The 56,063-nt window shown below is 69.3% G+C and carries 52 protein-coding genes and 2 pseudogenes (1 of these 54 running past the window's edge); 27 read left to right on the top strand and 27 right to left on the bottom strand.

From position 1 onward, the window contains the following. A protein-coding gene (locus ACFQ9K_RS33150; RefSeq protein WP_378725841.1) for a GDSL-type esterase/lipase family protein crosses the window boundary here: on the bottom strand, window positions 1–663 show its 5' portion. 477 nt of this gene lie to the left of the window's left edge; 663 of the gene's 1,140 nt are visible here — the first part of the coding sequence; it begins with the start codon at window positions 661–663; its stop codon lies beyond the left edge, outside the window. Between the two features lie 109 nt (window positions 664–772). On the opposite strand from ACFQ9K_RS33150, the gene ACFQ9K_RS33145 reads away from it, so the two are divergent. Further along, entirely contained in the window at window positions 773–1,261 is a 489-nt protein-coding gene (locus ACFQ9K_RS33145) for a MarR family winged helix-turn-helix transcriptional regulator (protein ID WP_378725839.1), read from the top strand. 3 nt (window positions 1,262–1,264) lie between these two features. On the opposite strand, the gene ACFQ9K_RS33140 is transcribed toward ACFQ9K_RS33145, so the two are convergent. Beyond that, complete coding sequence (locus ACFQ9K_RS33140) at window positions 1,265–1,927, bottom strand: TetR/AcrR family transcriptional regulator C-terminal domain-containing protein (RefSeq protein ID WP_378725837.1); 663 nt, start codon at window positions 1,925–1,927, stop codon at window positions 1,265–1,267. A 93-nt stretch (window positions 1,928–2,020) separates the two neighbouring features. Between ACFQ9K_RS33140 and ACFQ9K_RS33135 the strand changes: the two genes are divergently transcribed. Then, window positions 2,021–3,037 carry an NAD(P)-dependent alcohol dehydrogenase gene (locus tag ACFQ9K_RS33135; RefSeq protein ID WP_378725835.1) on the top strand — a complete coding sequence of 339 codons (1,017 nt, stop codon included), beginning with the start codon at window positions 2,021–2,023 and terminating at the stop codon, window positions 3,035–3,037. Here the strand turns inward: ACFQ9K_RS33135 and ACFQ9K_RS33130 are convergent. Then, window positions 3,030–3,989, bottom strand: coding sequence for a helix-turn-helix transcriptional regulator (locus ACFQ9K_RS33130; protein WP_378725833.1), 960 nt, complete (start codon window positions 3,987–3,989; stop codon window positions 3,030–3,032). The two genes, ACFQ9K_RS33135 and ACFQ9K_RS33130, sit on opposite strands and share 8 nt — an antisense overlap. 63 nt (window positions 3,990–4,052) lie before the next feature. On the opposite strand from ACFQ9K_RS33130, the gene ACFQ9K_RS33125 reads away from it, so the two are divergent. The 3 genes from ACFQ9K_RS33125 to ACFQ9K_RS33115 all read left to right on the top strand — a co-directional run bounded on the left by ACFQ9K_RS33125 (window position 4,053) and on the right by ACFQ9K_RS33115 (window position 5,729). Further along, on the top strand, window positions 4,053–5,207 hold the full coding sequence (locus ACFQ9K_RS33125) for an epoxide hydrolase family protein (RefSeq protein ID WP_378725831.1): 1,155 nt from the start codon (window positions 4,053–4,055) through the stop codon (window positions 5,205–5,207). Window positions 5,208–5,294: 87 nt separating this feature from the next. Further along, window positions 5,295–5,447, top strand: coding sequence for a hypothetical protein (locus tag ACFQ9K_RS33120; protein WP_378725829.1), 153 nt, complete (start codon window positions 5,295–5,297; stop codon window positions 5,445–5,447). A gap of 57 nt (window positions 5,448–5,504) precedes the next feature. Continuing rightward, on the top strand, window positions 5,505–5,729 hold the full coding sequence (locus ACFQ9K_RS33115; RefSeq protein WP_150401986.1) for a hypothetical protein: 225 nt from the start codon (window positions 5,505–5,507) through the stop codon (window positions 5,727–5,729). Window positions 5,730–5,735: 6 nt separating this feature from the next. Here ACFQ9K_RS33115 and ACFQ9K_RS33110 read toward each other — a convergent pair whose 3' ends face one another. The 5 genes and pseudogenes from ACFQ9K_RS33110 to ACFQ9K_RS33090 form a co-directional block, all read right to left on the bottom strand. Continuing rightward, a complete protein-coding gene (locus tag ACFQ9K_RS33110) occupies window positions 5,736–7,709 on the bottom strand; it encodes a 5-oxoprolinase/urea amidolyase family protein (protein ID WP_378725843.1) in 1,974 nt (657 codons plus the stop codon). A gap of 86 nt (window positions 7,710–7,795) precedes the next feature. Continuing rightward, window positions 7,796–8,413, bottom strand: coding sequence for an urea amidolyase associated protein UAAP2 (locus ACFQ9K_RS33105; protein WP_378725826.1), 618 nt, complete (start codon window positions 8,411–8,413; stop codon window positions 7,796–7,798). After that, a complete protein-coding gene (locus ACFQ9K_RS33100) occupies window positions 8,410–9,165 on the bottom strand; it encodes a DUF1989 domain-containing protein (protein WP_378725824.1) in 756 nt (251 codons plus the stop codon). The genes ACFQ9K_RS33105 and ACFQ9K_RS33100 overlap by 4 nt, the downstream gene beginning before the upstream one ends. A gap of 45 nt (window positions 9,166–9,210) precedes the next feature. Continuing rightward, window positions 9,211–9,325 (bottom strand): annotated as a pseudogene (locus ACFQ9K_RS33095). After that, window positions 9,317–10,786 (bottom strand): annotated as a pseudogene (locus tag ACFQ9K_RS33090) (amino acid permease); the annotation flags it as partial. The pseudogenes ACFQ9K_RS33090 and ACFQ9K_RS33095, both read right to left, overlap by 9 nt. Window positions 10,787–10,993: 207 nt before the next feature. Between ACFQ9K_RS33090 and ACFQ9K_RS33085 the strand changes: the two are divergent. Next, on the top strand, window positions 10,994–11,662 hold the full coding sequence (locus ACFQ9K_RS33085) for a TetR/AcrR family transcriptional regulator (RefSeq protein WP_378717417.1): 669 nt from the start codon (window positions 10,994–10,996) through the stop codon (window positions 11,660–11,662). 3 nt (window positions 11,663–11,665) lie between these two features. Here ACFQ9K_RS33085 and ACFQ9K_RS33080 read toward each other — a convergent pair whose 3' ends face one another. From ACFQ9K_RS33080 to ACFQ9K_RS33050, 7 genes are all read right to left on the bottom strand, one after another. After that, the gene (locus ACFQ9K_RS33080; RefSeq protein ID WP_378717418.1) at window positions 11,666–13,045 is read right to left on the bottom strand and encodes a TerD family protein; all 1,380 of its coding nucleotides are present in this window, start codon (window positions 13,043–13,045) and stop codon (window positions 11,666–11,668) included. Window positions 13,046–13,092: 47 nt separating this feature from the next. Next, window positions 13,093–13,623, bottom strand: coding sequence for a hypothetical protein (locus tag ACFQ9K_RS33075; RefSeq protein ID WP_378717420.1), 531 nt, complete (start codon window positions 13,621–13,623; stop codon window positions 13,093–13,095). A gap of 81 nt (window positions 13,624–13,704) precedes the next feature. Further along, window positions 13,705–14,505 (bottom strand): family 1 encapsulin nanocompartment shell protein, encoded by an 801-nt coding sequence (locus ACFQ9K_RS33070; RefSeq protein ID WP_378717421.1) that lies wholly within the window; start codon window positions 14,503–14,505, stop codon window positions 13,705–13,707. Beyond that, complete coding sequence (locus tag ACFQ9K_RS33065) at window positions 14,502–15,521, bottom strand: Dyp-type peroxidase (RefSeq protein WP_378717423.1); 1,020 nt, start codon at window positions 15,519–15,521, stop codon at window positions 14,502–14,504. Before ACFQ9K_RS33065 ends, ACFQ9K_RS33070 begins: the two co-directional genes overlap by 4 nt. Before the next feature lie 60 nt (window positions 15,522–15,581). Further along, on the bottom strand, window positions 15,582–15,908 hold the full coding sequence (locus ACFQ9K_RS33060) for a cupin domain-containing protein (protein ID WP_150401995.1): 327 nt from the start codon (window positions 15,906–15,908) through the stop codon (window positions 15,582–15,584). A 201-nt stretch (window positions 15,909–16,109) separates the two neighbouring features. Then, complete coding sequence (locus ACFQ9K_RS33055) at window positions 16,110–16,610, bottom strand: dihydrofolate reductase (RefSeq protein ID WP_378717425.1); 501 nt, start codon at window positions 16,608–16,610, stop codon at window positions 16,110–16,112. Between the two features lie 43 nt (window positions 16,611–16,653). Then, the gene (locus ACFQ9K_RS33050) at window positions 16,654–17,451 is read right to left on the bottom strand and encodes a thymidylate synthase (RefSeq protein WP_378717427.1); all 798 of its coding nucleotides are present in this window, start codon (window positions 17,449–17,451) and stop codon (window positions 16,654–16,656) included. A 43-nt stretch (window positions 17,452–17,494) separates the two neighbouring features. Between ACFQ9K_RS33050 and cobF the strand changes: the two genes are divergently transcribed. Then, window positions 17,495–18,232: a precorrin-6A synthase (deacetylating) gene (gene cobF, locus ACFQ9K_RS33045; protein WP_378717429.1), complete on the top strand. Its 738-nt coding sequence runs from the start codon at window positions 17,495–17,497 to the stop codon at window positions 18,230–18,232. Window positions 18,233–18,272: 40 nt separating this feature from the next. Next, window positions 18,273–19,142, top strand: a complete 870-nt coding sequence (locus ACFQ9K_RS33040; protein WP_378717431.1) for an Fpg/Nei family DNA glycosylase — start codon at window positions 18,273–18,275, stop codon at window positions 19,140–19,142. 3 nt (window positions 19,143–19,145) lie between these two features. Here the strand turns inward: ACFQ9K_RS33040 and ACFQ9K_RS33035 are convergent, their stop codons facing one another. The 4 genes from ACFQ9K_RS33035 to ACFQ9K_RS33020 are packed head-to-tail and all read right to left on the bottom strand — an operon-like array spanning window position 19,146 to window position 23,733. After that, on the bottom strand, window positions 19,146–20,651 hold the full coding sequence (locus ACFQ9K_RS33035) for a carboxylesterase/lipase family protein (RefSeq protein ID WP_378717432.1): 1,506 nt from the start codon (window positions 20,649–20,651) through the stop codon (window positions 19,146–19,148). A gap of 13 nt (window positions 20,652–20,664) precedes the next feature. Next, window positions 20,665–22,101 (bottom strand): dihydrolipoyl dehydrogenase family protein, encoded by a 1,437-nt coding sequence (locus tag ACFQ9K_RS33030; protein WP_378717434.1) that lies wholly within the window; start codon window positions 22,099–22,101, stop codon window positions 20,665–20,667. A gap of 5 nt (window positions 22,102–22,106) precedes the next feature. Then, window positions 22,107–22,352 carry a DUF2630 family protein gene (locus tag ACFQ9K_RS33025; protein ID WP_378717436.1) on the bottom strand — a complete coding sequence of 82 codons (246 nt, stop codon included), beginning with the start codon at window positions 22,350–22,352 and terminating at the stop codon, window positions 22,107–22,109. Between the two features lie 10 nt (window positions 22,353–22,362). Then, window positions 22,363–23,733, bottom strand: coding sequence for a PLP-dependent aminotransferase family protein (locus tag ACFQ9K_RS33020; RefSeq protein WP_378717437.1), 1,371 nt, complete (start codon window positions 23,731–23,733; stop codon window positions 22,363–22,365). A gap of 81 nt (window positions 23,734–23,814) precedes the next feature. Here ACFQ9K_RS33020 and ACFQ9K_RS33015 point away from each other — a divergent pair, with 81 nt between their 5' ends. Beyond that, a complete protein-coding gene (locus ACFQ9K_RS33015; protein WP_378717439.1) occupies window positions 23,815–24,507 on the top strand; it encodes a pyridoxamine 5'-phosphate oxidase family protein in 693 nt (230 codons plus the stop codon). Window positions 24,508–24,726: 219 nt separating this feature from the next. Then, window positions 24,727–25,926, top strand: coding sequence for a PucR family transcriptional regulator (locus ACFQ9K_RS33010; RefSeq protein ID WP_378717441.1), 1,200 nt, complete (start codon window positions 24,727–24,729; stop codon window positions 25,924–25,926). Window positions 25,927–25,933: 7 nt separating this feature from the next. Here the strand turns inward: ACFQ9K_RS33010 and ACFQ9K_RS33005 are convergent, their stop codons facing one another. Together ACFQ9K_RS33005 and ACFQ9K_RS33000 are read right to left on the bottom strand one after the other, a co-directional pair. After that, complete coding sequence (locus ACFQ9K_RS33005) at window positions 25,934–27,184, bottom strand: hypothetical protein (RefSeq protein WP_378717495.1); 1,251 nt, start codon at window positions 27,182–27,184, stop codon at window positions 25,934–25,936. A 73-nt stretch (window positions 27,185–27,257) separates the two neighbouring features. Next, entirely contained in the window at window positions 27,258–28,019 is a 762-nt protein-coding gene (locus ACFQ9K_RS33000; RefSeq protein ID WP_378717442.1) for a crotonase/enoyl-CoA hydratase family protein, read from the bottom strand. A 94-nt stretch (window positions 28,020–28,113) separates the two neighbouring features. Between ACFQ9K_RS33000 and ACFQ9K_RS32995 the strand changes: the two genes are divergently transcribed. The 3 genes from ACFQ9K_RS32995 to ACFQ9K_RS32985 all read left to right on the top strand — a co-directional run bounded on the left by ACFQ9K_RS32995 (window position 28,114) and on the right by ACFQ9K_RS32985 (window position 32,397). Next, entirely contained in the window at window positions 28,114–28,755 is a 642-nt protein-coding gene (locus tag ACFQ9K_RS32995) for a TetR/AcrR family transcriptional regulator (RefSeq protein WP_378717443.1), read from the top strand. Beyond that, window positions 28,742–30,361: an acyl-CoA dehydrogenase family protein gene (locus tag ACFQ9K_RS32990; protein WP_378717446.1), complete on the top strand. Its 1,620-nt coding sequence runs from the start codon at window positions 28,742–28,744 to the stop codon at window positions 30,359–30,361. The genes ACFQ9K_RS32995 and ACFQ9K_RS32990 overlap by 14 nt, the downstream gene beginning before the upstream one ends. Window positions 30,362–30,858: 497 nt before the next feature. Continuing rightward, window positions 30,859–32,397, top strand: coding sequence for a M4 family metallopeptidase (locus tag ACFQ9K_RS32985; protein WP_378984017.1), 1,539 nt, complete (start codon window positions 30,859–30,861; stop codon window positions 32,395–32,397). A gap of 68 nt (window positions 32,398–32,465) precedes the next feature. Here the strand turns inward: ACFQ9K_RS32985 and ACFQ9K_RS32980 are convergent, their stop codons facing one another. After that, the gene (locus tag ACFQ9K_RS32980) at window positions 32,466–32,870 is read right to left on the bottom strand and encodes a nuclear transport factor 2 family protein (protein ID WP_378723156.1); all 405 of its coding nucleotides are present in this window, start codon (window positions 32,868–32,870) and stop codon (window positions 32,466–32,468) included. Window positions 32,871–32,994: 124 nt separating this feature from the next. Here ACFQ9K_RS32980 and ACFQ9K_RS32975 point away from each other — a divergent pair, with 124 nt between their 5' ends. After that, window positions 32,995–33,675 (top strand): nucleoside/nucleotide kinase family protein, encoded by a 681-nt coding sequence (locus ACFQ9K_RS32975; RefSeq protein WP_378723157.1) that lies wholly within the window; start codon window positions 32,995–32,997, stop codon window positions 33,673–33,675. A 4-nt stretch (window positions 33,676–33,679) separates the two neighbouring features. Here the strand turns inward: ACFQ9K_RS32975 and pgi are convergent, their stop codons facing one another. After that, complete coding sequence (gene pgi, locus ACFQ9K_RS32970) at window positions 33,680–35,317, bottom strand: glucose-6-phosphate isomerase (RefSeq protein ID WP_378723159.1); 1,638 nt, start codon at window positions 35,315–35,317, stop codon at window positions 33,680–33,682. A gap of 95 nt (window positions 35,318–35,412) precedes the next feature. On the opposite strand from pgi, the gene ACFQ9K_RS32965 reads away from it, so the two are divergent. Continuing rightward, window positions 35,413–36,867, top strand: coding sequence for an NAD-dependent succinate-semialdehyde dehydrogenase (locus tag ACFQ9K_RS32965; protein ID WP_378723161.1), 1,455 nt, complete (start codon window positions 35,413–35,415; stop codon window positions 36,865–36,867). A 128-nt stretch (window positions 36,868–36,995) separates the two neighbouring features. Here the strand turns inward: ACFQ9K_RS32965 and ACFQ9K_RS32960 are convergent, their stop codons facing one another. Beyond that, window positions 36,996–37,289, bottom strand: coding sequence for a chorismate mutase (locus ACFQ9K_RS32960; protein ID WP_378723176.1), 294 nt, complete (start codon window positions 37,287–37,289; stop codon window positions 36,996–36,998). A gap of 384 nt (window positions 37,290–37,673) precedes the next feature. Here ACFQ9K_RS32960 and pcrA point away from each other — a divergent pair, with 384 nt between their 5' ends. Both pcrA and ACFQ9K_RS32950 read left to right on the top strand, forming a co-directional pair. Continuing rightward, window positions 37,674–40,295, top strand: coding sequence for a DNA helicase PcrA (gene pcrA / locus ACFQ9K_RS32955; protein WP_378723162.1), 2,622 nt, complete (start codon window positions 37,674–37,676; stop codon window positions 40,293–40,295). 26 nt (window positions 40,296–40,321) lie between these two features. After that, complete coding sequence (locus ACFQ9K_RS32950) at window positions 40,322–40,747, top strand: hypothetical protein (RefSeq protein WP_378723164.1); 426 nt, start codon at window positions 40,322–40,324, stop codon at window positions 40,745–40,747. Window positions 40,748–40,755: 8 nt separating this feature from the next. On the opposite strand, the gene ACFQ9K_RS32945 is transcribed toward ACFQ9K_RS32950, so the two are convergent. The 3 genes from ACFQ9K_RS32945 to ACFQ9K_RS32935 all read right to left on the bottom strand — a co-directional run bounded on the left by ACFQ9K_RS32945 (window position 40,756) and on the right by ACFQ9K_RS32935 (window position 44,446). Beyond that, window positions 40,756–41,262, bottom strand: a complete 507-nt coding sequence (locus tag ACFQ9K_RS32945; RefSeq protein WP_378723166.1) for a DUF1731 domain-containing protein — start codon at window positions 41,260–41,262, stop codon at window positions 40,756–40,758. Beyond that, window positions 41,259–42,134, bottom strand: coding sequence for an SRPBCC family protein (locus ACFQ9K_RS32940; protein ID WP_378723167.1), 876 nt, complete (start codon window positions 42,132–42,134; stop codon window positions 41,259–41,261). Before ACFQ9K_RS32940 ends, ACFQ9K_RS32945 begins: the two co-directional genes overlap by 4 nt. 1,097 nt (window positions 42,135–43,231) lie before the next feature. Next, the gene (locus ACFQ9K_RS32935) at window positions 43,232–44,446 is read right to left on the bottom strand and encodes a M23 family metallopeptidase (protein WP_378723169.1); all 1,215 of its coding nucleotides are present in this window, start codon (window positions 44,444–44,446) and stop codon (window positions 43,232–43,234) included. On the opposite strand from ACFQ9K_RS32935, the gene ACFQ9K_RS32930 reads away from it, so the two are divergent. From ACFQ9K_RS32930 to purH, 10 genes are all read left to right on the top strand, one after another. After that, window positions 44,351–44,599, top strand: a complete 249-nt coding sequence (locus ACFQ9K_RS32930; RefSeq protein ID WP_378723178.1) for a hypothetical protein — start codon at window positions 44,351–44,353, stop codon at window positions 44,597–44,599. The two genes, ACFQ9K_RS32935 and ACFQ9K_RS32930, sit on opposite strands and share 96 nt — an antisense overlap. A 393-nt stretch (window positions 44,600–44,992) precedes the next feature. Next, window positions 44,993–46,159 (top strand): ADP-forming succinate--CoA ligase subunit beta, encoded by a 1,167-nt coding sequence (sucC, locus tag ACFQ9K_RS32925; protein ID WP_378723170.1) that lies wholly within the window; start codon window positions 44,993–44,995, stop codon window positions 46,157–46,159. An 11-nt stretch (window positions 46,160–46,170) separates the two neighbouring features. Further along, complete coding sequence (gene sucD / locus ACFQ9K_RS32920) at window positions 46,171–47,085, top strand: succinate--CoA ligase subunit alpha (RefSeq protein WP_069161670.1); 915 nt, start codon at window positions 46,171–46,173, stop codon at window positions 47,083–47,085. Between the two features lie 307 nt (window positions 47,086–47,392). Beyond that, on the top strand, window positions 47,393–50,350 hold the full coding sequence (locus tag ACFQ9K_RS32915; protein WP_378723171.1) for a BTAD domain-containing putative transcriptional regulator: 2,958 nt from the start codon (window positions 47,393–47,395) through the stop codon (window positions 50,348–50,350). Window positions 50,351–50,432: 82 nt separating this feature from the next. Continuing rightward, the gene (locus ACFQ9K_RS32910; RefSeq protein WP_378723173.1) at window positions 50,433–50,696 is read left to right on the top strand and encodes a hypothetical protein; all 264 of its coding nucleotides are present in this window, start codon (window positions 50,433–50,435) and stop codon (window positions 50,694–50,696) included. A 28-nt stretch (window positions 50,697–50,724) separates the two neighbouring features. Further along, the gene (locus ACFQ9K_RS32905) at window positions 50,725–50,955 is read left to right on the top strand and encodes a hypothetical protein (protein WP_378723174.1); all 231 of its coding nucleotides are present in this window, start codon (window positions 50,725–50,727) and stop codon (window positions 50,953–50,955) included. 242 nt (window positions 50,956–51,197) lie between these two features. After that, on the top strand, window positions 51,198–52,268 hold the full coding sequence (locus ACFQ9K_RS32900) for a DUF5336 domain-containing protein (RefSeq protein ID WP_378723175.1): 1,071 nt from the start codon (window positions 51,198–51,200) through the stop codon (window positions 52,266–52,268). Between the two features lie 208 nt (window positions 52,269–52,476). Next, window positions 52,477–53,931, top strand: coding sequence for a DUF6350 family protein (locus ACFQ9K_RS32895; protein WP_378727049.1), 1,455 nt, complete (start codon window positions 52,477–52,479; stop codon window positions 53,929–53,931). 64 nt (window positions 53,932–53,995) lie between these two features. Then, window positions 53,996–54,670: a phosphoribosylglycinamide formyltransferase gene (gene purN / locus ACFQ9K_RS32890; RefSeq protein WP_378727047.1), complete on the top strand. Its 675-nt coding sequence runs from the start codon at window positions 53,996–53,998 to the stop codon at window positions 54,668–54,670. Continuing rightward, the coding region (purH, locus tag ACFQ9K_RS32885) for a bifunctional phosphoribosylaminoimidazolecarboxamide formyltransferase/IMP cyclohydrolase (RefSeq protein WP_378984013.1) at window positions 54,667–56,063 on the top strand (1,397 nt) is incomplete at its 3' end. The genes purN and purH, both read left to right, overlap by 4 nt.

Genomic DNA, 56,063 nt, shown 5'->3' with positions numbered 1-56,063 from the left:
GCGATTTCCGCCGATGCCCTGGTTCACCACCCACCCGTGCTCGAGCCTGCCGTTGATGATGTCCACGGAACGGAGGTTCGCGCTCACCGTCGAGCCGACGCCTTCGAACCACGAGTCGCCTAGTGCGACAGCGATATCGGCGCCCGCGGGGGCGAGCACGTCCACGCCGGTGACGTAGAACCGGACCGGAACCTCCTCGGCGACTGCGAGATCCGCTGACGAGACGACGTTTCCGGCCGCGACATAGGCGATTTCGCTCGGCTGGTGCGAGAGGGTCGCGAGACCGGTCGGCTCGGGCAGGTAGAGGCTCAGCGCCAGATCGGTACCCGCGGTCACCGCCAGCTCGACCGGATCGCTGACCACCGCGCCGCCGGCCGGGATGGTGATCTGCTCCGCGCCGTCGAACCGCAGCGCGAGATCGGTCTCCGGGATGATCTCGCTGCCGGACTTACGCAACGCGATCCGGGCGGCACCGATGACCAGCGGGGTCCGGCCGAAGAGGTTGGTCAGGTGGATCCGGACCTGCTCGCCGCCGCCGGCCAGGTGCAGCACCTGGCGCACGGTCTGGTCGGCGAACGCCTGTGACTCGGTGAGCTTGACCTGCTCGTACGGGCTGATGACCGCGGAACGGAAACCGGCGACCCAGGCGGTGGTGTCAGACATCGAAGCTCCAGTAGTTGTCGTGCGGAATAATGCGTTGGCATATTTCTACAACGGAGTATTCCTCGTGTCAACTATCCCCGTAGCAAATACTTCGGGTAGGTTGGGAGCCATGGATGCGACCGAACTGTTCGACGACCCCCGGCTCACCACGATGGGTCTGCTGTTCGAGGCGTACGAAGGGGTGGTCACCAAGCTGGAGCCGGTGTGGAAGGCGCACGGCCTGTCCGGCCTGGACCTGAATGCGCTGATGCGCCTGAGTCGTTCGCCGAATCGGCGGTTGCGCATGACGGACCTGGCCGCGCAGACGACGCTGTCGACGAGCGGTGTCACCCGGCTGGTCGATCGGCTGGCGCGGGCGGGGCTGGTCGAACGCGAACTCGATCCGGGTGATCGGCGCAGTGCGTACGCGGTGCTGACCGATCCGGGGGCGGCGCGGCTCGGCGAGGTGCTGCCCGACTATCTGGACGCGGTCGAGCGCTGGTTCACCGGGTTGCTGGCGCCCGCGCAGCTCGACGGGCTGATCGCCGCGCTCCGGACCATTCGAGACGTCACCAATCCGCAGGCGACGGTGGGTATCGACCGGTCGGCCGGGGTCTGACCGTCAGTCGGCGTCGAGGAGGCGTTGCAGCCCGTCCAGGATCAGGTTCAGGCCGAAGTCGAAATCGGCTATGCCCGTGTGCTTTCCGTCGATAACCAGATGCGACAGCGCGTTCATGTAGGGGAACCGATCCGCCGGGATGAGCGGCAGGAACTGTGCTGCCGCGGAAGCGTATTCGTCCGGCTGGAGCGGAAAGTTGACCTGCTGCAGGGTGAATCCGTAGATGTGGCTGTCCATCGCGTTCCACGCGCGGTCGGCCAGCTGGTAGGAGAAGCCCGCGGCGCGCAGGCAGCCGACGGTGGCGTCGACATAGCGCAGCATGGCTGGCCCGACATTGAGCCGCGAACCGATCAGGCCGGTCGCCCACGGATGGCGCAGCAGTGCGGCGTGCGCGGCGTGCGCTCGTGCGCGCATGGCCGCCTGCCAATCCCCGCCGACCTCCGGCACGCCCATCTCGGCGACGACCAGGTCCGCGATGCCGTCGAGCAGGTCGTCCTTGTTCCGCACGTGGTTGTACAGCGACATCGCCTCGACGCCGAGCGTCTGCGCCAGTTTGCGCATGGACAACGCCGCGAGCCCCTGCTCGTCGGCGAACCGAATGGCCGTGCGCAGCACCTTGTCCCGGTTGAGCGGCGCGCGCTGGGCGTCGGCGGATGTCTGAGCCATGAGCCCCTCTCTTGACGTACTTACGGTGTAAGCGTACCGTCCGGGTGAACAGACTTACGCTGTAAGTATCTCTTTTTCAGGCGAGGAAATCCCATGTCCGAGGCCAAGCGCCCGCAGTCGACGGTCGATGTCAGCACGATGACGGCGGTGATCGCGCCGCGCTACGGCACCGGCTCGGTGCTCCGGACCGAGCGGGTGGCCCGGCCCGCTCCGCGGCCCGGCGAGGTGCTGGTCCGGGTACGCGCCGCCGCGGTCTGCCAGGGCGACGCCCATCTGCTCACCGGAACGCCCTACCTGCTGCGGCTCGGCTTCGGCCTGCGGCGACCCAAGGATCCGATCATCGGGCACGACCTGGCCGGCGAGGTGGTCGCGGTCGGGCGCGAGGTGACCGGATTCCGGCGTGGTGACGAGGTTTTCGGCTCGGTGAACTCGGGCGCCTTCGCGGAGTACGTCTGCGTCGCCGCGCAGCGGCTCGCGCTCGCACCGACCGGGCTGTCCATCGAAGAGGCTGCGGCGCTTCCGGATTCGGGCATGACCGCGCTGCAGGGGTTGCGTGATGTCGGCCGGTTGCGGGCCGGACAGCGGGTGCTCGTCAACGGGGCGTCCGGTGGGGTCGGCACCGCCGCGGTCCAGGTGGCGAAGGCGCTCGGCGCGGAGGTCACCGCCGTGTGCAGCACCCGCCATGTCGAGCTGCTGCGATCGCTCGGCGCCGATCACGTCATCGACTACACCACCGATGATTTCACCACCGGCGGGCAACGCTACGACGTGCTGCTCGACTTGATCGGCAACCGATCGCTGCGGGACGTCCGGCGCGTCCTCGCGCGGAACGGGGTCTTCGTCTCCTCGGCCGGTGCGCCCGGCGGCAACTGGGCGGGACCGGTGATCTGGATGGGAAAGGTAGTGCTGGCCAACCTGTTCGTCAGCCAGAGGATCGGCCTGCTGCTCATGCGCCCGCGACGCGCCGATCTCGAGTTCCTCGCCGGACTGGCGGCGGACGGCAGGTTCCGGCCGGTGATCGAGCGGCGGTATCCCCTGGCCGAGGCCGCAGCCGCCGTGCAGCACGTCCTCGACGGACATGCCCAGGGGAAGACGGTGCTGGTCAGCTGAGTGGGTCGACCGATTCGGTGAGCCGCACGGTCAGCTCGCGGATGTGCGCGATGAGTTCCGGTGGCTCGTGCACCCGGAACGGGAAGCCGAAAGTGGCCAGATAGACCGCCAATTCGTCGAGCGAGTCCGATCCGGTTCGCAGCACGCAGCTTTCGTCGTCCACCGCCTCGATGGCGCCGATGGTGGGCGCGATGCGGTCGGCGGCCACCTCGGCGGAAACGCCCAGGGTGATGCGGGCGGAATAGCGGTACGGCGAACTGGCCACGCCGCGCGAGACATACCCGGACAGATCGACGTCAGGCCCCTCGCGGGGAGTGAAGCGCGGCCCGGTCGGGATGCGGGGGCGCAGGCGGTCGCAGCGATAGGTGCGCCAGTCGGCCCGGTCGACGTCCCAGCCGATGAGGTACCAGCGACGGCCGATGTGCGCCAGGCGATGCGGCTCCGTGGTGCGCAAAGATGCTGTGCCGTCATGACTTCGGTAGTCGAAGCGCAGCCGGTGACTGTCCCGGATGGCGCCCGCGATCGCGGTGAGCGTGTCCGGGTCGACGGTCGCGCCGCCGGCCCGCACCGTGACCGTCACCGATTGCAGCAGGCTGACCCGATGGCGCAACCGGGACGGCAGCACCTGTTCGAGCTTGGTGAGCGCACGCAGCGAGCTGTCCTCGATGCCGGTGATCGTGCCGCCCGCCGCGGTGCGCAGGCCGATCGCGACCGCCACCGCCTCGTCGTCGTCCAGCAGCAGCGGCGGCAGCTTCGCGCCGGCCCCCAGCCGATAGCCCGCGACGCCGGGCGTGGCATCCACCGGATAGCCGAGGTTGCGCAGCTTGTCGATGTCGCGGCGCACCGTGCGCACGTCGACTTCGAGGCGTTCGGCCAGCTCGGTGCCGGTCCAGTCGCGGGGAGTCTGCAACAGCGAGAGCAGTCGCAGCAGTCGTCCGGAGGTTTCCAACATGGATTTCAGTCTGCCGTAAACCTAGGGCGATAGTTGTCCTAGGTCGGTCATATCGTTGTTTTCATGAGCAACGAGATCACCGAATTCCGCATCGACATCCCGCAGCAGCAGCTCGATGACCTGCGCAGTCGCCTCGATGGCGCGCGCTGGCCCGCACCGCTGCCCGGCGACGGCTGGGACACCGGCGTGCCGACCACCTGGCTGCGCGAACTGGTCGACTACTGGCGCACCGAATACGACTGGCGTGCGGCCGAGGCACAGCTCAATGCCTACCCGCAGTACACGACCGAGATCGACGGGCAGCACATTCACTTCCTGCACGTGCGCTCGCCCGAGGCGGACGCGCTGCCGTTGCTGCTGACCCACGGCTGGCCCGGCTCGGTGGTCGAATTCCTCGACGTGATCGGGCCGCTGACCGATCCGCGGGCGCACGGCGGCGATCCGAAAGACGCGTTCCATCTGGTGATTCCGTCGCTGCCGGGGTTCGGCTTCTCCGGGCCGGTCACGGAATCGGGCTGGCGCATCGAGCGCACGGCGCAGGCCTGGGTGGAACTCATGCGCAGGCTCGGCTACGAGCGCTATGGCGTGCAGGGCGGTGACATCGGCGCCGGGGTGAGCCCGGAGGTCGGCAGGCTGGCGCCGGGAAACGTTGCGGGCGTGCATGTCAACGGTGGCCCGGGGCCGATGCCGCAACTGCCGCTGGCCGAGGCGGAGCTGGCGAGCCTGAACGAGGTCGAGCGTGACCGGGTGCGCCGGATCGAGGCGTTCATGCGGGAAGAGTTCGGCTACATCGCGATCCAGTCCACCCGGCCGCAGGCGCTGGCCTACGGGCTGGTGGATTCGCCGGTGGGACAGCTGGCCTGGATCATGGACAAGTTCCGGGAGTGGACGCATCCGCGAAACGTCAACCCGGACAAGATCATCGATCGCGATCGGCTGCTGACCAACGTGATGCTGTACTGGCTCACCGGAACGGCGGGTTCGGCGGCGTACGTCGGGTACGCGCACTCCGATGCGTGGGGTGCGCCGAAGACCAACTCCGGAGTGCCCACCGCGGCCCTGATTCTCGCCCACGACGTGGGCATCCGGCGCTACTCGGAACCCGAGAACACCATCACCCGATGGACCGAGGTCGACCACGGCGGTCACTTCGCCGCGCTGGAGGCGCCGGAACTGCTGACCACCGATGTCCGCGAGTTCTTCCGCGACCTGCGCTGAAAACCGAAGTCAGTGGGCCTGTTCCGGCATGTCGCCGCCGGAACAGGCCCACAATCAGGGGAGCGGACCGTCGGCGAGGTGCAGCCCATGGACAAACCCAGACCCTTCACCCAGGAACACCGGGAAGCGTTCTGGCGCCGCTGCGGGTGGTCGCCCGAACTCCCGGAGGCCGAGCGCGCGGCGATCGAACGCCAGTGGGACGACGACGCGATCGATCTGGCGGAACTTTTCGGCTGGTGAAATCGGGGCTTGCCGTGGCCCGATCTGTGGCGCACCATCAGGTCGGGAGGAACGAGCATGACCACATCGGGGTTACCGAGTCACCGGGACCGCACGATGGTTTCGTCGCGGGTGGATCCGGTCCTGAACTATTTCGGCAAGTGCCCACTGTGCGGATATCCCGCGCACGCGTCGACGATCACCGCGCACTTCGACGACGACGAGGTCGAGCAATTGGTGGTCGCCACCTGTGGGTTGCCGTGCGGGTGGAGCGGACCCGTCGTGCCTACGACCATGACCTGAGCGCCGCTACCCGGTCGACAGTTCACCGGCCTGCCGCCACGAGTCGCGTTCGGCGGCGAAGGCGGCCGCCTGGGTGCTGCGGAAGTCGGTGATCGACGCGTCGTTGTCGGCGAGGAACCTGCGGTAGTCGGCCAGCCGGAATTCGCCGTCCTCTGCCCGCACCTGGACGTTGCCCGCGGCGAAATCGGCGCGCAGGTCCAGCAATTCGTCCGCCTCGACCGGGTACCAGCGAATCCGATCGAAATAGCGCAGCAGCCACGGGGTTTCCTCGCCCGACGGATGCCGGTCCGCACCCGGCCGGCCGGGCAGGGGACCGGCGTGATGGTTCCACACCTGGGTGGTGCGGCCGACGAACTGATAGCCGCCCGGGCCCTCCATGCCATAGATGCACAGGTAGGCGCCGCCGATGCCGACCGCGTTCTGCGGGGTCCACGTGCGGGCGGGGTTGTACTTGGTGGTGACCAGGCGGTGGCGCGGGTCGGTCGGGGTGGCGACGGGCGCGCCGAGGTAGACGTCGCCCAGGCCGAGCACGAGATATTCGGCGCCGAACACGGTGTCGTACACGTCGGCCACCGTGGCCAATCCGTTCATCCGGCGGATGAATTCGATGTTCCACGGGCACCACGGGGCGTCGGCGCGGACGCCGTGCATGTACCGGGTGATGGCCTCGCGGGTGGACGGGTCGTCCCAGGACAGCGGCAGGTGCACGGTGCGGCTCGGGACGACGAGCCGATCGGCGGCGGGTAGGTGCTGCTCGGCCTCGGCCAGCAGGTCGAGCAGGGTGGGCACGGGCAGGATGTGCGGGTCGACCCGGATCTGCAACGAGCGGATGCCGGGGGTCAGCTCGGTCACGCCGCGCACACCGGCGGCCAACAGGTGCTGGTGCAGCGCGTGCACGCGGGCGCGCAGCGCGAGATCCAGTGTCATGGTGCCGTATTCGACGAGGACGGCGTCGTCGCCCGCTCGGCGGTAGGTGACGCCGGTTTCCTCGTCGACGTCGGTGCGCCGCAGGATGCCGTCGTCACCGTCGCCGCCGGCGGACAGCACGATCGGCCAGTTGGCGCGGCGCGCGACGCCCAGCTCGCGCAGCGAGGCGGCGTGCCGGCTGCGGATCGGCACGAAACGTACCGTGTCGCCCGGGGACAGTTGCCCGAGCTTCCAGCGGTCGGCGGCGACCACGGTAACCGGGCAGACGAAGCCGCCGAGGCTGGGTCCGTCCGGGCCGAGCAGGATCGGGGTGTCGCCGGTGAAGTCCAGCGCGCCAACCGAATACGGGGTGTCGTGGATGTTGGACGGGTGCAGTCCGGCCTCGCCGCCGTCGGTGCGGGCCCAGTCGGGCTTCGGCCCGATCAGCCGGACGCCGGTGCGGTCGGAGTTGAAATGCACCTCGTAGTCGGTGCCGAGGATGGTGTCGAAGTCGGTGCGGGTGAAGAATTCCGGTGCGCCGTGCGGACCTTCGGTCACCGCCAGTTCCCAGCGCGTGGTCAGCACCGGCTGATCGTCCATCGGGACGGCGGTCGCGACGGGGCCACGGTGCCGTCCGAGCGGGTAGGTCTCGCCGGCCCGCAAGGCATTGCCCTCGCTGCCGCCGAACCGGCCGAGCGTGAACGTCGCTGTGCTGCCGAGGTATTCAGGCAACTGAAGACCTCCCGCGAGCAGCACGTAGCAGCGCATACCCGGCCCGCGCACCGCACCGACGTCGAGCACACCGCCCGCGGGCACCTGAATACTGCGCCACTGTTCCGCGGGAACGCCGTTCACCGAGACGTCGGCCGGCGCACCGGTGACGCACACCCAGGTCGGGGCCGAAAACCGCAGCGCCGGACCGCCGAGCGCGCACTCCAGCCCGGCCGCCCCCTCGGCGTTGCCGAGCACCCGATTACCGAGCCGGAAGGACAGATCGTCCATCGGCCCGGACGGCGGCACGCCCACGTGCCAGTAGCCGGTCCGTCCGGGCCAATCCTGCACCGTCGTCAGCATTCCGGGCCGGACGACCTCGACGACGGGATCGGGCTCCGCGCGCACCGCGCTGCTCGTCGCGTGGGCCGCGGATAGTTCGGTGATGGTCATTTCGACACCACCATGCGCACCGGGGTGGGGTCGAAACCGTTGCAGGGGTTGTTGATCTGCGGGCAGTTGGAGACCAGGACCAGGGTATCGATCTCCGCGCGGAGGGTGACTTTCTTTCCAGGGGCGGATAATCCGTCGACGATGCCGAGCGTGCCGTCGGCTTCCACCGGAACGTTCATGAACCAGTTGATGTTCGAGACCAGGTCGCGCTTGCCGAGGCCCCAGCGCAGTGCCGCGGTGAGGAAGTTCTCCACGCAGGCGTGCTGGTGCCGGGTGTGGTGTCCGTAGCGCAGCGTGTTCGACTCCTGGGAGCAGGCGCCCGCGATGGTGTCGTGATTGCCGACCTCGTCGGCGACGACGGTCATCAAGGCGGTGCCCGCGTCGGTCAGCAGCACGCTGCCGGTGGTGAGGAAGATGTTGCGCTGTGCGGCGACGGTGGCCTGCGCGCTGTAGCGGTCGGTGTGGTCGGCCGCCGAGTAGAGCAGGCAGTCCACGGCCTGATTGCCGTGCAGGTCGATGATCTCCAGCTGCTCGCCCGCCCTGACCACCGCGGACCAGGGGGCGCGGGCGGGGACGGTCTCGTCGAGCACGATGGTGCGTGCGGTGGTGTTCATGGCCTTACCTCCAGCGTCAGCGCCGCCGTCCAGGCGCGTTCGGTGTTCTGCACGGCCCGTTGGTATTCCGGGTCCGTGCTGTGGGTGACGGCGAGATCCTCCGGCGCGGCCCAGGCGACGACATCGAGATCCGTTGCGGCGCGGGCGTCGAGCGGGTGCGCCGCATTGGCGACGAGCAGCACCACCGGCAGGTGCACCAGCAGGTCGACGGACGAACCGGGCGCGGCGCTCCCGGTGGCGGTCAGTGCGCCATCGGACGCCACGCGGACGCCGCGGAACAACGACACCGTCGGCCCGATATCCCGCGGCTCCAGGCCATGTTTGGCGCCGGCCAGGCGCAGTAGCTGACGCGCCTCGGCGGTCGGTCCGCACAGGGTGTCATGGCTGCCCGAGGTGTCGGCGAGGACAGTGGCGAGAATGCGCCCCTGATCCGACAGCAGCGGATGGCCGTCGCCGAGATAGGCCTGCCACGGAACCTTCACGGTGTCAGCGACATTCAGGCGTTCCCACGGCGCTTCGGGGCGTACCAGCAGCAGATGCGCGCAGGCGGCGCCGGCCGGGTCGGACAGCCGGACCCGAGTTCCGCGGCCGAGCACGACATTCGCGTATCCGTCGCGCGGAATGCGCTGGGCGAAGGTGATTCTCGCCGGCTCGACGCCCGCGGGCAGGCCGGGTCCCTCGATGGTCGCCGCGGCGGCCTGGGATCGCGCGTGTGCCCGCGCGCTTGCGGTGGATGCGGTGCTGCTGGTCATTGTTGCCTCCTTGCACGTGGTGGCCGCGGACCGGCGATCGATGCCTGCGGCCGGCCGGATTCGAACCGCGGCGCGGTGGTGGCCGGCACCACCACCGCGCCATCGGTCAGGCGGATGGGGTTTTCGGCGAGTGCTGGACGAGCCGGTGCACGACGACCCCGACGCCCACCACGAGCAGCACGAACAGCGGTGCGGCCCAGAGCATCCACCAACCGCCGCCGTTCGGCGTGTAGACCTCGGCGCGCGGCCAGGCCAGGTTCACCGCCATCGCGATGCCCCACAGCACGGCGAGCACGTTCACCGGAATGCCGAGGCGCCCCAGGCTGAACAGCCCCGTCTCGGCGCCCTCATCCGCGGGCATGCCCTTGATTCGCCGCACCAGCAGCGGGACGGTGACCAGCAGATACGCCAGGTACAGCGTGACGATGCAGACGCTGGCCAACGTCGCGAAGATCGCGGCATTGCCCAGATTCAGCACGAGTAGCCCGATGCCGAGCACGCCGATGACGATCGCGGGCAGCACCGGTGTGCCGAAGCGCGGGTGCACCGCGGCGAGCCGCGCGGCCAACGGCAGCTTGCCGTCGCGTGCCATGGAGAACATGAGTCGCGAGCCCGCCGTCTGAATGGCCAAGGTGCACACCGTGATCGCGACCGCGACACAGCTGAGCAGCACGGTGCCCGCCGGGCTGTCCAGCTTCGAGGTGAGCACGTAGGCCAGGCCCTCGGTGGCCAGCGAGCCGTCGGACAGGCTCGGCGCGGCCATCAAAGCGCCGATCAGCAGCAGCCCGCCACCGAGCGCGGACACCGCGAGCGCGGTAAGGATGGTGCGCGGCGCGACCCGGCGCGGATTCTTCGTCTCCTCGGAAAGCTCACCGGCGGAATCGAATCCGACCATGACGTAGGCGGCCATCAGGCCCGACACCAGGAACGCGGCCCAATACGAACCGGGCACGGCCTGATCGGTCTGCATCACCACGCCGGGCCCGCGCTCGGTGTGGGTGAAGAACAGCCCGATGATCGCGAGCACGCCGACGATCTCCACGGTGACGCCGATCGAGTTGATCCGCGACATCAGGTCGATGCCGATCACGTTGATCACCGTGGTGACCACCAGCAGGATGCTGCCGAGCAGCACCGCGTTGGTCGCGCCGGAGGACGAGGTGAGCGCGGTGTCGTCGCCGACGATCTGGAAGCCGCTCCAGATCGACGGCAGCACCACCTGCAGCGCGATCGCGGCCGCCGCGGCGGTGACGATCTGCGCGATGATCATCATCCACCCGGCGAACCAGCCGATCAGCTCGCCGCCGAGCCGGCGCGACCACTGGTAGATGCAGCCCGAGATCGGGTAGCGCGCCGCCAGTTCGGCGAAATTCAGTGCGACGAGGAACTGCCCGGCGAACACGATCGGCCAGGTCCAGAAGAACGCGGCGCCGCCGAACGAATAGCCGAAGCCGAAGAACTGGAAGATCGTGGTGAGGATGGAGACGAACGAGAAGCCGGCGGCGAACGAGGCGTAGCGGCCGAGCTTGCGATGCAGCACCGGTTCGTAGCCGAATCGGGCCAGGTCGGCGCCGTCACGGCTGGTGTCGGGCGGAGGGGCGGGGGCGAACGTTGTGGCCATGAGGGTCCTTCGGCGAGCGGCCAATACCTATCAGATGACAGTTTTGCGTCGGCGATCGCGCTTCCGGTGACCCGCGTGTATCGCTTGCGGTAACTCCGGTAACTTCTGCGTTGCCGAGATTTCTATCGGGTGACAGAAACCTCTCACCAGCTACCGGGCGACCGGGCGTCTCGGGTCGGTCCGGTGCAGACCTGCCAGAATGAACCTGTGGCAAACCTCGGCCCCGGCCGTCCTCGTGTGGAGCAGCGACGCCGTCGCGGCCAGACGCCGCGCGCCGAGATCTTGGACGCCGCGGGGGAGCTGTTCACCACCAATGGCTACGCGAACACCTCCACCCGTGTGGTGGCCGACGCGGTCGGCATCCGTCAGGCATCGCTCTATCACCACTTCGCCGCCAAGGATGACATCCTCGATGCGCTGCTTGCCGAAACCATAGCTGCCCCACTGGAACTCGCCGAGCGACTGGGGAACGTGTCGGTGCCCGCGCCAACCCGTCTTTACGCACTCGCGCTGTTCGACGTGCGGCAACTCTGCGCCGCGCGCTGGAATCTCGGTGCGCTGTACCTGCTTCCGGAGCTGCGCACCGAGCGGTTCGCGACCTTCCGGCTGCGGCGGGACGAATTGCGCGGACACTATGAGAGCTCGGCGGCCGCGGTGCTTTCCGAGGCAGGCGGTGCGGGCATCGTCGGCGCCGAGGCGTTGCCGTTCCGGCTGGTCGAGATGGTGATCAGCATGCGCTCGGACGAAGGCAACGCGCCCGCGGACGCGGAGCGGACCATCCCCGAGGCGGCGCTGCGCGTGCTCGGCTGGCCGGGCGATCTGGACGCGCTACGCGACGACGCGCAGCGCCTGCTCGAGCAACTCGACCCGGCGTAGGTCTTACTTCCCGGCGCTGCGTCCCCACTTGAGACCCCACCCGTACGCCTGGTCGACTTCCTTCTTGCCCCACAGCGGCCGACCGGCGGGCGGCCGGATGAAGCTGCCCTGCCGATGAACGACCAACTCCCCGTTGATGTTCTCGATCAACGCGAGCACCATCTCGCGCGAATTGTCGGTGCAGCCGTCGACCAGCATCTCGATCGGCGGCGAACCGACCGGGTACAGGGTGGCCGTCGCGTGCACGCCGCGGAAGTCGTCCGCGCCGGCGTACAGCGAGGCGAACACCAGGATGCGGCGGAACTTCGCGGTGTGATCGAGGTTGATGTCGAGGTTCTCCCCGGCGGCGACGGCGCCGGTCCGGTCGTCCTGATCGAGCTGGATGAACGGCGCCTTGCGCAGCGAGCCGAAGCTGTCGAGCGGCCCGATCGAGCCCTTCGTCCCGTCGAGCATCTCCCAGAAGCAGCACAGGTCCAGGTCGAGACCGCCCGCGCCCTTGCGCTTGCCGAACCGGCGCGGGGCGGGCGCGGCGGCGCCGGTCCAGTTCAGGTTGATCCGCATGATGCCGCCGGTCGCGCCCTGCTTGGTCAGCGAGATCGAGGGCGCCTCTTTGGTCAGCGAGATCTTGCTCAGGTTGACCGGTGCCCCCGGCTGCGGTGAGAACTGCTGCGGGGGAGCCGGGTTCGGCGGCGGTGCGCCGTAAGTGCCGGGCGGCGGCGGATATCCGGCAGGCGGCGGGAATTGTGGCTGCGGCGGGGCGTATTGGGGCATCGGCGCGGCCGGGGGCGGCGGCGCGGTGAACTGATGCGGCGGCGCGGCGGGCGGCGGTGGCGGGGTGAACTGGTGCGGCGGCGCGGCCGGTGCCGGCGCGTCGTCCACCGAGATGCCGTAATCGGTGGCCAGACCGGCCAATCCGGAGGCATACCCCTGCCCGACCGCGCGGAACTTCCACCCGCCCTGGCGGCGATAGAGTTCGCCGAGCACGAACGCGGTCTCGGTGGTCGCGCCGGTGCTGTCGAACCGGGCCACCTCGGCGCCGGTGCCGGGATCCACCACCCGCACGTAGAGCCCCTGGAATCGACCGAACGTGCCGCCGTCCGCGGAGGCCGCGATCACGATGGTCTCGATCTGCGGTTCGACCTGATCCAGGTCCGCCGACAGCACGTCGAGCACGGTCGGACCCTGCTGCTTACCCTCGTGGCGCACCGCACCGGACGGATGCACGGGCTGGTTGTAGAAGACGAAGTCGTTGTCGTCGCGCACCTTGCCTGCCACCAGGAGCAGCGCGGAGGCGTCGGCGTCGGGCACCCCCGGGCCGCTCTGCCAGCCGAGCTCGATCCGGACGGTGGACTGCGGCACCGCGACGTTGGCACCCTTGGTCATCGACACACTTGCCAACGTATCGCCAAACCCGCCGATTGGGTATCGGGTCAGCGGGCCGGCGGCGCGATCTCCCAGTGTCGCTGCAAGGCGCCGGCGATCTCGGGGAGCACGGTGACCGGAATCCGCTTGCGCCGCAACAGCGCCCGGATCTCCGTGACCTGTTCCCGTTTGCGCAGGTCATAGGCGCCGGAGACCGGGCGGAGCACGGGTGGGATGGACAGCAGCACCAACTCGCCGTGCTCCTCGTCCCCGCCGGCCAGATCCAGCGCCAGCGACCAGCGGGATCGTTCGTCCAGGGTGAATCGTCCGGCGACCACCCGGTCCCAGTCCACACTGGATTCGGTCCACGGCGTGCGCCGGTAGATCGTTCCCTCGGTGAGCACGACGGCGTCCCTGGCGAACAGCGCCGCCACCACCGCGACGCCCGCGACCGCGCCGGCCAGCAGACCGGTGAACACCCGGTTCACGCCGAACAGCGCGATCACGCCCGCGCACAGCGCGACGGTCACCAGGATCCCGAGGGAGCTGTACAGCGCCGCCCGCCGAGTCGGCACCACGCCCGCCCGCACCATCGTCATCTCACCCACCACTTCCGGCTCGCTGCGGCACACGCTACCGCGCGCCGCAGCGCCGCACACCTCACCGGGTGCGCGGGTGGATCAGGCTTCCAGGGCCACCGCGGCCTCGGCGGTGTAGACCAGGAAGGTCAGGCTCTGCTGGAAGTACAGCTCGACCGACTCGGCGTCGTGGGACAGGTAGCCGATCGACAGGTCCTGACCGATTCGCAGGTCGTAGTCGCCGCCGCGGCAGGTCAGCACGAACGCGCCGTCGATGGCGGGCGCCCAGATGATCTCGCCGTCCGGGATGAGCCGCTCGATGTGCGTGCGGATCGGGTGCCCGTGATCGGAGGTCTCGCTGACCGCCGTGAACAGCTCCGCGCTGAGCAGCACCGAGTACGGCCCGTCGACGCCGACCAGGCGCAGCGCGGTGAGCGCCTGGGTGACCGACTCCGGCACCAGTCGCGGATCGCTCGGCAACGCGATCGCCTGATTGGTCGAACTCGCCCGGATGCCGGTGATGTTCGCGGCCGGGTAGCCCTCGAAGATGGCCCGGTCCTCGGCGAACGCGATCTTCTTCGCGGCGTCCTTCACCGCGTCCAGGTCGGGGTCCTGCGCGCCGCGTTCGACGTTGTCCAGCTCCTCGCGCGAGAGCCGGAACGGCACCCGCAGCTCGACCAGCGGCGCGACCACCCGCTGCCGGGCCTGCACCCCCTCGTCGGGCGCGGCGATCGGCGTGGTGTGCCCGGTGCCGACCGCGGAGTAGTCCAGGCCGTGCGGGCCGGACAGATCGACGACGCGCCGCCCGGCGATGTGCCGCTTGAAGGTGCGCGTCGCCTCCTCCTCGATCGCCGACCATGCCTCGGCGGTGATCGGCGCGAGTTCGCGATAGAGGTTGTTCATGCCTGCGTGCTCCTTTTCAACGTGCCGATACCGAGTGAGCCCGACCCGATGTCGTTGGGCCGCACATCTGCTGCCGCTATGGCCTCGTCCGGCGGCGGGGGAAGTTCATCGAAGAAGTCGAGGGACGGCGCGAAGAACGAGGTGCCGGTGACCGCGATGGAGAAGTCCAGGATGCGGTCGTAGGCGGCCTCCTCGGTGCCGACGAACATGCGCGTGAGCATCAGCTCGGTGACGCTCGGCGTCGCCGCGTAAGCGATGTAGTACGTGCCGAATTCGCCGTCCTTGACGCTGCCGAACGGCATGTTGGCGCGCAGGATCTCGCGTTCGGTGCCGTCGGCGTCGACGATGGTGTTCACCGCGACGTGCGAGTCGGCGGGCTGGTCGGCGTCGGACAGCTCGAAATCGTCGAGCTTGGTGCGGCCGATCACCTTCTCCTGCTCCTCGACCGAGAGCGCGCGCCACTCCGCCATCGGATGCAGATACTTCTGCACGATGACGTAGCTGCCGCCACGGAAGTCCGGGTCCGCGTCGCCGACGAGTGCGGCCGCGTAGGCGCCCTGCCCCTCCGGATTCTCCGTGCCGTCGACGAAGCCGAGCAGGTCGCGCTGTTCGAAGTAGCGGAACCCGACGGTCTCGTCGATGATCGTGGCCGCGCCGGCCAGCCGGTCACCGATGGTCATGGCCAGTTCGAAGCAGGCGTCCTGGTTTTCCGCCCGGATGTGGAACAGCAGATCACCCGGCGTCGCCGGGGCCTGATGGTGTTTGCCGACGAAGCCGGGGAAGTCGTGCAGTTCGGCCGGGCGGGGTCCGGCGAAGAGCCGGTCCCACGCCGCGGAGCCGATCGAGGTGACGCAATTGAGGCCGGCGCCGGGAATTCGGAAACCGACCGAGCGGCGCAACCCCTGCACGTCGGCGAGGGTGTCCCGGACAACCGCCTCGCCGCCCTCGTCGATGGTGGCGACCAGGAATATCGCGGCCGGGGTGAGCGGATCGAGAATCGGCTGCGGCTCACTCATGATCTTCAGCCTAGTGCCCGGCACCGACACCTCGGCCAGGCGGCACGGGCACCGCGGCTACTACTTCGCGACCGTCAGCAGGAAGGCCACATCGTCAACGGCCATCACGCTGTGCCGCGCCTTGGGCACCACGAGCAGATCGCCCGTCGACCCCTTCCATTCGTTGCTGCCGCTGATCAGGGTGAGCGTGCCGCTGAGCACCAGCAGCGTGGCCTCGCCCGCGTTGTCGTGCTCGGCCAGGCTCTGGCCCGCGCTGAGACCGACCACGGTCTGCCGCAGCGAATTCGCGTGCCCACCGTAGATGGTTTGCGAACTCCGCCCGCTGGTGGCGGTGCTCGCGATCTTGAGCTGTTGTCGAGCAACCGCAGTCAGCGATTTCTTGTCCATGGACCGCCTTTCGCAAATGACAACAGCCGGTACGAGGGCTGGTCGCACCGGCTCGGGAGTCCGGACGGACGCAGGCCCGGCCCCACTTATCCAGGAGTATGCCCGACCGTGCTCGGTCTCGAGTCGGGTTTGCGTGGCCGTGGCGTTCTGTGATCGAACGGTGTCGTGCGGCCGCGATGATCGATGCGGAGGGTTTGCCGCCTAGGCGGATTCGCGGCGGGTGTAGCGCCGGATCCGATACCGCAGGCCGCTGGTCGACTCCTGCCATGGCGCGTCATCGCCGGCTGCCCATTCGGGTCCGATGAGCGGCGCGTACGCGTCGCCCGCGACAGTGGTGTCGACCTCGGTGACGAGCAGGTCGGTGGCGAAATCCATGGCGGCGCGGTAGATCTCGCCACCACCGGCGATCCACACGGGTTCCGGGTCGCTCATGCCGAGCGCCTCGGTCAGCGAGCCGGCGCGCTCGGCGCCCTCGGCCGCCCAGTCCGGTTGCCTGGTCACCACGATGTTGCGGCGCCCGGCCAGCGGGCGGAACCTCGGCGGCAGCGAATCCCACGTGCGTCGGCCCATCACCACCGGATGTCCCATGGTGGCCGATTTGAAGTTCGCCATGTCCTCGGGCACTCGCCACGGGATGGTGTTGTCGGCGCCGATCACGCCGTCGGGCGTCTGCGCCCAGATCAGTCCGATCGTGCGCGTCACGGCCGCGCCGTTTCGCGGGGCGCCGCGTCCGCGGTTCGCTCGCTCACACGGCCACCGGGGCTTTGATCGCCGGATGATGCTGGTAGTCAACGACTTCCACGTCCTCGTAGACGTAGTCGAACAGCGACGTCGCCGGGCGCAGCTTCAGCTTCGGGAACGGGAACGGGTCGCGGGTGAGCTGTTCGGTGACCTGCTCGACGTGGTTGTCGTAGATGTGGCAGTCGCCGCCGGTCCAGATGAACTCGCCGAGTTCCAGCTCGGTCTGCTGCGCGACCATCTGGGTGAGCAGCGCGTAGCTGGCGATATTGAACGGCACGCCGAGGAACAGGTCGGCGCTGCGCTGATACAGCTGGCAGGACAGCTTGCCGTCGGCCACATAGAACTGGAAGAACGCGTGGCACGGGGCGAGCGCCATCCGGTCCAGTTCGGCGACGTTCCAGGCGGACACGAGCATGCGCCGCGAGTCCGGGTTGGTGCGCAGGGTGTGCAGCACCTCGGAGATCTGGTCGATGTGCATGCCGTCCGGTGTCGGCCAGGATCGCCACTGCACGCCGTAGACCGGTCCGAGCTCGCCGTCCGCGTCGGCCCATTCGTCCCAGATCGAGACGCCGTGCTCCTGCAGCCACTTCGCGTTGGAATCGCCGCGCAGGAACCAGAGCAGCTCGTAGACGATCGACTTCAGATGCACCTTCTTGGTGGTGATCAGCGGGAAGCCCGCCGCCAGGTCGTAGCGCAGCTGATGGCCGAAGATGCTGCGGGTGCCGGTGCCGGTGCGGTCCGCCTTCTTCGTGCCGGACTTCAGCACCAGCCGGAGCAGATCCTCGTACTGGGTATCGGTCACGCCTGCCAACTCTAGTCGGCACGGCGCCTGCCAAACTCGGCGCATGCGCAAGCTCTACGTGATCGGCATCGGCGCGGGCGACCCCGACCAGGTGACGGTGCAGGCGATCAAGGCGATGCGGCAGGTCGAGGTGTTCTTCGTCATCGGCAAGGGCGCGGAGAAGCGCGAGCTGGTCGAGGTGCGGACCGCGATCCTGGCCGAGCACGTCGACCGGCCGTATCGGATCGTGGAGATCGCCGACCCGCCGCGCGATCGGACGCCCGCGGACTACCAGGGCGTCGTCGAGGACTGGCACGAGCGGCGCTCGGCACTGCTGGAAGACGCGTTCGCTCAGGTCGACGGCGTCGGCGGGATTCTGGTGTGGGGTGACCCGGCGCTGTACGACAGCACGCTGCGGATGATCGAACGGGTGCTCGCACGCGGGCATACGCAGTTCGAGTACGCGGTGATCCCTGGCGTCACCAGCGTGCAGGCGCTGGCCGCGCGGCATCGCATGGTGCTGCACCGGATCGGCGAGCCGGTGCACATCACCACCGGCAGGCGGTTGCGCGAGGAGGGGCTCGTTGGCTCCGCGGTGGTGATGCTGGACGGCGACTGCTCGTTCACCGCGGTGCCGGGCGCGGACGTGCACATCTGGTGGGGCGCCTACCTGGGCATGCCGGACGAAACGCTGATCGAGGGGCCGCTGCGCGAGGTGGAGCGTGAGATCGTCGAGCGCCGCGCCCGGCTGCGCGCCGACAAGGGCTGGATCATGGACATCTATCTGCTCCGTCGGGGCTGACTGTCCTGTTCTTGTCGGTGATCGCCGGTAACCTGACCTTGTGCCCGAACTACCTGAGGTGGAGGCGCTGGCGCAGTTTCTGCGGGAACACGCGGTCGGCGCGGTGGTGGGGCGCGTGGATGTGGCGGCACTCAGCGCGGTGAAGACGTTCGAACCGCCGGTGACCGCGCTGTCCGGCCGGGATGTGACCGGGGCCGGGCGCTGGGGAAAGTTCCTCGGCATGGACTGCGGCGGATTGTGGCTGATCACGCACCTGTCCCGGGGTGGCTGGCTGCGCTGGATCGATGAGCCGAGCCAGACGCCGCCGAAGCCGGGCGGCAAGAGTCCGCTGGCGCTGCGCGTGCACTTCTTCACCCCGGAGGGCGCGACGCCCGCCTTCGACCTCACCGAGGCCGGAACCAAGAAGCGGCTCGCGGTCTACATCGTCGACGATCCGAAGCTGGTGCCCGGCATCGCCCGGCTCGGGCCGGACGCGCTCGAGGTGAGCGAGGACGAGTTCATCGAGATCCTGCGCGGCACCTCGCAGCGGATCAAGACCGCGATCGTCGACCAGACGCTGCTGGCCGGCATCGGCAACGCCTACTCCGACGAGATCCTGCACGCCGCCAAGGTCTCCCCGTTCGCCAACACGAAAACCCTTGCGGCGAACCACGGGCCCGAGCTGTACGCGGCCATGCGCGCGGTGCTCACCGATGCCGTGCGGCGTTCGTCGGGCCAGGCCGCCGCCCGGCTCAAGGGCGAAAAGCGTTCCGGCATGCAGGTCCACGCCCGCACCGGCCAGCCGTGCCCGGTGTGCGGCGACACCGTGCGCGAGGTGTCCTACGCCGAGCGCTCCTTCCAGTACTGCCCGACCTGTCAGACCGGCGGCAAGATCCTCGCCGACCGGCGGATGTCGCGGCTGCTCAAGTAGCTCTCAGGTCAGGGTGGGTACCCGGACTCCTTGCCAGGCGAGGCGTTTGGCCTGGTCCGGGTCGTGTTCCAGGCGGGTGGGGGTATCGATGATCAGGGTCGTGCGGCGGGCCTCGGTATAGGCGGGCCAGGAGGGCAGCGGGGCGCCGGTGCGGGCGAATTCGAGCCAGTTGTCCTGGAATTGGCCGGTGACCGAGTGCAGGCCGCGTCGGCCGCCGGCGGCGGTGAGGGCGCGGCCGAAAGCCGCGTCGCCGCCGCCGAAGACGGGGATCAGGTCCGAGGCGTGGGTGGCGCCCAGGCCCGCGAGCTGCATCGAGCGCGGGGCGAAGTCGTAGCGATAGGCATAGGTGGGGGCGTGCCGGCTATGGCCGGCCATGACCGTGACCGACGGGCGCCAGAAGACGAAGTCACCACCGGCGCGCACGGCCGCCTTGGCCTCCGGGTAGCCGGGATAGGCTGCGGCGATCCGGGATTCGGCGGCTTCGTCCCCGATGGCGGCGCGCAGCCGTTCGGGGGTGGTGGGCAGTGAATCCGCGAACTTGGCGAACAGGGTGCCCTCGTCGCGGTTCGTGCCGATGATGAGCGGGACCCGATGGGCATTGCCGTCGACGATCGCATCGATCGGGGCCTGCGGAAGCAGGACGCCGTCGACCACCGGGGAAATCGGGAACAGGCCGCGGCGTTCGCGCAGGACTCGATTGCTGGTGCGGTCGACCGCGCGCCGAATGTCGTTGGCGCTCGCGGTGAGTAGTGCGGTGGCCGCCTGCTCCGGGGTCGCGCCGAGCGTTTCCACGCAGCGCCGGGCGAACCGGCGCGCGTCGTCGGCGGTCATCGCCCAGTCGGCCGGTGGGCTCTGCGAAATAGCCCGGTGGAACAGGCCTTTAGCGGACGGGGTGGCGAGCAGGCTGAGTACCGCGTGGGCGCCCGCGGATTCGCCGAAGATGGTGACGTTGCCGGGATCGCCGCCGAACGCCGCGATATTGCTGTGCACCCACTCCAGCGCGGCCACCTGATCGCGCAGGCCGAGGTTCGACTCGAACGTGTGCCCCGGGGTGGAGAACTCACCGAAATCGACATAGCCGAACGCGCCCAGCCGGTAGTTCAGCGATACCAGCACGGCATCCCCGCGCACCGCGAGCCGTCCACCGGAGTACAGCGCGAGCGCCGACGTGCCGGTGAGATAGCCGCCGCCGTGGATGAACACCAGCACCGGTCGCGGCTGGTCCGACGGCGTCACCGGCACGGTGACATTGAGTGTCAGCGAGTCCTCGTGCGTCGGCTGGTACCGGCGCGGTCCGATCCGCGCGCCGGCCCGATGCTGCATCGCGGCGAATCCGTACTCGGTGCTCTCCCGCACGCCGGCCCACGGCGTGACCGGGTGCGGAGCTCGAAAACGTAAGTCGCCCACCGGGGCCGCCGCGTAGGGCAGGGAACGCCAGCGCAAGACGCGGCGGCCACGACGACCCCGAACGACTCCGTCGGCGGTCTGGATATCTGTCGATGCCACCATCCGCCAATGGTACTTACGCGCGCCGTGTCTCCAACAGGCGTAACCAGAACTCGCTCACCGCGGGAAACGCGGGCACCGCGTGCCACAGGGTTGCCAAGGGCACCTTGCCGACCACCGCGATGGTGGCCGCGTGCAGCTGCTCGCCCGCCTCCGGGCCGACGAAGGTCGCGCCGAGCAGGGTGTCGGTGGCGGTGTCGATGACCAGCTTGGCCCGGCCCGCGAAGTCGTTGCGGGCCAGCGCGGAACCGGCGACCGAGATGTCCAGCTCGACGGTCTCGACGGCATGGCCCGCGTCCCGGGCGGCGGCCTCGGTCAGTCCGACGGACGCGACCTCGGGCGCGGTGTACACAACCTGCGGAACCTGCGCGTGGTCGGCGCTCGCGGTGAACCGGGGATCGTCGAGCGGCCTGCCCTCCGCGCGGGCCGCGATCACGTCGCCGCACACCCTGGCCTGGTACTTACCCATATGCGTAAGCGCGGCACGATGATTCAGATCGCCGACGCAGTACAGCCAGTCGCCGTCCACGCCGCGCACGGTCAGCTGATCGTCGACCGAGACGTAGCCTTCCTTCAGCCCGACCGACTCCAGCCCGAGACCGGCGGCGGCGGGTGCGCGCCCGGCGGCCACGACGATCTCGTCGGCCTCGAGTTCGGTATCGCCCTGGGCGCCGTGCACCCGCACGGTGACCGGGCCGCCGTGGATCCGGCCCTCGCCGGTGTCCTTGGCGTCGGGCCGGTGCACGCTGGTCGGAGAGGTATCGAGCAGCACCTGCACGCCGCGCTCGGTCAGCGCCGCGACCACGCGCTCACCCGCGAACGGTTCGGCGGACGCCAGTACCGCGCCGCCGCGCACGACCATGCTGACCTGCGCGCCGAGCGCATTCAGCCAGGTCGCCGCCTCGCAGGCCACGACGCCGCCGCCGATGATCACCACCCGGCCGGGCACCTCGTGCAGGTTGGTGGCGTCGCGGGAGATCCAGGGCAGCGCGTCGCGCAGGCCCGGCACGTCCGGAACGCTCGCGGTGGTGCCGGTGGCCAGCACCACCGCGTGCCGGGCGCGCAGCACCCGGCCGTCGACCTCGACCAGTCGTTCCCCGACGAGCTTGCCGGTGCCGCGGACGACCTCGATGCGCTGATCGCCGGCCCACTTCACCTGCGAGGTGTCGTCGTGGTCGTGGACGAAGGAGTCGCGCCGCCGCAGCACCGCCTCGATGTCGAGGCCGCTCGCGGTGATCCCGTCCATGGCTTGGGCGGCGCCGAGCACATGGCCGGGCCGCAGCAGGGCCTTGCTCGGAATGCAGGCCCAGTAGGAGCATTCGCCGCCGACGAGTTCGCGTTCCACGATCGCGGCGGTCCGGTCGCTCCCGGCGATGGCGTAATCGGCGGCGTTCTCGCCCGCCGGACCGCCACCGATCACGATGACGTCGTATTCGGTAGGTGCACCAGGCATGGCGGTTACTGCAGGTAGCCCTCGACCTGAGCGGCGGAGCTCGGTTGGGCGTCGTCCGGTGATCCGCCCTGGTCGATCCGCGCCCGGCGGTGCCGCAGCAGATCCCACGCCTGGTCCAGCATCACCTCGAGCTCGGCGAGTTGCTGCCGCTCGGCCTTGGGGTCCAGGTCGCCCTTGGCGGCTTGGGCGCGGAGCTCGTGCTCCTGGTCGACTAGTGCCTTGATCCGGGCCAAAACGTCCTGTTCGGTCATGCCGACCATGCTACGGCCGCGCCAGGCACGCGGCGGCGATCGGCACCGCCGTGGCCAGGTCGGGCCAGGACAGCGCGGTGTAACCGAGCGTGACGCCGAAGTGGTGCCGCCGCGCGCTGTGGTGGTAGCGGCCGAGCGGGTCGAGCGCGACGCCCGCGGCGGCGGCCGCCGCGACGCCGCGTTCCTCCGCCTCGGCCGAGGCGAGCGGTACCACCACGTGCGAGCCCGCGTCGTCGCCGAGGACGTCGAGCCCGTGCCGGCGCAGCTCGCTCACCATGAGGGCGCGCCGGGGTGGCAGCTCGCGGCGCAGGCGGCGCAGGTGCCTGGCCAGGTCGCCGTGCGCGGCGAGCGCGACGAACACCTGCTGGCCTGCCGGACTCGGACTGGTCCCGGTCCTATGTCGGTGCGCCACAACGGCATCGGCGATCGCCGGCCGGGCGACCAGCCAGCCGACGCCGAGGCTCGGCGAGAGGATCTTGCTGGTGGTGCCGAGATGCACGACCACATCCGGCGCCATCGCGGCGAGCAGGGGCAATGGTGCGGTGTCGTAGCGCAATTCGCCGTCGTAGTCGTCCTCGATGATGAGCAGTCCCTGCTTGCGGGCGTGCTCGACGAGCTCGACCCGGCGCGCGGCGGGCAGTCGCGCGCCGAGCGGGAACTGGTGGGCCGGTGTGCAATACACGGCTTTGATATTCGGCGGCAACAGGTCGACCCGGAGACCGTGGGTATCGATCGGGACCGGGAGCACCCGGATCCCCGCCGCCGCGAAAGCTCCTGCGGCGCGCTGATATCCGGGGTCCTCCATGGCGATGGCGTCGCCGGGGGACAGCAGGGCCGCCGCGAGTTCGCCTACGGCGGAACTGGTTCCGGCCGTCGCCAGCACCACCGTTTCGCTGCCCGCGCCGAGTCCGCGATGGCGCAGCAGATGTTCGACGATCGCCGCGCGGAAATCCGGCTCGCCCGCCCGGTCCTTGCGCACCAGCGGCGACAGGTCGGCGGCGGCGCGCCAGGCCCGCCGCCACGCGGGGCGATCGATGGCGTCGGCGTAGGGCGCGCCGGGTTGCAGGTCGAGCAGGGCCGGACCGGCGTCCTCGCCGTCCGGCGGGAGTACGCGCAGCGGTGCGGCGGGCGGCGTGGTGGTCAGGTAGGTGCCGGAACCGCGCTTGCCGCTGAGCCAGCCCTCGGCGTGCAGTTGATCGAAGGCGGCGGCCACGACGGTACGGCTCACACCGAGCCGTTCGGCCAGCGAGCGCGACGACGGCAACCGGTCGCCGCCACGCAGCAGACCGTTGCTCGCCGCGGCGCGCAGACCGTCGGCGACCTGCACCGACAGCGGCTCCGGCAGCGCACGGTCGAGGTCGAGCGGGAGTTCGTCGAGCACCGGACACCTCACGAATGGACTGTGCGAATTCGCTTGAATTGGCACTTTCATAATGCCACTCCGGACTAGATCCTGGTCTTTATGACCCCATCGGCCGATCCCCGGACCCCACTCTCGCCGACCCCGCGCAGCACGCTGACCCGGTCGAAGGAACGCGCGCGGAGCGAGCGCGCGGACCTCGACGCCGTCCTCGACGCGGGCCTGGTCTGCCACCTCGGCGTGCTGCTCGGCGGTGCGCCGGTGGTGCTGCCCACCATCTACGGCCGCGACGGGGACACCCTCTACCTGCATGGTTCGACCGGTGCGGGCAACCTGCGCGCGGCCATGGCCGGGGATGTCTCGGTCGCGGTCACCCTGGTCGACGGCGTCGTCTACGCCCGCTCGGCGTTCCACTTCTCGATGAACTTCCGCTCTGCGGTGGTGCACGGCCGCGCGACGGAGGTCACCGAGGCCGCGCAGCGGTTGCGCGCGCTCGAGGTGATCACCGAGCACGCCGCGCCGGGCGCCTGGTCGCGGGTGCGGTTGCCGAACAAGAAGGAACTGGCCGCGACCATGGTGCTCGCGCTCGATCTCACCGAGGCCTCGGTGAAGGTCCGCAGCGGCGGCCCCAACGACGACCCGGCGGATATCGAGAACGGCGGGGTGTGGGCGGGTGTGCTGCCGGTGCGCCAGGTCTGGGGCGCGCCGATCGATGCGGCCGATCTCCAGGCGGGGCTCGCGGTGCCGAGCGACGTGCTCGAGCGCGCGGAACCCGGTCTGGTTCCGGCGCGGTGACACCGGCACGGCGGTCAGGTGCCTCGGCACGGTGATGGCGTCGAGTCGACGACGGCCTGATCGAGCAGGGAACCGTGCGGTAAGGCACCGTTCGTGTGACCAGGAATCGGCCGGGTGTTTGTGCATCGGACGGGACTCCAGGTTGGCTGCATGCACTACTCGACGGGGGCAAGAACTGCCTATTGTCCAGAGTGGTTTGTGTATGTAAACAATGTGCGGGTGACTGTTCCCTCCGATCCCGCCGCGCTGGCCGAGTTCTCCGACTATGTGCGGGCGGCGTTGCCCGATGTTGCTCGTGATCTGCTCGCGGTGGTGCTCGGCGAGGTGCCGTCGTATCGCGAGCTGTCCGCCGACCAGAGCGGCCGCGACCTGCCGCTCGCCGCCGAGGCGAACCTGCGGCTGTTCCTGCGGTCGCTGGCCGAGGGGCGGACGCCGCGTCCGGACGAACTGACCGAGCTGATCGACATCGCGGTGCGGCGCGCCAGGGCCGGGATCCCGCTCGACACCGTGCTCTCGGTGTACCACCTCGGTGCGGTGGCGGCGTGGAACTCGGTGGCCGCCTTGGCCACAACGCCGGAGCAGCGCGAACAGCTCGTGGCCGCAGTGCCTTACGTGCTCGGATATCTCGGCGCGGTGACCCCGGGGGTCGCGGGCGCGTATCTGCGCGAGCGGCAGGACCTGCACTGGGAGCAGCGGGAGGCCAAACGCGCGGTGGCGCAGGCGCTGGTGCGCGGCAATCCCGTCGACCTGCTGGCCGAACGATTCGGCATCGCGCTGGACGGCGGGTTCGGCGTGCTGGTGTTCCGGGTGGCCGAGCCGGAACCGTCGGGGACGAACCGGCCGGTGCTGCGCATCGTGCAGACCGAGATCGACGCGGTGTCCAGCCGGGTGCTCAGTTCCGTCGAGCGCAGCGGCGGGGTGGTGCTGGTGCCGGGGACGGAGGGCGGACTCGCCACTGCCCTGGACACTTTCGTCACCCGTGTCGCGCAGGGGACCGGAGCGCGCACGGTCGCCGGCTTCGCCACCGCGGCCGGCGTGGACGACGTGCCCGCCGCCGCGGCGGAGGCCGGTGAAATCGCCAGGCTTGCTTACCAACTCCGGCGGCCGACCGCGGTGTACCGCATGGCCGATCTGGCGTTGCAGTACCAGCTCGCGCGACCGGGGCCCGCGCGGGACTGGCTGCTCACCCTGCTCGATCCGCTGCGCGACCAGCCGCACCTGATGGAAGCGCTGCGTGCGCTCATCGACAACGACTACAACCGGCAGCAGGCCGCGGCCGCGCTGGTCGTGCACCGGAATACGCTCAACTACCGGCTCAACCGGATCGGCACGGTCACCGGTTACGACCCCAACCGACCGGATCACGCTCAGCTCTTCGCCGCCGCCCTCACCGCCAGCGACATCGATGAGGTGGAGTGACGCCGGGTCACCAGGCGTGCGCGCGCAGACCCGACGCCCGCAGCGTCTGCTGTGCCAAATCCGTTAACGCGGTATCGGATTCGATACTCGCCGGATCCAGGCCGACCAGCGACAGGAGATAGTCGTCGCCGATGCGGCAGAGATAGCCGGACAGCCGGGTTCGCGGGAGCCGGGCCGCGGTGAGTCCGGGGTGAATGGCGCGCGCGGCGACGCCGAGGCAGCGATGCGGGCCCAGCGTGCGCAGGGCAGCGGGCAGAGTTCCGATGTTGGAGCACAGGATGTCTCGCTCGCCGGCTCCCTTGGACAACGCGTAGGCCCAGCGGTCGGGGATCACCTGGAGCAGTTCCTCGGGCAGGCCGCCGGGGCTGGACATGCGGCGCTCGTAGGCGGCGCGGGCCTTCTCCCGGATGGTCGAGGGGGTGTCGGCGCGATCGATGGCGATGGCGGTCATCGACAGATCGTTGTCGACCCTGGGTTCGTCGCGGGTGTCGACCGGAAGGCTGGCGTCGATCGTATCGGACCGGAATCCGCTGGCCCACAGCATGTTCGCGACCAACGCGATGAACAGGCTGTTGGCGGTGCCGTCCTGCCCGGCGGCCGCGTCGTCCCAATCGGCGACGGGGCATTGAAGTACCGCACTGTGCGTCCGAACCGGCGCGGCGGTGTGGTCTCGGCTCACGACCCGGGCCGGCTGATCGGGAATCCCGCGGCGCAACGCGTCGGCGGTCCCGCGCAACACGATCGACCATTGCCTTCGCGCATCGGCCCAGTCCGACCGGGGTGTCGTGAGCAGGCGCGACTCGTCGTGAGCGGTCAGGGAAGGGCCGCCGAGCGCGTCGTCCGCGGCGAGCACCAGGGCCCGACCGTCCGCCAATGCGTGCGAACAAGTAAGGGAGACAAGGGAACCGCCGTCATCCAGCGCGACCGCGGACAGTCGCCAGCCGGGACCGAACTCTGGGTCCAGGTCCGCACCCTGTGCGTCGGCCCACGCCATGATCGCGGCGGTGGGAATCGGCCGATCGGTGAGGGCTAGGGGATAGGCACGGGTATTCGGCTGCCAGGCCCGTCGGGCGCCGGGCACCCGCGGCCGAAGCACCCGCCGCCCCAACGGGCCCGTGCGCAATGCCGCGTGCACCGTGTGCAGCAGCGTCGGATCTATGCGGTCGGCGGTGCGCCACAGGCCTTGCAGCGCAATGGGGGTGCCCAGGCCACGATGGGTCCGCAGGAAGATCTCGTCGACCACGCTCAACCGGCCCATCGGGCGCACGCCTACACCTCGCTCTCGACCGTGTTCGATTCCCTTGTCGTCGTGCTTGTTTCGGTGGGTCTGCTCAGGCCTGCGCGCCGTGCCTGCCCGCGCCCGCGGCGAAGCGTTGCGCTCCCTCCAGGGCGCCGTTGGTGAGCGCGGTGATGCCGTGCTTCAGCTCGTTGCGCAGCGCGGTCTCCTCGTCCATGCCGTCCTGCTCCAGCAGCGACATCCGATCCGAGCGCAGGCAGGCCTGCGGCAGCGCGGCCAGCTCGGCGGCGAGCTGTTCTGCGGCAGCGCGGGCTTCGCCGGTCGGGACCACCCGGTTCGCCAGGCCGATCTGCAAGGCCTCGGTGGCGTCGACGGGCCGGCCGGTGAGCACCAGGTCCATGGCGCGGCTGCTGCCGATGAGCCGCGGCAGGCGCAACGTGCCGCCGTCGATCAGCGGCACGCCCCAGCGGCGACAGAACACGCCGAAGACGCTGTCCTGCTCGGCAACTCGCAGATCGCACCACAGCGCCAGCTCGAGCCCGCCCGCGACCGCGTACCCGGAGACGGCGGCGATCACCGGCTTGGACAGTCGCATCCTGGTCGGCCCCATCGGGCCGTCGCCGTCCTCGGTGACCTGATTGGAGCGCTCGGTGCCCAACGCCTTGAGGTCGGCGCCCGCGCAGAAGGTGCCGTCGTCGCCCCAGAGCACCGCCACCGCGGCGTCGGGATCGGCGTCGAACGCACGGAAGGCGTCGGCCAGGGCCGCGGCGGTCGGTCCGTCGACCGCGTTGCGTGCCTCGGGACGATGCAGGATGACGGTGGTCACCGGTCCGCTGCGCTCGATTCGCACACTCATGACAACCCCTCACAGGCTCGCTCGATCACGATCCTGACCATACGCCGTAAAACCCCTCTTGTGGCAAGAAATGAATTCATGGTTCACTTCTTGGGTGGTCTACCGCAGAACCCCCGCAGTGCAGGCCCGCCTGGACGCGCAGGCGGGGCTGATCGTGCAGGCCGCGACCAAGGTGTTGTCCAGCGCGGGCTACGCCGGGCTGTCCATGGCGGCCGTCGCCGCGGCGGCGGGCGTGGCCACCGGAACCGTCTACAAGAACTTCGCGGGCAAGACCGAACTGATCACCGCGGTGTTCCGCAAGGTGGTCGCCAGGGAGGTTGCCGCCGTCGCCGCCGCGAGCGCCGACGGCACCGCGATCGAACGGGTGACCGCCGCGGTGGAGACCTTCGCCGGGCGTGCGCTGAAGAATCCGAAGCTCGCCTATGTGCTGCTCGTCGAGCCGGTGGACACCGTGGTCGACGCGGAACGCCTGCACTTCCGCCGCGCCTTCGCCGAAGCCTTCGAATCGGCGGTCGCGGAGGGCGTTTCGTGTGGTGAGCTGCCCGCGCAGGACGCCCGCATGAGCGCGGCCGCGCTGGTCGGCGCGATCGGCGAGGTGCTGGTCGGCCCGCTCGCCTCGGCACCGCACGGGGAATCCGTTGTCCCCGAACTCATTACCTTCGCCCTGCGCGCGCTCGGCGTGCAGTCGAGCGCGACCGCTCGGCCGGAATCAGGAGTATCCGATGCAGACGCATGAAGTCTTCAACCAGGTCCCCGACATCGCGCCGTTCGATGTCGCGCGCAATCCGGCGCTGATCGAGGGACTGCACCGCGAGGGTGCGGGCTGGGCCGAGGCCGAGGTGCGCGAACTCGGTGTGCTCGCAGGCGGTTCCGCGGCGCAGGAGTGGGGGCGGATCGCCAACGAGTACCCGCCGGTGCTGCGCACGCACGACCGCTACGGCCATCGCATCGACGAGGTCGAGTTCCACCCGCACTGGCACGACCTGATGAATGTCGCGGTGTCCCATGGCCTGCACGGTTCCCCCTGGTTGGACGACCGGCCGGGTGCGCACGTCGCCCGCGCGGCGAAGTTCTTCACCTGGGGCGCCGTCGAGGCCGGCCACATGTGTCCCATCTCCATGACCTACGCCGTGGTGCCCGCGTTGCGGCACAACCGGGAACTCTCGGCGAAGTACGAGCCGCTGCTCGGCTCCCGGGTGTACGACTTCGGCCTGCGTGCGCCCGCGTCGAAGGCCGGCTTGATCGCGGGCATGTCGATGACCGAGAAGCAGGGCGGCTCCGATGTCCGCGCCAATACCACCACGGCGACACCGCAACCCGACGGCTCGTACCGGATCGTGGGGCACAAGTGGTTCACCTCGGCGCCCATGTCGGACATGTTCCTGACGCTGGCCCAGGCCCCCGGCGGACTGTCCTGCTTCCTGCTGACCAGGGTGCTGCCGGACGGCACGCGCAACCCCATCCGCATCCAACGGCTCAAGGACAAGCTGGGCAACAAGTCCAACGCCTCCTCGGAGATCGAGTACGAGAACGCCACCGGCTGGCTGGTCGGCGCGGAGGGCGCCGGGGTGAAGACCATCATCGAGATGGTGAACATGACCAGGCTGGACTGCGTGATCGGCTCGGCCACCGGCATGCGCACCGGCGTGGTGTTCGCCGCGCACCACGCGCGGCATCGAGAAGCGTTCGGCGCCAAGCTGATCGATCAACCGGCGATGCGTAACGTGCTGGCGGACTTGGTGATCGAGTCCGACGCCGCGACCACCGTGATGATGCGGCTGGCCGGCGCCACCGACCGGGCGAGCCGGGATCCCGCCGAGGCGGCGCTGCGGCGAATCGCGTTGGCGGTGACCAAGTATTGGGTGTGCAAGCGGGCGCCCGCGCACGCGGCGGAGGCCCTGGAGTGCTTCGGCGGCAACGGTTATGCCGAGGAGTCGGGCATGCCGCGGCTCTATCGGGAGGCCCCGCTGATGTCGATCTGGGAAGGCTCCGGCAATGTCGCGGCGCTGGACGCGTTGCGCGCCATGGGTCGTCAGCCGGAGACGGTCGAGGCCTACTTCAACGAGGTGTCGCTGGCCAGGGGCGCGAATCCGCGGCTGGACGACGCCATCGCCCGGGTCGGCAAGGAACTGTCCGACCTCAGCGACATCGAGTTCCGCGCGCGCCGGATCGTCGAGCTCATGGCTCTGGTATTACAAGGGGCGCAACTGGTTCGGCATGGCCATCCGGCGGTCGCGGACGCGTTCTGCGCGACCAGGCTCGGTGACGATTGGGGCATCGCGTTCGGCACCCTGCCGACCGGTGTCGATACCGGTGCCATCCTGGAACGGGCGTTGGTCTGAGCTTCGTTTGATTCGAAATAGACTGGGTTACAGGAGTTCTGGAGGAATCGCGACCGATATCGTCGATCTCGTCCGCGATCATGAAGGCGTGGATGGGGATCGGCATACGGTGTCGAAATGTGTTCTCCCTGAAGATGTTAGGCATGCGTACGTCCGCCGCTGCGGCGGATCGACGCAATTGCACTGCGGGTAACTCCCCGCTTTGCGCATTGTCCGCGAATTCGTAAGATATTCGCGCATAACATTTTAAGAGCACATTGCACCGATAGCCAATGGATTACTGGGCTATTCACCGCCTTTCCCCAGTCTCGTCTCCAGTCGAGTTGGCCGCTCGTATGTGGTTCTACTTGGTCATGAAACCCACACATAAACGGGCGGGTCGAAATACCGCCTTTGCGATAATTGCTGTCGGGGCAATGATCTTCGCGTCCGGCCCAGGGGCCAGCGGAGCGCCGCCGACCAGTCCATCCGCACCCTCGGGTTCCGACCTTTCCTCCGTGCCGAAAGAGGTGACGACGGATCAGCAGGGTTCCGTTCAGCAGGTGGTCCCGAAGGAGCCGATCAAGACGCCGGCGGGAACGGCTGCCGAGGCGCCGGCCGCGGCGCAGGCGCACGCGAACGGTGTGCAGAAGGCGCTCGGCGGCAATGGCGATACCGCGGGCAACCTGGTCGTGGAGTCTGTGTTCCAGGTCGGTGAGGGGTCCACAGTCCGGTTGCGCCAGGAGATCGACAAGGTACCGGTGTTCGGCGCCTCGGCGGCCCAGTCGCTGGCCGCCGACGGTTCGCTCCTCTCCGTGACCGGCTCGCTGTCGAAGAAGTCGCAGGGCAAGTACTCCAGCACGGCCCCCTCGGCCGCGGTGCAGGCGACCGCGCTGAAGAAGGTCGCCGAGCAGAGCAAAGCCGCGCCGGACCAGCTCTCCGTCACCGAGACGAAGGCCTACTGGTACGACTCGAAGCTGGCCGCCAAGGACGAGGCGCAGAGCACCGCGGTCCCGGCCTTCAAAGTCGACATCACCGGCCTGAGCGCCGACAAGAAGGGCGAGCCCGCGACCTGGGTCGTCTTCGTCGACGCGAACAGCACCGGCAAGGTGCTCGACAGCTGGAGCGAGACCAAGCACCTCAACCGGGTCGTGTGTGACAACGCGAACCGGCGCATCGACCCCAACCGGGCCGGCTGCGGCACCGGCAGCATCCGCTCCACCAGGTCGGAAGGGCAGCCGGCCAGCGGAATCGCGGACGTCGACAAGATCTACGACTACCTGGGCAACACCGAGCGGTTCTACGCCCAGTACACCAAGGTGGCGAACCTGACCAACCTGATCGGCTCCGACACCGGAGACGGCAAGGGTAAGGCGCTGCGCGCCACCGTCCGGCTCTGCACCACCACCGAGTGCCCGTACCAGAACGCCTTCTGGTCCGGCAGCTACATGGCCTACGGTTCGGGTCTGACCACCGAGGACATCACCGCGCACGAGCTCACCCACGGCGTCACCCAGAACACCAACGGTCTGGTCTACCGCAACGAGCCCGGCGCGATCAACGAGTCAATGTCCGATGTGTTCGGCGAGCTCACCTTCCTGGTCGACACCGCCAACACCTGCAACACCCCGGCCAACCGGTGGAAGCTCGGCGTGTGCAGCTCGATCGGCGTGATCCGGGACATGAAGAACCCGAACGCGTACCAGGATCCCGACACCTACCGCGGCACCTACTGGTACTCCGGTAGCGGCGACAGCGGCGGCGTCCACACCAACAGCGGGGTGGGCAACCGCACCGCGTCGCTCATCACCGACGGTGGCACCCTCAACGGCGTGACCGTCACCGGGCTCGGCATCACCAAGACCGCCGCGCTGTACTGGACCACGCAGACCCTGCTGTCGTCCAATTCCAACTACGGCGCATTGTCCAGCGCGCTGAAGAACGCGTGCAACACCAATGTCCGGAACAACACCGCGGGCACCACGGCCGCTGACTGCGTCCAGGTGGCCAATGCCACCAAGGCGACCAAGCTGCCGCAACTGGCGACTCGCGACTAACTATCACTATCTAGATACCGGACGTCTCACCGGGCTCATTCACGGGCCCGGTGAGACGCCATTTCGGGTCAGGGCGCGATTCGGTCCAGCACTCGTTCGACGAGCGCGGTATCGCAATGTTCGATCACCTCGGTCAATTGCCCGTCGGTTACCCGGAAAATGAAGCAGTAGGTTTGGTCGTATCGCTCGCCGCGCGTGGTGACGCCGTGCCCGCGGGCCTGCACGACGACGCGTTCCGCCGCCGCGACGACGAAGTCCGCGGCGACCCGGTATTCGGTGAACTGGGCCATCAGCGGTCGCAGGAGCCCGTTCAGCACAACGGCTTTCGATTCCCAGACGCCACTCCACGACCAGTCGCCGGGGAATACCCAGCGGAACTCCTCCGCCATCGCCTCGCCCAACGCGGCGGTGTTGCCCGCGGCCATCTGCTCGAAGATGTGCTCCAGCAGTTTCTCGTTCTCGATCGCACTCACCCGGTCGACGCTATGAGCGACTCATCGGTGTCACAAGCGAGGATCCGGCATACGCGGTGTGCGCGATTCGCATGGGTCCGGCGTGCCGGTCCTCGCCGTGCGACCCGGCAGTACAGTGACTTCGATGGACGGGGCGTACGCCGAAACATCGTTGAGCGCGCTGGTCCGGCGGGTGCGCGAGCACGCGGCCGGCCGCGACGGCCGCTATCTGCTCGGCATCGTCGGGCCGCCGGGGGCGGGGAAGTCCACCCTGTCGGTGCGGTTGCGCGATGCGCTCAATGCCGAGTCGCCGATCGCCGAGATCGCGCCGATGGACGGCTATCACCTGACGAACGCGCAGTTGGACGCCGCGGGAAGCCTTGCGCGCAAAGGGGAACCGGACACCTTCGATACCGCGGCCTTCCTCGCCAACCTGCGCAGGCTCCGGGATGCGCCGATCGGTGAGCCGGTGCCGTGGCCGGTCTTCGACCGCGCCGTGCCCGATCCGATCCCCGCGGGCCTGGTCTTCGAGCGGCAGACGATCGTGCTCACCGAGGGAAACTATCTGCTGCTCGACGATATCGGCGACCGGGAATGGTCGGCGGTGCGCAAACTACTGGACGAATGCTGGTACCTGGACGCGGCACGCGAACTGCTCGAGCGCCGTTTGCTGCGCCGTCACATTCGCGGCGGTCGCACGCCGGCGGCCGCCCGGAGGAAGGTGCACGAGAGCGATCTGCGCAACGCCGACCTGATCGACGCCACCAAGGCGCGTGCCGATCTGGTGCTGCGTCAGCGCGGCCGGCGCTACGAGGTGCGGCGCTGAGCGGCTACTTCTTCGCGCGGTACCAGCGGATGAGCGCGTCGGTGGACGAATCTCCCTGTGGCTCAGGCTCTTCGGCGGAGGTCAGCAGCGGGGCCAGGGCCAGCGCCTGCTGCTTGCCGAGTTCCACACCCCACTGATCGAAGCTGTCGATACCCCAGATGGTGCCCTCGACGAACACCTGATGCTCATAGAGCGCGATCAACTGACCGACGACCGACGGCGTGAGCAGCGGCGCGAGGATCGTGGTGCTCGGCCGGTTGCCCGGCATCACCTTGTGCGGCACCACCTTCGGGTCGGTGCCCTCGGCGGCGATCTCCTCGGCGGTCTTGCCGAACGCGAGCACCTTCGTCTGCGCGAACAGGTTGCTCATCAGCAGATCGTGCATGCTGCCGGTGCCGTCGCGGGTGGGCAGATCGTCGGTGGGACGGGCGAAGCCGATGAAGTCCGCCGGGATGAGCCGGGTGCCCTGGTGCAGCAGTTGATAGAAGGCGTGCTGGCCGTTGGTTCCCGGCTCGCCCCAGAAGATTTCGCCGGTGGAGGTGGTGACCGGGCTGCCGTCGGCGCGCACCGACTTGCCGTTCGACTCCATCGTCAGCTGCTGCAGGTAGGCCGGGAAGCGGGCCAGGTCGTTCGAATAGGGCAGCACCGCACGGGATTCCGCGCCGAAGAAGTTGGAGTACCAGACGCCGAGCAGACCGAGCAGCACCGGCGCGTTCGCCTCGAGCGGCGCGTTCGCGAAATGCTCGTCCACGGCGTGCATTCCGGCGAGGAACTCGGCGAAGCGTTCCCGCCCGATGGTGGCCATCACCGAGAGGCCGATCGCGGAATCCACCGAATAGCGCCCGCCGACCCAGTCCCAGAAGCCGAACATGTTGGCCGTGTCGATGCCGAACTCGGCCACCTTCTCGGCGTTGGTCGAGACGGCGACGAAGTGCTTGGCCACCGCGTCCTCGCCGAGCGCACCGACCAGCCAGCGCCGGGCGGCGGTCGCGTTGGTCAAGGTCTCCAGAGTGGAGAAGGTTTTCGAGGCGACGATGAAAAGCGTTGTGGCAGGGTCGAGTCCGTCGAGCTTGGCGACCAGGTCGGCCGGGTCGACATTGGAGACGAACCGGGCGCTGATGCCTGCGTCGACGTAGTGGCGCAGCGCCTGGTAGACCATCACCGGCCCGAGATCGGAGCCGCCGATGCCGATGTTGACCACGGTGCTGATGCGTTCGCCGGTGGCGCCGCGCCATTCGCCGGAGCGCAGGGCGTCGGTGAACTCACCCATCCGCGCCAGCACCTCGTGCACCTGGGCGCTCGCGTCGACGCCGTCCACCAGCACCGGCTCGCCCGCGGGCGCGCGCAACGCGATGTGCGCGACCGCGCGGTCCTCCGAGGTGTTGATGTGCTCGCCCCGGTACATCGCGTCCCTGCGCTCGGCGACCTTCGCCTCGCGCGCCAATTCGACGAGCAGATCCAGGGTTTCCCTGGTGACGCGGTGCTTGCTGTAATCGATGTGCAGATCCGCCACGTCGAGGGTCAGTGCACGGCCGCGCGACGGATCGTCGGCGAACAACTCGCGCAGGTGCCGCCCCGCGATCGCGTCGAAGTGCTCGTGCAGTTTCCGCCAGGCCGCCGTCGCGGTGATGTCGCTGCTCACGCTCGCCGAGGTTACTCACCGCCGGAGCGCCGCGCACGGCAAACACCCCCGCGGACTCGGTGAGAACCGGCGCGACGCGGCCTACGCTGGCACTCATGGTGTCCGAACGCGAAGTTCTCGAATCCGTCCCGACGCAGCTATGGATCGGTGGGCCGGTGGCCGCCACCGGTGGTGGCACCTTCCCGGTGCACAACCCGGCCACCGGGGAGGTGCTGACCGAGGTCGCCGACGCGACCCCCGAAGACGCGGTGCGCGCGCTGGACGCGGCCGTCGCGGTGCAGGCCGACTGGGCCGCGCGCCCGTCGCGTGAGCGCGGCGAGATCCTGCGCGCCGTCTTCGAACAGATCACCGCGCGGGCCGAGGAATTCGCGCTGCTGATGACCCTGGAAATGGGCAAGGCGCTGCCGGAGAGCCGCAACGAGGTGAAGTACGGCGCGGAGTTCTTCCGCTGGTTCAGCGAGGAGGCCGTCCGGGTGCACGGGCGCTACCTGCACGCCCCGTCCGGCACCGGCCGGATCATGGTGCACAAGCAGCCGGTCGGGCCGTGCCTGGCGATCACCCCCTGGAACTTCCCCCTGGCGATGGGTACCCGCAAGATCGGTCCCGCGCTGGCGGCAGGCTGCACGATGATCGTCAAGCCCGCCTCCGCGACCCCGCTGACCATGCTGCTGCTGGCCAAGCTGTGCGGCGAGGCCGGACTGCCCGACGGGGTGCTCTCGGTGATCACCTCGAGCCATTCCGGCGCGGTGACCCAGCCGCTGCTCGACGATCCGCGGCTGCGCAAGCTGACCTTCACCGGCTCCACCGAGGTCGGCAAGAAACTCGTGGAGAAGTCGGCGAACGGGCTGCTGCGCACGTCGATGGAGCTGGGCGGGAACGCGCCGTTCGTGGTGTTCGACGACGCCGATATCGACGCGGCCGTGCAGGGCGCGATGCTGGCCAAGCTGCGCAACGGCGGCGAGGCGTGCACCGCGGCCAACCGGTTCCACGTGCAGAACGGGGTGCTGGAGGAGTTCACCGGCAAGTTCGTCGAGGCGATGTCGAACAGCGTGGTCCTCGGCCCCGGCACCGATGCCGGCACCACGCTGGGCCCGCTGATCAGCGAGGAGCAGCTCAACATCGTCAGTGAGCTGGTCGAGGACGCGGTCTCGGTCGGGGCCAAGGTCCGCCTCGGCGGCAAGGCTCCCGGTGGGCCCGGCTGGTTCTATCCGGCCACCATCCTCAGCGAGGTGCCCGCGCAGGCCAGGATCCTGTGCGAAGAGGTGTTCGGCCCGGTCGCGCCGATTGTCGGCTTCGCCACCGAGGAGGAGGGCATCGCCGCGGCGAACGACACCGAATTCGGTCTGGTCAGCTACGTCTACACCCGTGACCTGGACCGCGCGCTGCGCGTCGCCGAGGGGCTGGAATCCGGCATGGTCGGCGTCAACCGCGGCGTAATCTCCGACCCCGCAGCGCCTTTCGGCGGCGTCAAGGCCTCCGGCTTCGGGCGGGAAGGCGGCACCGAGGGCATCGAGGAATACCTCTCCACCAAGTACATCGCGCTCAGCTGAGCTGAGGCGGAGACGAAACGACCGCCCCGGGGTGATGAACACCCGGGGCGGCCTTGGGGATGCGGTTGTCGTTCTCAGTGCCGCATGGGTCTATGGCCGCGTCCAGCGGCAGACAGGGGGAGGGGCCGTCAGTGGCCGAGGCGGCCGCGGCCGAGGCGCAGCAGGAGCATCGCGAGCGTGTGGCCTTCCTGGCCCAGTTCGCTGAATCGCTCCAGCACCTTCATCTCGCGGTTGTGCACGAGGCGGGGCCCGCCAGAGGCCATGCGGGTACGACCGATGATCCGGGAGACCTCCGTGCGGCGCTTGATGGCGGCGAGGATCTCGGCATCGAGGCGGTCGATCTCCTTACGGAGCTTGTCGATCTCCGCGTCGCTCTGCGGCAACGCCGAATCGGACCCGGTCGTCGTGGCGGGGGTGCTCATCATTCATCTCCTCGTGTCAGAACATGGATCGGCGGGTGAGCCCGGCTCGTTACCGATCGGTTCTTTCACCGTGAAACAGACCTGGTAGGGCCATCGAATTGTCCCCCAGGATGGTGCGCTCAGATAGAGGGGCCGCGATCACGATATCCGGTCGTTAACCGAAACGGATGTATCGCGCGGGCACTCATCATGTCGCCAGTCTGCCACGGGTCAGTAGGTATGCAAAACATTTCGTTTTGTGAATCTGCTGAGAAGACGGGCGCGGTTTCCGCGCGGCGCCCACCTGGCGAGTTCGCCCCGCGTTCACCGGAGCGGTGCCGATCTGTCATGGAGACTACCCGGGGCTTCAACTCTGTCGGTGCGCGCCGGTAGCGTGGATGGGCGATGGACATCACGGTGGCTCCCAAGACGCAGGCCGGTCGCGCCCTGCAGCCGGATTCGATGCAAAACCCGCAGGTCACCGGTGGTAACGCCGATGCAGCGGACAAGCCTGTGGAGGAGGTGCGTGCGGTGCGGGAACCCCAGCGGGCCGCTGTCCCTGAGCCGCCGCCGTCCGCCACCGAACTCGAACAACGGCGTGTCGAACGGGAGCGTCGGCGCGCCGCGGAAGCCGAGCAACTGCTCGACGGCCTGAACCCGCAGCAGCGTGCCGCCGTTGTGCACAGTGGCGCACCGCTGCTCATCGTGGCCGGCGCCGGTTCGGGCAAGACCGCGGTGCTCACCCGCCGCATCGCCTACCTGCTCGCCGCGCGCGGCGTGACCCCGGGGCAGATTCTCGCGATCACGTTCACCAACAAGGCTGCTGCGGAGATGCGGGAGCGGGTGAGCGGACTGGTCGGTCCGCGGGCGAACAACATGTGGGTATCCACATTCCACTCCAGTTGTGTGCGCATCCTGCGCATGCAAGCCGCCCTGTTGCCCGGCCTGAATTCGAATTTCTCCATCTACGATGCCGATGATTCGCGGCGACTGCTCACGATGATCAGTCGCGACCTGGACATCGATACGAAGAAATACACCGCGCGGCTGCTGTCCACCGCGATCTCGAATCTGAAGAACGAGCTGATCGGGCCGCAACAGGCGGTCGCGGATGCCGAGTCCGACGAAACCGAACTGCCGGGCCTGGTGGCCCGCGTCTACACCGAGTATCAGCGGCGGCTGCGCGCGGCGAACGCGCTGGACTTCGACGATCTGATCGGCGAGACGGTGGCGCTGCTGCAACAGCATCCGCAGGTCGCCGAGTACTACCGGCGCCGGTTCCGGCACGTGCTGGTCGACGAATACCAGGACACCAACCACGCGCAGTACGTGCTGGTGCGCGAGCTGGTCGGTCATCATCGGGAAGAGCAGACCGAGGATCAGGCGCCGCCGAGCGAGCTGTGCGTGGTCGGCGACGCGGATCAGTCCATCTACGCCTTCCGCGGCGCCACCATCCGCAATATCGAGGAGTTCGAGCGCGACTTCCCGGACGCGGAAACCATTCTGCTGGAACAGAACTACCGCTCCACCCAGCACATCCTGTCCGCCGCCAACGCGGTGATCTCGCGCAACGAGAACCGGCGGGACAAGAAGCTGTGGACCGATTCCGGCGAGGGCGACCTGATCACCGGCTACGTCGCGGACAACGAGCACGACGAGGCCTCGTTCGTGGCGCGGGAGATCGACAAGCTGGTCGACCAGGGCGAGGCCAACTACGGCGACGTCGCGGTGTTCTACCGGACCAACAACAATTCGCGCGCGCTGGAAGAGATCTTCATCCGGATGGGGCTGCCGTACAAGGTGGTCGGCGGCGTCCGGTTCTACGAGCGCAAGGAGGTGCGCGACATCGTCGCCTACCTGCGGGTGCTGGAGAACCCCGAGGACGCGGTGAGCGTGCGCCGGATCCTGAACACGCCGCGCCGCGGCATCGGCGACCGGGCCGAGGCCTGTGTGGCGGTGCACGCCGAGCAGCGGGGAATCGGTTTCGCCGCGGCGCTGCGGGACGCGGCCGACGGCAAGGTCGCGCTGCTGAACACCCGGGCGCAGCGGCAGATCGCCGGATTCCTCGATCTGCTGGACGAGATCCGGGCGGCGGGCGTCCAGGAAGATCTGGACTTCCCCGACGTCGGCAATGTGGTCGACGCGGTGCTGGAGCGCACCGGGTACCGGGCCGAGCTGGAGGCGTCCGACGACCCGCAGGACGGCGCGCGTCTGGACAATCTGAACGAACTGGTCAGCGTCGCAAGGGAATTCAGTTCCGAAGCGCACAACAACGCGGAGGCGGCCAGGGAAGAGGGGCTGGTGCCGGAGGCGGCCGAGGGTGAACCGGATCCCGGCTCGCTCGCCGCGTTCCTGGAGCGGGTCTCGCTGGTGGCCGACACCGATCAGATCCCGGACGAGGGCACCGGTGTGGTGACCATGATGACCCTGCACACCGCCAAGGGGCTGGAGTTCCCGGTCGTGTTCGTCACCGGCTGGGAGGACGGGCAGTTCCCGCACATGCGCGCGCTCGGCGATCCGACCGAGCTGGCCGAGGAACGCCGGCTCGCCTACGTCGGCATCACCCGGGCCAGGAAGCGGCTGTACCTGACCCGCGCGGTGGTGCGATCCGGCTGGGGCCAGCCGGTATCGAATCCGGAATCCCGCTTCCTGCAAGAGATTCCGGATCACCTGATCGACTGGCGCCGGCTGGAGCCGACCGGTTCCGCGGCGACCCGCGGCATCCGCAGGCGCGGTGACGACGACCGCATGGAACGCGATTGGACCCGCGGCGACGGGTGGGCCGAGCAGCGCCCGGGCATCCGCAGCGAGCGCGGACGTCGTCCGGCCCCCGGCGGCGCGCCCGCCAGGAACAACGCCAATCTCGTTCTCGCCGTGGGCGACCGGGTGAGCGACGACAAGTACGGCCTCGGCAAGGTGGTCGCCGCAGAGGGCTTCGGCCCACTGGCCACGGTCACCATCGATTTCGGTAGCGCGGGCAAGATCCGGCTGATCCCGCAGTACAGCAGGACGTTGGTAAAGCTGTGACCGCGCCGCTTCCGTAGGGCTCGCCGATGGATACAGTCGCGCAGCACGTCCTGTGGTTGCTTCCGATGCTGTGGCTCGGCATGGTGCTGGCCATCTCGTTCCTGGAGGCGCCGCTGAAGTTCCGGGCGCCGGGAATCACCGTGGCGCTCGGGCTCGGCATCGGGCGGTTGGTGTTCCGGGCGTTGAACGTCGTCGAGACGGTGCTGGCCGTGTTTTTGGTGCTGGCGACACTGGTGGTCCTGCCCGCGGCTGGTACGTGGGCGTGGCTGGTCGCCGCGGTGGTGCTGCTGGCCGCGCAGGTCCTGCTGGTGCGGCCGCCGTTGAGCCGCCGGGCCGACCGGGTGCTGGCCGGGGAGCGGCTGCCGCGATCGCACGCGCACTTCTGGTACATCGGCCTCGAGGTGGCCAAAGTCGTCGCGCTGACCGGGTTGGCGATCGCGGCAGCCCCGTAGCTGCCCGCTCAGCGCGGCAAGAGGTCGGTCAGGGCCTCGTCCAGGGTGGGGTAGCGGAAGGTGAAGCCGCTCGCACGCAGCACTTCCGAGGTGGCGTGGCGGCCGGTGAGGCCTAGGGCGGGGTCGGTGCGGAGGAAGACGGCGCCGACCTTCAGGATTGCGGTCGGGGTCGGTGGGGCTGCCGGGCGGCGCAGGTGCCTGCGTAGCGCGGCCATCAGTTCCCGGTTGCGGACCGGGAAGTCGGTGGCGGCCACCAGGATTCCGTTGGGCAGCGTGACCTGGGGGTCGAGGCCGAGCGCGGCGCGCACGATGGCCAGCCAGTCCTCGACGTGAATCCAGCTGAAACACTGGTCGCCCGGGCCGACGCGTCCGCCGAGACCCGCCTTGGTCAGCTGGCCGAGGCGTTTCAGCGCGGGGGCCTGCGGGTCGAGCACGATCGAGGTGCGCAGGATGGTCGAGTGGGCGGCGTTCGCGCCGTCGAAGGCACGCTCCCACGGCTCGGCTACGCCGGTCATCTGCGGCAGGCCCACCGGTAGCGGAGTTGTTTCCGTGCAACGGGTTTCGCCCGCGTCCGACCAGATCGCCGTGGTGCTGGCCTGCACCCAGTAATCGATGGGACGGTCGAGGGTTGCGGCAGCGTCGACCAGTGCGCGGGTGGAATCGACTCGGCTGCTCCGCAATTGGTCGACATTGCGTTTGCTGGGGCGGCAGTCGACCAGTTTCCGGCCAGGTTGACGATCGCGGTCGGGCCCGGATTGCGCAGTGCGGCAACCCACTTGCCCACCGATCTACCGTCCCATTCGAGCTGATCGAACGGCAGTCCGGGGTCGCGTCGCCTGGTGAGGATGTTCACCCGGTGCCCGCGGCAGGTCAGGTCGGCGGCGATGTGCTTGCCCAATGCGCCGGTGCCACCGGCGATTACGACGGTGAGCGCGCGCTCCGCCGGTTCGATTCCGGCGAGCTGCGCCAGCCGCGCGAAGCAGACGCGCGCGTCGTGCTCCAGGAGCGACCCGACCGCCATCCTGGCGATCGACGCCGACGGCCCGCTGAAGGTCAGCGCCTGGGTGACCTCCGTACCGCCGTTGCGCGGCGTCAACGTCCAGGTCAGTCGCATCCGCCCGACCGGTTCCGGTTGTTCGATGCTCAGTTCCCGCCCGGGAACCAGCGTGCTGATGACGAACGGCGGCGCCGTCCGTCCATGCACTGCCTCGTAGACCCGCCCCCTAGGCAGGTAGTCACCCGTTGTCCCCACCGCAACCGGCCCTTGCAGCCGTACCGAGGTGACGCCCGCATTCCATTCCGGCCACCGCGTCGGATCCCCCAGCACCCCCCACACGAGTTCCACTGGAAGCGCAATGAACTGGGTGTACATCGTTGTACGCGCCATAACCCAAACGCTAGCCCCGCCCAGCGCAGAGCAACACGTGCGCATCGTCACCGTCCCACGTCGCGCACCAACCGTGAACCTCACACCCCACTCGACCGTGCACAAACCCGACGACAGCCTGAACACCTTGTGCAGAACCAACCAGATCTGCGAGCCGCGATCAGATCCATGGCTCACATCGCCACTGATGTTCGCCCACAGGCATGCTCGTTCGCCCACCCACTCGACCTGCCACATACCTGGCAGCGGCCCGACTCCATGTGGAAGACCCGAACAGATCCGGAGGCTGCGATCGGCTCTGCCTGGTTCGTATCGCCGCCAGGCGCTTCGCCCACCTGCATGCTTGTTCGCACGTCTACTTGACCTGCCACATCCTCAGCACCAGTAGGAACCCCTTGTGAAGATCCGAGCAGATCTGGGAGACCGCGATCAGGTCCGCCGGTTCGGACTGCCAAGGGCGCTTCGCGTGAGCCCGTTAGCCCGCAATGGAACTGGCTTGTTCGGATTGCGACGGGCGTTGCGCACACGGCCTAGCCAGTGCGCGTACCTGGCAGCGCTGTCCGTATGCGAAGCCTCGATCATGCTTGCGAACAGACCACAGGGGAGCCGAACGCAAACCTGACCCCGCAGGGCGTGAGCATTCCCGCCAACCCGCTCGGAGGGTCCGCGAAACCTCCCGGAGGAGCGCGGAACAACGCAATCGCGTTGAGAACCCAGGCTGATGCCACGCGTTGGCGGGCAAGGGCTACGGGTCGCTTAGCCGACGGCGCCGTGGCCCGGTGCAAAAGAGCCTCGACCGCGTCTGCGAACAGAACGCGCGGGGAGCCGGAGACGAACCTGACGCCCGCAAGGGTGTGGGCATTCCCGTCAAAGCTTCGGATGGTCCGCCGAAACCTCCCGGAGGAGCGCGGAACAACGCAATCGCGTTGGGAACCGAGGCCTGATGCCACGCGTGGCGAGCAAAGGCTACGGGTCGACTACCCGACAGCCCCGTGGCTCCTGGGCAAAGCCCTCGACCGCGTCTGCGGACGGACCGCACGAGGAGCCGACCACGGCTCTCACGCCTGCAACCCGTCCGGGACGGAGCCCGGAACGGCTCAGTCGCGCTGGGAGCCGAGGCTGATGCCGCGGGTGGCGAGCCAGGGCAGGGGGTCGATCTTGTCCGTACCGTTCAACCACACCTCGAAGTGGCAGTGCGGGCCGGTGGAGAAGCCGCGGTTGCCGATCGTGGCGATCTGGTCGCCGGCCATCACTCGCTGGCCCTGCGACACCGTGGCCGTGTCGATGTGGCCGTAGATGGTGACGGTGCCGTCGTCGTGCAGCAGCCGGACCCACATGCCGAAGCCGGCGGCGGGGCCTGCCTCGATCACGGTGCCGTCGGCGACCGCGACGATCGGGGTGCCGATGGGGCCCGCGATGTCGACGCCGAGGTGCTGCACGCCCCAGCGGGCGCCGTAGCCGGAGGTGAAGGTGCCCGCGGCGAACTTGGTGAACAGCGGGCGCAGCTTCGCGGCTTCCTGGGCGGCCAGGTCTTCGGCGTACTTCTGGCCCTTTTGCAGGATGTCGTTGAAGGCACCGGGATTGAGCGCGCCCGAAACGTTGAGCACCTGTGGCGATTCCGTCGAGGCGCTCGGGTCGGCCAGGCTGACGGACTGCGCGGCGATCTCGTGGATCTGCCCGGCGGCCTCGTAGTCGACGGCCTGCGACGGCTGCTCGGGCGAGGCGAACGCGGCCTGTCCGGCGGCGACCACCGCACCGGCGGCGACCGCGGCGACCGCGGCGCGGCCCTTGAGGGCGGCCGGCGGTGCGGGAAGCCGGTGTGCGCCACCGCGCTTGGCGGCGCGTCGGCCGGGTATGACGGTGGGGGTGGCCGGGCGGTCCGGCTCGGTGTCGGACGCCCAGGATTCTTCCGGTGCCCAGCAGCCGGTGTCCGGTGCCTGATAGTCGTGCTCGCCCCAGGCCTCACCGGCATTCCAGGCTTCGCCGGCGTTCCAGGCGCCGCCGTCGGACCAGGAGTCCTGCGGGGCGGCCCACGAATCCTGCTGCGACCAGGAGTCGCCATAGCCGGAGCCGGCGTGGAAGTTGTAGTCGTCCTGCGGCGCGGCGGTGCCGTAATCGGCGTGCGGCGCGGCGCTGTAGTCGTCCTGCGGCCGGGCGGGCGCGGCGTTGTACAGCGAGTTCCGTTGCCGATCCACCGAGGGACCGGCAGGCCTGCCGTGCGAAGCCTGCGCGCCGAAGGCGTCGTCATCGTTGCGATAACGGTGTCCGGACTGAGCGCGATGTTCAGGAATAAGGGCGGAGCGATAGTTCATCGGCTGTGCCACATCGTGAAGCGGGAGATGTTCGCGAGGCCGAACGGCCAGCTGATCAGCGGCGTCGACGAGTCGTCTGCGGAACGGCTCTCCATCTGCGGAGTGCTGTGCTGCGTCAAGCTTGCCGTCCTCCTAGTCGTGACCGTGCTGTGACATCGACCGCAATGACGGTAACGAAACGATTGCAGGGTCCGCAAGCGCTGCGGCCCATCTGTCCGAACATGTGAGATTGATCACGGTAACACCACGGAATAACTATCTGTGCATTGGGCAAGCGAGGCGGCCCGATCCACGACGTTTTGTAGTAGATCCGGCCGTGTCCATGGGTTCTGACGCTCTACCTGGTGAGGTGTCAGCAACCTACTGATGAGTAGCGTTGGCCAGCGGTTTTCCCGCCGCGCGTATCGGCCCGTGACCTGCGCCACTTAGGATGAACGTGGCCGATTGGCCGTCCATGTGACTGATTAGAGTCCGACCCGACCCGCTTCCGACGTCGGGCCGCCAACAAAGACGTTGTCATCACAACGCAGACGAGACGGTGAGTACATGGATCTCTTCGAATATCAGGCGAAGGAGCTCTTCGTTAAGCACGGAGTGCCTTCGTCCGAGGGCCGCGTCACGGACACGGCCGAGGACGCCCGCGCCATCGCGGAGGAAATCGGCAAGCCGGTGATGGTCAAGGCTCAGGTCAAGGCCGGTGGCCGCGGCAAGGCCGGTGGCGTCAAGTACGCCGCCACCCCGGACGACGCGTTCACGCACGCGCAGAACATCCTCGGCCTGGATATCAAGGGCCACATCACCAAGAAGATCCTTGTCGCCGAAGCCAAGGACATCGCGGAGGAGTACTACATCTCCTTCCTGCTCGACCGGTCCAACCGCACCTACCTGGCCATGTGCTCGGTCGAGGGCGGCATGGAGATCGAAGAGGTCGCCGCGACCAAGCCGGAGCGCCTGGCCAAGGTCGCCGTCGACGCCGTCAAGGGTGTCGATCTCGCGTTCGCCCGCTCGATCGCCGAGCAGGGCCACCTCCCCGCCGAGGTGCTCGACGCCGCGGCCGTGACCATCCAGAAGCTGTGGGAGGTGTTCGTCAAGGAGGACGCCACCCTGGTGGAGGTCAACCCGCTGGTGCGCACCCCGCAGGACGAGATCCTCGCCCTCGACGGCAAGGTCACCCTGGACGAGAACGCCGAGTTCCGGCACCCGGATCACGAGGCCTTCGCGGACAAGGACGCGACCGATCCCCTGGAGCTCAAGGCCAAGGAGAACGACCTCAACTACGTCAAGCTCGACGGTGAGGTCGGCATCATCGGCAACGGCGCCGGTCTGGTCATGTCGACCCTGGACGTGGTCGCCTACGCGGGCGAGAACCACAACGGCGTCAAGCCGGCCAACTTCCTCGACATCGGCGGCGGCGCCTCGGCCGAGGTGATGGCCGCCGGCCTCGACGTCATCCTGGGTGACTCGCAGGTCAAGAGCGTGTTCGTGAACGTCTTCGGTGGCATCACCGCCTGTGACGCGGTCGCCAACGGCATCGTCAAGGCGCTGGAGATCCTCGGCGCCGAGGCGAACAAGCCGCTGGTCGTCCGTCTCGACGGCAACAAGGTGGACGAGGGTCGCCAGATTTTGGTCGACGCCGCGCACCCGCTGATCACGCTTGCGCAGACAATGGACGAAGGCGCCGACAAGGCCGCCGAACTGGCAGCGGCCAAGTAAGGAATCCGGAAATGTCTATCTTCCTCAACAAGGACTCGAAGGTCATCGTTCAGGGCATCACCGGCGGCGAGGGCACCAAGCACACCGCGCTGATGCTGAAGGCAGGCACCCAGGTCGTCGGCGGCGTCAACGCGCGCAAGGCGGGCACCACCGTCGCGCACACCGACAAGGACGGCAACGCGGTCGAGCTGCCGGTGTACGGCACCGTCGCCGAGGCGATCAAGGAGACCGGCGCCGACGTCTCCATCGCGTTCGTGCCGCCGAAGTTCGCCAAGGACGCCATCATCGAGGCCATCGACGCGGAGATCCCGCTGCTCGTGGTCATCACCGAGGGCATCCCGGTGCAGGACACCGCGTACGCGTGGGCCTACAACGTGGAGAAGGGCAACAAGACCCGGATCATCGGCCCGAACTGCCCCGGCATCATCACCCCCGGCGAGGCGCTGGTCGGCATCACCCCGGCCAACATCACCGGCAAGGGCCCGGTCGGCCTGGTCTCCAAGTCCGGCACCCTGACCTACCAGATGATGTACGAACTGCGTGACTTCGGCTTCTCCACCGCCATCGGCATCGGCGGCGACCCGGTCATCGGCACCACCCACATCGACGCCATCGAGGCGTTCGAGAAGGACCCGGAGACCAAGCTGATCGTGATGATCGGCGAGATCGGCGGCGACGCCGAGGAGCGGGCCGCGGCCTACATCAAGGCCAACGTCACCAAGCCGGTCGTCGGCTACGTCGCGGGCTTCACCGCGCCCGAGGGCAAGACCATGGGCCACGCCGGCGCCATCGTCTCCGGCTCGGCGGGCACCGCACAGGCGAAGAAGGACGCGCTGGAGGCGGCGGGCGTGAAGGTCGGCAAGACGCCGTCCGAGACCGCCGCGCTGGCTCGCGAGATCCTGGAGAAGGCAAGCGTCACCGCCTGATTCCGCGATATTGACCGAGGCCGCTTTCCGAGTCGGGAGGCGGCCTTCGTCATGCCGGAAAGGCCGAAACGAAGGCCGCCTCCTGGTTCGCGCGGAGGCGGCCTTCGTCATGCGTGGCGGCGCGCTCAGCCAGGGCAGAAGCCGAGCGTCCTGACCAACCACTCGCAGAACTGTGCCATCGGACTCATGGTCGACACCTCCATTTCGTCTCCCGCTATGGATACGGGCCGGCTCGCCGTCTGGTTCACCGCGGCCCGCATCGGTATTCGAGGAGACGCGGACGTACCGGACAGGGCATGCTTAGCGCGTGGATGTGCTGGTGTTGGGTCCAGTGCAGGCGTGGGCCGACGGTGTCGCGGTGACCGTCGATCGGCCGCTGGAACGGGCAGTGTTGGTGCGGTTGGCCTTGGCCAACCGGGTACCGGTGCCGGATGGACGACTGGCCGAGGATTTGTGGGGGGCCGAGGTCGAGCGGCCGGTGCAGCGGTTGCGCGTGGTGGTGTCGCGCCTGCGGGCGGCGCTCGGGCCGTTGGCGGACGTCATCGGACGAACGCCGGCGGGGTATCAGGCGACCGTGTCGGCGGCGGATCTGCTGGCCGCGGAGGCGGCGGCGCAGCGGTTGCATACCGCCCGGCGCGGCGGGGACCACGCCGCCGTCGCGGCGGCGGCCAAGGAGGCGCTCGCGCTGTGGCGCGGGCACGCGCTGGCCGACCTGCGGTCGATCCCGTTCGCGGCGGCCGAGGGCGAGCGGCTCGATGATTGGCGGCTGTCGCTGACCGTGGCGGGGCTGGAGGCGAATCTCGAGCTCGGCGCGGCCGGTGAGGTGGTGACCGAGCTGACCGGGCTGGTCGCGCGGCATCCGCTGCACGAGCCGTTGTCGTGTCTGCTGGCGTTGGCGTTGTATCGGACCGGACGACAGGCCGACGCGCTGGAGCGGCTGGCCCGGCTGCGGCGGGCGTTGTCCGAGGAGCTCGGGGTCGATCCCGCGCCGGATACCAGCGCGTTGGAACTGCGCATCCTGGACCATGATCCGGCGTTGCGGGCGTCGGTCCCGCCGGTCGTCGCCGAGGTAGCCAAGCCGGCGGCGCCGGTCGGCGGCGATCCGGTCGAACCGGAACCGCAGTCTCGCCCCGCCCCGGTGGTGTCGGCCCCGATGACCAGCTTCGTCGGCCGCGGCCGGGAATTCGCCACGCTGACCACGCGGCTCGCCGAGCCCGGCCTGACCACGGTGGTCGGCGTCGCGGGCAGCGGAAAGTCGCGGCTCGCCGCCGAACTCGCGCGATCGATCGGGCAGTCCGGCCGCCCGGTCGTGCTGGTCGAGCTGGCGCCGCTCGGTCGCACCGAGGACGTCTTGCCCGCGGTGGCCGCCGCGCTCGAGGCGAACGGCCTGGCCGTGGACGGCGCGATCGATCCGAATGCTCCGCTGCCCGGGATCGTCGCCGCGCTCGATGGCGGCGCCGATCGCGAGCGCACGCTGCTGGTGCTCGACAACGCCGAGCACGTGCTCGCATCGGTCGCCGAATTGGTCACGGCAGTAACGGGATTCAGCGTGCTCGTCACCTCGCAGCAGCCGCTCGGCGTGCCGGGGGAGTCGGTGTATCCGCTCGGCCCGCTGGATCGCAGCGTCGGCGTCGCGTTGTTCATCGAACGGGCCGGGCTGCACGGGCTGGTGACGGCGGCCGAGCGCGACGAGCTGGTGGCGATCTGCGCGGCCGTGGACTGGCTGCCGCTGGGCATCGAGCTGGCCGCCGGTCTCACCAGAACCTTGACGATTTCCCAACTCGCCCAACGGATCGACGACCGGGTCCGGCTGTTGGTCGGCGGCGCGCGCGGTGCGGCGGGCGGGCGGCACACGAGTCTGCGGGTCGCGCTGGACTGGAGTCACGAACTGCTCGCCGAGCGGGAGCGGGCGGTCCTGCGCAGGCTCGGCGTGTTCGCCGGCGGATGCACCCTGGAGGCGGCCGAGGCGGTGGTGCCGGACGGCGAGCTGGAGCGCGGCGATATCGCACCGGCCATGGCGGATCTGGTGAACCGCAACCTCGTCACGGTGCAGACCGACGGTGCGACAAGACGTTTCACGTTGCTGGAGACGGTCCGGGACTACGCGCTGGCCCAGCTGGCGGAGGCGAACGAGATCGAGGAGCTGCGCGCTCGGCACCTGCTGTGGTGTCTGGACCTGGTGCGCACGATCGGCGCGCCGGACGATTTCGCCGCGGCCGAATCGGTGGCGGCGGTGTTCGCGGAATGGCCGAACATCCTGGCCGCCCTGGAGCGCGCCCCCGGAACATCAAGGGCCACGGACGGTTTGCGGCTCGCGGTGGAGATGCACGTGCCCTGGCTGGCCAGGGCCTGGTTCCGGGAGGCGCAGCGTCACTACGCGGCACTCACCGACGCGGCCGGCGTGGCCGCGCATGAACTCGCACAGGCCCTGAGCCACTACGGTTTTCACACCCTGATGACCGGTGATCTCGACTCCGCGGCAGTTCAACTGGCCAAGGCGGGCGAGCTGGCCGCTCCGCTCGACGATCCGGAACTCGGTCAAACGGTCCGCTACTACCAGGGCATCGTCGACATCGAACGGTGCAGGCTGCCGGAGGCCGTCGCCCGGCTGCGCGAGGGCGAGCGGCTGGCTGTGCGCGAGACCCAGGGCGCGTCCTTCGCCGACGCACTCGGCACCGCCCTGCTGTATTCGGGCGACCCGGCCGAGGCCCTCGCCGCCTACACCCGATCCAGCAAGGTCGACGCCGCGTACGCGGACGAGCACGGCCTGTCCCGCGGCTTGAGCAATCAGGCCAAGGCGCTGCTCGCCCTCGGCCGCGTCGACGAGGCCCTGGCCGCCGCCGAGGAATCCGACCGCTACGCCCGCCGCCTGGACGACCGGCAGATCCTGCCGCTCAACGACCTCACCCGCGCGGCCGCCGCGCTGACCGCGGGCAGCCTCGACGCTGCCGAGTCGTACTGCCGCGCCGCCCTCGCGCACGAGGAGGACGCGACCGGCCTGGCCCGCATCGACCTCGCCGACGTGCTGCTCGCCCAGGGCGACGCCGCCGCGGCCAGGCAACTGCTGGACGAGTTCTTCGCCGCCGAACCGGGCGGTGTGCCGCTGCTGGCCGCCCGCGCGATCTCCGTGTCGCTGCTGCGCGCGGAGGGCGACGAGGCGGGCGCGCGAGCGCTGCTCGAACAGGTCCGCGCCGAGGTCGCGGTGGCCGGATTCGGCTGGCAGCGCTACACGGATCGGCTGGTCGATTCCGGTCTTCCGGCGTGAGATGCGGATGAAACCACGCTGAGACGGCCGGCCTGGAGTCTGGTCTTCGCAACGCACCACACCAGAGCAGAAAGCGAAGACCATGACCTCCACCCGCATCGCTGCCGTTCGCGGCGCTACGGCCGCCGCCCTGATCGTCGCGGGCCTGTTCGGCACCGGCATCCCCGCGTTCGCAGGCCCGTTCGACAGCGGCTCCGCGATCCCGTCCGTGCCCGGTGATCGCGGCCCGTTCGAGTACGAGTACCAGTGCCTGGCCCGCGGGAACGCAGGCGTCGAGCACGGCGAATGGCCCGATTACGACTGCGTGGGCAGCTACGGCGCCTGGCAGCTCATCCCCCGATACTGACCCGCTCACCACCGAAGGACGAATCATCATGACCAGCACCCGCATCGCCGCCGTCGCCGCGATCACCTTCCTCGGCTTCCTCGGCGCCGGACTCGCCGACGGGGTCGCCTCGGCCGACCCGGCACCCGGCCGCCTCGGCCCGTACGACGCGCTCTACACCTGCGAGCGAGAGGGCAATATCGGCATGGAGAACGGCGAATGGGCCGACTACAACTGCGAGGGCGCCCCGGGATCGTGGCGCATCGTGCCGCAGTACTGATCGCCTCGGTCCCGGCCCGGAGTCCCCCGCAACCGCGTGGCTCCGGGCCGAATGCATTCCGGGGAAAGCCCTTCCGAATGGTGGTGCTAGCAGCCGGCAAACCACCTGCGACCTGGTGCGTAGGGGCTGATAAGGCGCTGAGAGGCTCCGGTTGAGGGTGACCTGGGCCGATGCGTGCAGTAGCGTCAGGTGCAGATCCAGCAGTTGAAGACCACGTATGACTCGACCTAGGAGACGACGACATGTCATACCCGTCCGGGGGCTCCGGGTACAACACACCCGCGCCCTCCACCCCGTCCAGCCAACCTTCGACGGCGGGTGGCGCCAGTTCCGGTGCGAGCGCGACCGGTGCCGAGGCCAAGGGGCTGCCGTTCTTCCTGGTGGTCGGTGTCGCGGCGCTCGGCGTGATCAACTTCCTGCTCGGTTTCCTGCCCTACGTCGGCACCAAGGCGGTCGACTTCGGCGGCGCCAGGGTGGCCAGTAGCGAGACCGCGAGCCTGTTCGAGGCCGGCGGCGCGGCGCTGCTCGGCATCCTGTTGCTCGCCGGGCTGCTCGCCGGCCTGTCCGTGCTGCCCAAGCAGAGCTGGACGGGCGCGGCCGCCGCGGCCTCGCTCGCGGGTTTCCTCGCGCTGCTGCTGCACTCCTTCACGCTGTCCGACGGCATCGAGCTGAAGTGGGGCGCGTACGTCCTGCTGGTGCTGTCCTTCGCGCAGGCCGTGGTCGCGGTGGGCGCGGTGTTATTCGAGGCAGGCCTGATCAAGGCGCCGGCACCGCGACCGGCCGGCGCGCCGGCCGCGTTCGGGCAGGGCGGCGGCTATGGCCAGCAGCAGCCGGGGGCGTTCGGTCAGAGCCAGCCGGGCTACGGCCAGCAGCCGGGCTACGGCCAGGCTCAGCCGGGGCAGCAGCCCTACGGCCAGCAGTCGCCGTACGGTCAGCAGCCCGGTTACGGTGCGGCACAGCAGGCTTCGCCGTACGGCCAGAGCCAGCCGAGCCAGCCCGCGTACGGCCAGCAGGGCCAGGCCTACGCACAGCCCGGCTACGGTCAGCAGCCGCCGACCACCGCGTTCGGCGGGGCACAGCAGGCTTCGCCGTACGGCTCGCCGAGCGCCGCGCAGCCGCGCCCGGACGAGGGCGCCACCCAGCACTTCGGTTCCGCGCAGCAGCCGGCCCAGCAGTCGCCGTACGGTTCGTCGAACTACGCCCAGCCGGGCCAGCAGGCCGCGCAGCCGGGCCAGCCGTTCGGCGGCGAGCAGGGCGGCGACCCGGCCAACGACGCGACCCAGGCGTTCCGTCCGTCCGACGACAAGAAGTAACGGTCCTTCCCCCCGGCGCGGTTTCATGCGGCGCGCCTGACCCGCTCGCGCCGGGGGAGCTGCCACGCTGAAACGTCATGAGTGAGCGTCAGCGAGTGAGTCAGGGATGCCGCGCGCCTGAGCGCACGATGGCGCCGAGCGTCAGCGAGGCGCGGACGTGAACTCCGCTCGAACCTCACTCGCGCGCCGGACAGATGGATCTCGCACTGTGCCCGAGCCGCACCCCGAGCCCGAAGCGGCCGGGTTTCTCTCGCTGACGCCGGAACGCGCCAGGGTTCTCGTCCTGGTCGCCGGGCGTCCGACCACCTACGCATTGACCGCGATCATCGTGCTGGTGCTCGCGACGCTGCTCACCTCGGGCAGCGATCTGGCCGGCACCTCCGGCGCGATCGCCGCGGGATGGCTCGGCGCGCACCAGGTTCCGCTGGTGATCGGCAAGACCTCGCTCGGCCTGCTCCCGCTGCTGCCCACCGCGCTGCTGGTCTGGCTGGCCGGCCGGGAATGCGCCCGCGCCGTCGAACCCGGTTGCACGCGCGCGGATCTCGGCTGGATCGTCGGCGCCGCGGTGGCCGGCCCGCTGCTGATCACGGCCATCTGCCTGGCGGTCGCCGAGGACGCGTCCGGCGTCGTCGCGCTGCAACCGCCGAACACGCTCGCCGCGTTCGCCTGGGTGGCCGCGCTGTATCTGGTCGCTGCCCTCGGTGGTATCGCGACCCGGACCCGGCGCGAGCTGTTCGTGCTGCTGCGCCTGCCCGAGTGGGCGATCTCCGGCATGTACGCCGCGGGCCGGGCGATGCTGCGCCTGCTCGGCTGCGCCACCGCGCTCATCGTGGTCTCGTTCCTGTTCCACATCCCGCGGATCGGCGACACGTACCACAGCGCGGGCAACGCCGCCGGGGTGATCGGGCTGACCCTGCTCTCGCTGGCCTACCTGCCGAATCTCGTGGTGCAGGCGGTGGGCGTGCTGGTCGGTGCCAGCGCGCAGATCGGGGTCGCGTCGTTCGGTGTGTTTTCCGTTGTGGGCGGGCCGATTCCGGCCGTGCCGCTGCTCGCCGCGGTGCCGACCGGCCCGGCCGCGGGCTGGTGGCCGGTGCTGCTGCTGATCCCGGCCGCGATCGGCGTGCTCGGCGGACTCGACCTGGCGCGCGGCTCGACCGACCGGATCGGCGCGCCCTGGGCGACGCTGTGCTCGGCCGGTCTGGCGGCCGTCGGGCTGTCGCTGCTCGGCGTGATCGCGGGCGGTGATCTGGGCACGTTCGGGCGGATCGGAATCGACCTGCCGATCTTCCTGCTGCTCACGTTCGCGTGGCTGGCCGTCCCCGGCTATGCCGGACTCGCGTTCGCGCGCTGGTTCCTGGTCCCGGTCGGCGCGCCGCCGGGCGACTACGCCGATCCGTACGACGAAGACGACTACTACGACGACGATTACGCGGACGACTACTACGCCGAGGACGACTACGCGGACAACCGCGACTACTTCGACAACGACTACGCCGACTACGACGGCCCGGACCTGGAAGTGGCGCTGGACGGCGAACTCGTGGAGGAACAGACCTCGATCGTCACCGTGCGCGCGGCGCACCCGAATACCACACCCGACATCGTCGACGCCGAGGTGGTCGAGGCGGACCTGCCGGAAAGTGACCGGGTCGACGGTCGTTAGGCTCTAACCCGGCGGAGCTCTTCCGTCCGCCATCCGATCGACTCGCAGGAGTAGAGCCCTGAGCTTGCCTACCTCGCCGTCTGCCGACCCCCAGTCGCCTTCGTGGTCCCCCGCCGCGGCCCCGGCGACCGTGGTCGTGCTCGCCTCGGGTACCGGATCGCTGTTGCGCGCGCTGCTCGACGCGGCGGCCGGCGCCGGCTTCCCGGCGAAGATCGTCGCCGTCGGCGTCGACCGGAACTGCGCGGCCACCGAGCACGCGGACGCCGCGGGCGTCGCGCACTTCAAGGTGGCGCTGAACGACTTTCCCGATCGGGCCGCCTGGGATGCCGCGCTGACCGACGCGGTCGCCGGCTACGCACCCGATCTCGTGGTCTCCGCCGGGTTCATGAAGATCCTCGGCCCCGCCTTCCTCGACCGGTTCGGCGGCCGGATCATCAACACCCACCCCGCGCTGCTGCCCGCCTTTCCCGGCGCGCACGGGGTGCGCGACGCGCTGGCCTACGGAGTGCGGGTCACCGGCTCGACCGTGCACCTGGTCGACGCGGGCGTCGACACCGGGCCGATCCTCGCGCAGGAGGCGGTGCCGGTGCTGCCCGATGACGACGAAGCCAGCCTGCATGAACGCATCAAGGTGGTGGAACGGCGGCTGCTCGCGCAGGTGGTCGCCGCCGTCGCCACGCGGGGCATTGTTTCCGACGGACGAAAGGCAGTAATCCCAGATGAGCGAGTTATCCGGTGAGTGACCGCAAGGAAATCAAGCGCGCGCTGGTGAGCGTGTACGACAAGACGGGGCTCATCGAGCTCGCGACCGGTCTGCACGCCGCGGGCATCGAGCTGGTCTCGACCGGTTCGACCGCGGGCAAGATCGCCGACGCGGGCATCCCGGTGACCAAGGTCGAAGACCTCACCGGCTTCCCGGAGACCCTCGAGGGACGGGTGAAGACGCTGCACCCGCGGGTGCACGCGGGCATCCTCGCCGACACACGCAAGCAGCAGCATCTCGACCAGCTGGTCGAGCTGGGTGTCGAGGCGTTCCAGCTGGTCGTGGTGAACCTCTACCCGTTCACCGAGACCGTGGCCAGCGGCGCGAGCCCGGACGAGTGCGTCGAGCAGATCGACATCGGCGGGCCGTCCATGGTGCGGGCCGCGGCGAAGAATCACCCGTCGGTCGCCGTGGTGGTCGACAGCGGCGACTACGACGAGGTGCTCGGCGCGGTGAAGTCCGGCGGCTTCACCCTGGCCGAACGGACGGCGTTGGCGGCCAAGGCTTTCCAGCACACCGCGAGTTATGACGTGGCGGTCGCGAGCTGGATGACGTCGGTGCTCGCGCCCGGTGTCGCGGCGCAGCCCGAGGGCAGCGGCGTGCAGTTCCCGGCCTGGCTCGGTGGCACCTGGGAGCGTTCCGCGGTGCTGCGCTACGGCGAGAACCCGCATCAGGCGGCCGCGCTGTACACCAACAACGACGGCAGTCTCGGCCTCGCGCAGGCCCGGCAGTTGCACGGCAAGGAGATGTCGTACAACAACTACACCGATGCCGACGCCGCCTGGCGAGCCGCCTATGACCACAGCGCGCCGACCGTCGCGATCATCAAGCACGCCAACCCCTGTGGCATCGCGATCGGCGCCGACATCGCCGAGGCGCACCGCAAGGCGCACGCCTGCGATCCGGTGAGCGCGTTCGGCGGCGTGATCGCGGCCAACCGCGAGGTCACCGTGGAGCTGGCCGAGCAGGTCGCGGAGATCTTCACCGAGGTGATCGTGGCCCCGGCGTTCGCCGACGGTGCGGTGGAAGTGTTGCAGCGCAAGAAGAATGTGCGCATCCTGATCGCCGAGCCGCCGCAGCGCGCCGGCGCCGAGCTGCGTCCGATCAGCGGCGGCGCGCTGCTGCAACAGCGCGACATCCTCGACGCCGCGGGCGACGACCCGGCCAACTGGACGCTGGCCACCGGCACCGCGGCCGACGCCGAGACCCTCGCCGATCTCGAATTCGCTTGGCGCGCCTGCCGCGCGGTGAAGTCCAACGCGATCCTGCTCGCGCACGACGGCGCCTCGGTCGGCGTCGGCATGGGCCAGGTCAACCGAGTGGACGCCGTGCAACTCGCCGTCCAGCGCGCCGGCGACCGAGCCAAAGG

It is taken from the genome of Nocardia sp. NPDC056564 (genome assembly GCF_042793755.1).
Lineage (GTDB): Bacteria > Actinomycetota > Actinomycetes > Mycobacteriales > Mycobacteriaceae > Nocardia.
Note: the sequence above shows the minus strand (reverse complement) of the source record. Positions and strands in the feature narration are given on the sequence as shown.

Coding starts and splice junctions, on each gene's coding strand:
- ACFQ9K_RS33070 (WP_378717421.1), bottom strand. CDS start 14,505: ATGAACAACCTCTATCGCGAACTCGCGCCGATCACCGCCGAGGCATGG.
- ACFQ9K_RS32940 (WP_378723167.1), bottom strand. CDS start 42,134: ATGGCGCGTACAACGATGTACACCCAGTTCATTGCGCTTCCAGTGGAA.
- ACFQ9K_RS33065 (WP_378717423.1), bottom strand. CDS start 15,521: ATGAGTGAGCCGCAGCCGATTCTCGATCCGCTCACCCCGGCCGCGATA.
- ACFQ9K_RS33100 (WP_378725824.1), bottom strand. CDS start 9,165: ATGACCAGCAGCACCGCATCCACCGCAAGCGCGCGGGCACACGCGCGA.
- ACFQ9K_RS32950 (WP_378723164.1), top strand. CDS start 40,322: ATGGATACAGTCGCGCAGCACGTCCTGTGGTTGCTTCCGATGCTGTGG.
- ACFQ9K_RS33120 (WP_378725829.1), top strand. CDS start 5,295: ATGGACAAACCCAGACCCTTCACCCAGGAACACCGGGAAGCGTTCTGG.
- ACFQ9K_RS32960 (WP_378723176.1), bottom strand. CDS start 37,289: ATGAGCACCCCCGCCACGACGACCGGGTCCGATTCGGCGTTGCCGCAG.
- ACFQ9K_RS32905 (WP_378723174.1), top strand. CDS start 50,725: ATGACCAGCACCCGCATCGCCGCCGTCGCCGCGATCACCTTCCTCGGC.
- ACFQ9K_RS33035 (WP_378717432.1), bottom strand. CDS start 20,651: ATGGTGGCATCGACAGATATCCAGACCGCCGACGGAGTCGTTCGGGGT.
- ACFQ9K_RS32975 (WP_378723157.1), top strand. CDS start 32,995: ATGGACGGGGCGTACGCCGAAACATCGTTGAGCGCGCTGGTCCGGCGG.
- ACFQ9K_RS33140 (WP_378725837.1), bottom strand. CDS start 1,927: ATGGCTCAGACATCCGCCGACGCCCAGCGCGCGCCGCTCAACCGGGAC.
- ACFQ9K_RS33030 (WP_378717434.1), bottom strand. CDS start 22,101: ATGCCTGGTGCACCTACCGAATACGACGTCATCGTGATCGGTGGCGGT.
- pcrA (WP_378723162.1), top strand. CDS start 37,674: ATGGACATCACGGTGGCTCCCAAGACGCAGGCCGGTCGCGCCCTGCAG.
- ACFQ9K_RS33110 (WP_378725843.1), bottom strand. CDS start 7,709: ATGCTGACGACGGTGCAGGATTGGCCCGGACGGACCGGCTACTGGCAC.
- ACFQ9K_RS33060 (WP_150401995.1), bottom strand. CDS start 15,908: ATGGACAAGAAATCGCTGACTGCGGTTGCTCGACAACAGCTCAAGATC.
- ACFQ9K_RS33125 (WP_378725831.1), top strand. CDS start 4,053: ATGAGCAACGAGATCACCGAATTCCGCATCGACATCCCGCAGCAGCAG.
- cobF (WP_378717429.1), top strand. CDS start 17,495: ATGCGCAAGCTCTACGTGATCGGCATCGGCGCGGGCGACCCCGACCAG.
- ACFQ9K_RS33000 (WP_378717442.1), bottom strand. CDS start 28,019: ATGAGTGTGCGAATCGAGCGCAGCGGACCGGTGACCACCGTCATCCTG.
- ACFQ9K_RS33145 (WP_378725839.1), top strand. CDS start 773: ATGGATGCGACCGAACTGTTCGACGACCCCCGGCTCACCACGATGGGT.
- ACFQ9K_RS33005 (WP_378717495.1), bottom strand. CDS start 27,184: ATGGGCCGGTTGAGCGTGGTCGACGAGATCTTCCTGCGGACCCATCGT.
- sucC (WP_378723170.1), top strand. CDS start 44,993: ATGGATCTCTTCGAATATCAGGCGAAGGAGCTCTTCGTTAAGCACGGA.
- ACFQ9K_RS33075 (WP_378717420.1), bottom strand. CDS start 13,623: ATGACGATGGTGCGGGCGGGCGTGGTGCCGACTCGGCGGGCGGCGCTG.
- ACFQ9K_RS33130 (WP_378725833.1), bottom strand. CDS start 3,989: ATGTTGGAAACCTCCGGACGACTGCTGCGACTGCTCTCGCTGTTGCAG.
- ACFQ9K_RS33080 (WP_378717418.1), bottom strand. CDS start 13,045: ATGACCAAGGGTGCCAACGTCGCGGTGCCGCAGTCCACCGTCCGGATC.
- ACFQ9K_RS32910 (WP_378723173.1), top strand. CDS start 50,433: ATGACCTCCACCCGCATCGCTGCCGTTCGCGGCGCTACGGCCGCCGCC.
- ACFQ9K_RS33115 (WP_150401986.1), top strand. CDS start 5,505: ATGACCACATCGGGGTTACCGAGTCACCGGGACCGCACGATGGTTTCG.
- ACFQ9K_RS32965 (WP_378723161.1), top strand. CDS start 35,413: ATGGTGTCCGAACGCGAAGTTCTCGAATCCGTCCCGACGCAGCTATGG.
- ACFQ9K_RS32900 (WP_378723175.1), top strand. CDS start 51,198: ATGTCATACCCGTCCGGGGGCTCCGGGTACAACACACCCGCGCCCTCC.
- ACFQ9K_RS32990 (WP_378717446.1), top strand. CDS start 28,742: ATGCAGACGCATGAAGTCTTCAACCAGGTCCCCGACATCGCGCCGTTC.
- ACFQ9K_RS33105 (WP_378725826.1), bottom strand. CDS start 8,413: ATGAACACCACCGCACGCACCATCGTGCTCGACGAGACCGTCCCCGCC.
- ACFQ9K_RS33025 (WP_378717436.1), bottom strand. CDS start 22,352: ATGACCGAACAGGACGTTTTGGCCCGGATCAAGGCACTAGTCGACCAG.
- ACFQ9K_RS33135 (WP_378725835.1), top strand. CDS start 2,021: ATGTCCGAGGCCAAGCGCCCGCAGTCGACGGTCGATGTCAGCACGATG.
- ACFQ9K_RS32935 (WP_378723169.1), bottom strand. CDS start 44,446: ATGAACTATCGCTCCGCCCTTATTCCTGAACATCGCGCTCAGTCCGGA.
- ACFQ9K_RS32945 (WP_378723166.1), bottom strand. CDS start 41,262: ATGACCGGCGTAGCCGAGCCGTGGGAGCGTGCCTTCGACGGCGCGAAC.
- ACFQ9K_RS33015 (WP_378717439.1), top strand. CDS start 23,815: ATGACCCCATCGGCCGATCCCCGGACCCCACTCTCGCCGACCCCGCGC.
- sucD (WP_069161670.1), top strand. CDS start 46,171: ATGTCTATCTTCCTCAACAAGGACTCGAAGGTCATCGTTCAGGGCATC.